A 57,671-nucleotide genomic window follows, 5' to 3' on the forward strand; every position below is an offset into this window, starting at 1 on the left:
ATGAATAATGCTATATCAAATCCTGCAATTCCTTGTTCTGTCGGTAAAATTCATCGGCATTATGTGCCAAAATTTTTAGGACAATTACCTAAATTAGTGCCTGTGCGTCGTTTTGCGGCCGCGTTAAAACGGCATGATTGGAACCGAAACCCCCATATTTACCAACTGCGCTACAGCCGAAAGCAACGGATATCCGTGCGTTCAGAGCGTCGCGAAACCTTTGATGCGTTAGCAATGGCCATGATTGCCTATGCGGATTACAACCCTGAAAGTGATGCGTTGTTCGAAGTAATGTGCTCCGTAGAGAAGTTGGCGGAGTTGTGTGGCCAACTGTATCGCTATGACAGTGGTCGTAAAAGTTATGACCCCATCCTCCATGCTTTGCGCGATTGGGAACAAGCTAATCTGATTGTCATTGACCGCGATTTTGATATCGAGGCCAAACAATACAAAGCCATGCGGATTTGGATACGGCCTGAATTTTTCCATGGACTCGGGTTTTCTGCGTTAGAGTTGCGCGAAGTGGTGTCTAGTTTTAGCCGTTGGATGGAAAAAAAGGGATTAAAAGAGAGCTATCAAAAACGCTACGCCCAACATGTCTTACGGCTTGCCCGTGCGAATGTGGCGTCACTCGACACTAAGCACAAACTTCGCAATCTGCTCAACAAGCTTAAAACCCTCGTGGTTGGTAAAGATGAAGCGCTCAAACAAGAAAAGAAACATTTAGCTAAAGCGCTGAAGGAAAAGAAAGCGTTAGCCAAAAGTTTGGAAGCGCCAGAAAGCGCCGAACATGCTGCATGGCGACATTTTGAAGCGTGGAAGGTGACACAGCCGATAGCGACGGTTATGGCCTTTGAGCGTAAAATGAAGACCTTGTACCCGAGCGTCCAAGGGCAGGCACTTTACCTGCATTACCTGGAACACTTGCCCGACTCCTAATTCATCCCCCCTAAATTTACCGCCTTGACTGGCGGTGGTTTCGTTCGTTTTAAATCTGGGCAGCCTGTTTTTAAACAGAAAAATCGTTATCTCAATCTCCCCATTCATATCTATGATGGCAGAGCGAAAAATTTCGCTCTTTATTTAACCAACTAACTTCGAATGCGTTTGTTCTCTGCAATTAACTTCGAATAGTATTGATATTTTATGGTTAAATTCGTTTTTAGGTTCTGAACTAAACGTCCTTTTTAATAAAAGGAGTTGCGGCTCTGCTTATTCAAGCCGCACACTCTAAAGAGATAGACCCAATAAAGCCTTCGCTTACAAGCCATAAATGGCTGTCGCTCAGATTACTGTGTCAACATCGTGCCATTGCCCCCGTAAAGCTGGCCGATGGCCACCTTAACGCGCAGCTACAGCCGTTCATCGAGGCGTCGCCTCTCGCCCGTCTCACTGCGTTTTTCAAAGAGTCAAACAAGCAAAATAACGGTGTTAATATCAGTCGGCTCAATCAGGGCAAGGGGGAGATTGGGGCATTAAACAGCTCGCAACCGCTCCCGCGGGTCTCGACGGCCCTCACCTTCATTGTCCCTCTGTCACCTTTTTTGCCGTCTACAGCCCTTCGGGCGAGTGATTTCGGTTAAATTTCGTGATAGTCTGCCACTAATGTATTGACGCTAAACGTGATTTCGGTGTGAGGATGTATGGAACGCAAAAAATTAACCTTAAAGCGGGCGACAACAGAAAACGTTGAAGAAAGTACAACGCCTGTTATTTCGCCTCGTCGTAAAAAAATGGTGGTTAATACACAGCGTAAAGCCAAAAAAACCGTCAAAACAACACCAACTCAACGCCTTAAAAAAGTGACCTCTCCGCCTGCGCAAAAACAGAAAGTGGTAGTCGTTCCGCCGACGCCGCCAAAGCAACATCTACCATTAGAAGAGGCGATTGCCAATATTTCAGCCTATTGGCCACAACTCTTTCCCGATGGACAACTTCGACCGATGGCAGTGGGGACACGAGAGGCCTTACTTGCGGACAAAAAAGTCCGTGAACTGCCTATTTCGACTAAAAAACTGAAACGCAGCCTCGCGGCCATTAGTCACAGTGTCAAATACCGCACCACGATTATGCCTGGTGCAGTACGCTATGATAATGATGGTCAGCCTAACGGGGCTGTCACGGAATCGGATGTGGCCGATACGTTAAAACGCATTCAAAAACTGGTTAAACAACAATCACGACCCGCATGACAAAAAAATCACTTCCCCTGTTACAGTTGAGCTGAAAAGTTTTATTTGGGGTTCTGCACCGGAACCGCCGGAAATTCCGATACCATTTATTTGATTTTTTTTATACATATTTATCATTATTAGGATGTACGATTAAGGTCCCATCAATGAGAATTAATACGTACCAAGCATATGAAACGTAGTAATCAGATTTTTTTTGCAAGAAACAGCTACTTTTTTACTGTCCGGTTAACCTCGGTCTTACGTACAAAACTCTCTAACCACCAAAATTAAGCATTTCGTAAATTTCGGCGGTTCCGGCGTGGAACCCCGAAAAGATAAAAAACATTTGAAAAACGGACAGAAAATCGATTCTGCGTTATGATGCACAGTCTTTAGTGAAGAGTGAGTGACCGAATAATGAAACCTAAGCACACGCCGACGGCACATGATGCGGCTTTTAAAGGGTTTATGACGCAGGTTGACAGCGCAAAAGATTTTTTTGACATTCATCTACCTGAGCATATTAAAGCGTTGTGTGATTTCAGTACGTTGGCACTCACAAATTCCTCGTTTATCGACAAACAGTTGCGATCTCGATTATCCGATGTGCTCTATTCGGTGCAAACCACCGAAGGTGAAGGGTATATTTACCTTCTCGTCGAGCACCAGTCGACGCCCGATAAACTCATGGCCTGGAGACTCATGCACTATGCTTTCTTAGCCATGAATCAGCACCTTCAGCAAGGTCATAAAACGTTACCGTTAGTGGTGCCAGTGCTGTTTTATCACGGTGGTCGTTCACCCTACCCCTATTCTCAATTGTGGACCGATTGCTTTCCGTTACAGGATATGGCCAATAAATTGTATACCCAACCGTTCCCGTTGGTTGATGTGACAGTGATTGATGATAATGAGTTGGTGAATCATCGCAAAGTGGCCGTGATGGAACTGGCGATGAAGCACAAATATTTACGGGATGAGTTTGACCGTGTTATCCCGCTATTGGCGCAAGCGATGAATCAACAGTATAATGATGATAACGACATCATCACTATCCTCAATTATCTGTTCATTGCACTGGACTCCCCCAACTTTGAACATATTGTCGAGCAATTGAGTGAACAGGCAGAAAGGCACAAGGAGGCAATTATGAATATTGCACAACGCTTACAAGATAAAGGCGAGAAAATCGGCTGGGAAAAAGGCCTAGAGAAAGGCATTGAGCAAGGTATTGAGAAAGGCATGCGAGAGGCTAAAATTACAATGGCTCGTAGCTTGCTCAAGAACGGTGTTAGCCTTGATCTTATCATTGAAAGTACCGGTTTAAGCCGCGAAGAGCTCATTTCCCTTCAGTAGTATCACCCTATTCCTTTGTCATTTTTGTGCTTAACGCAAACGTCGCTAACTCAATGAGTTTAGCGATGCTTTGCGATTTTTCATAACGGGGTCTTTTGACTTAAAGAACGGTTTGTCCGACACTTCTCTGCAATCCCTTGTCACTCAAGGCATTCACTCAAAAAATCAATTTCAAAACTAGCAATAAGTTTATCTATAACTTTATGAATATTAATGATTTTATCCTTTCGATAAAATTCATAATTTCCAATTAAGTTCATGGTTAGGAAACTGGATGAACGATTTAACGAGCCTATAAGGCTATGTTTGGTAGCAGAGTCTATTAAATGGTCTCTATATCGTATTTAAACTTAACCATGATAATGTGTAATTGCGCTATTTTTAGCCAAAAACTGAAATTTTAGGCACACTGATCCTAGGCTGCCGTTTGTAACCATCGTTTTTTAGCCATTTTATCCCGCCTTTCTGACAGCAAAGTGGCCGCGTGTATGCCTTTTTCTGCACTCATAAATCGCAGTCGGTTTCCACATAAAATACATTGGTACGGCTCCGTGTTTAAAAATCCTTTCATCAGTGCCGCAAAGCCCGGTTTTTCAGGAACATTAGGATGTATCATGTCTAATGCATCATACACCTTCGGTAATAAACTCCCGCGTTTACAATTAGCTAAAAAACCGTAATAACGGATCATCTTAAAATGTCGCGCTGGGATATGACTGACATAACGTCGTATCATATCTTCTTGGGTTAAAGTCTGTCGTCGGTATTGTTGGCTGTGGTGATCGTAATAGTGATGAACTACGGCACTCCCGCTGTAGTGTTTCAACTGAGAAGCCGAAATAGGGGGACGTTTAAGGTAACGCCCCAGATATTTCACATTGTGCCAAGCCCCTCGGGTCTTTTTGGCAAAATACACTTTTCAATAACGTTGAAACTGGACATTGAGGTAACGCTCCCATGTTGGGTAATTTCGAATATGGCCGAAACTAGGCAATTTATTGGGTTGTAACTGAAAATAGCTGTCTCGAAGGAGTCGAATGACGACACTATGCCAGACCTTTTCGATATCTTTCTTTTTAAAGAAAATCGGCTTCCAAATGCTGTACTTGGTGAGATCGTTTCGGGTGACTGATAAATGAATGTGCGGGTGTTGATTGAGTTGGCGGCCGTAGGTGTGGAGAGCGCAAAAGATACCGGCCTTGAGTCCAAGGCATCGAGCGTGTTTTAGCATAGCTCGTGTTGTACTGCGAAAGAGTTGGTTATTATCGATAAAGCGGTTCCATGTATCGTCATATTTAAATAATAGTTTTGCAGGTCTGGGAATATACATAACGCAAAGTATAAAAGAGGAGAAAGGAGCTGCCTAGAAATAGAGTGGCTCTGCCGCGACGCTCACGCCAAAGGCGTATTTATATTCATACATAATGATTATGGTGAAAAATAGTTTATTACTATAATGTTAAAAATATGTGGGATATGGTTAAAATAGTAATATTTTGTAATATTCAATTAAATTAGTAAAAGTGTGTAATAATTAATTATGAAAGAGGTAATATTGAAAGTACAGTTATAAAGTTAATTCCTTATGAAATAAACTAATATTATTAGTACTAATTGCCATGCTAATACATGTTAATTGTTTCACTAATAATATTATTTGTAACGAAATGAAAATAAATACTGGGTAATTATATTTAAAATTCTACTTTTTTTGTGAGTGCATAAAATATATTAATATTTAAATACAAATTATATGTATGAAAAATAAAGAAAATAAAAATAAATAAGTGAATATTCTTGATTTTTAATTTGTTTTACCTATTGTTTTCCGTCTATTGATAGGTCATTTTAATTTTACACCATTAGTGATTAAATCTACTATTACTCTTATTCAGCGTTGTAATGAAATTTTAAACATAGAAAAGTATGCATTAAAAGGATGTATTATTCATAAAGCGGATTATTAACTCTTTGTTGGTGTTTTTTTACTTATTCTACGAGTTTCTCACTTCATTTAGTTGTTTTATTTTAAGTCTCAAGCCAAGAGCTAATAAAAGTTAGGAGTTATTATGAGTGATATTGATGAGATTTCAATACAGAAAAAAATTGGATTTTTTATAAAAAAAGCAAGGGTAAATAAATCATTAACAGGATATCAATTAGGTAAGTTATTAAATGTTAGTCAGCAGCAAGTTTCTCGGTACGAGAATGGGATTACATCCATTGATGTTAATCGATTAAACCTGATCTTAAAAATACTAGATAAAACCTGGGATGAATTTTTATGGGATGTTATTAAAAATGAGGATTCACTTGGTGAACACTTTATTCTCGGTTAAGTAAATTCACTTAAATTATTAATGGTGTTTTTTTGTTGTGAACTTATTTTTTTTCCAATTACTACTGAAATCCTAATTTCAGGGTAATTGGCTGTAATTGGAAAATAAATTAGGGTGAAAATAGATAATTCTTCTCTATTTTATTTAAATTATCTCAGCTCTATAGAGCGAGAGTATTATTATATAAATATATAAAGGTTTATAATATGAAAAAAGTAATTCTTGCAACTCTGATTTGTGGTGCAGCGATGAGTTCATCCGTATTTGCTGCAGATGCTGGTAAAGGAAAAGTTACATTTACTGGCTCAATTATAACAGCTCCATGTTCAATTGCACCTGGTGATGAAAGCCAAGAAGTACCATTAGGTCAAATATCTAATGTAACTCTTGAAAATGGCGGTATGTCTTCAGCTCAACCTTTCAATATTAGATTAGAAGGTTGTAACCTAAATGCGACATATACAGAAAAAGATGCTCAAGGTAATGATATAGAGAAAACTTATAACAATACTGTTAATGTAAGTTTTTATGGAACTGAGTGGAATGACACTGGTTTAATCTCAATTACAGGTACCGGCGCTGGCGCGGGTGTTAAATTGATGAATGATTCAGGTGACACTATCAAAATTAATAGTTCTACAACTCAAAACTTTGTTACTGGTAATAATACATTGAGTTTCCAAGCAGGCCTACAAGGTGTTAAAGGTACAGCTGTAACTCCAGGCGTATTTACTGCAGCAACTAACTTTGTTTTAACATACAACTAATAAGTTATTTGTGAGGTGGGGAAAGATAGCTCTCTCCCACCTGTTATGTATAAGGAATATGGCATGAAGCTTGTGTTTCAAATATTGGGGTTATATTTAAGTATATCAATATCAGCGGTAAGTGCTGAACTTAAAGGGATCCTTACCATGAATGGTAGTATCTTAGAAACCCCTTGCGCCATTGCGATGGAATCAATCGATCAAAGTATTGATTTAGGCGTGGAGCCAATAAGTGTTTTGAAACAATTTGGGCAGGGAACGCGCCATCCTTTTAGCATAAAGGTTATAGATTGTAGAATATCATCACTATCAGGTGAACCATGGAATACATTTTCAATAACCTTCTCTGGTCCTTCAGAAAATAATAATTTCTTAGTTTTTGGTGATGTATCTGGTATAGCGCTCAGATTAGAAGATGAAAAAGGGCAATGGGTAATACCCAATCAACCTATATCCCTTGGAGGTATATCTCAAGGAGATAGGTTACTTAATTATGGGTTACGTATGATAAGTGATCATTCAACATTTATTCCTGGGAACTTTCAAAGTATTCTCAGCTTTAAATTGGATTACTACTGATAATAAAAATAAAACCATTGCTATTTAGCAAGTTGTTTTGAACAAGGATTTTTTATGTCTTTTAATTCTATTACGCGTTGGCGTTATTGTTCTTTGCATATACTAATAGCTGCTGCATTTTATAGCAGTGTTACTCCTCATGTATTTGCAAAAGATATTATATTTAATATGGATGTATTAGATATTGAAGACAAAGAAAATATTAATTTAGAACAATTTTCTCGAGCCGGACATATTATGCCCGGGACTTATACTTTAGAAGTTAAAGTCAATCAATATAGCATCGGTGAATATTCTGTTCCATTTATTGAAGATAAAGAAAGTGAAACCGGAAGTCGTGTATGTATATCTCCAGATATAGTAGATTTAATCGGCTTTAATTCTTCATCTGTTAAAGATTTAAAATGGTCAAATTTAGAAAATAAAGATAAATGTTGGGATCCTTCAAATTTACCTGGAGTTACACTTACTGGTGATTTAGCTACATCATCTTTATTGATTAATATACCACAAGCTTATTTAGAATATAGTTCTCCAGATTGGGATCCTCCTTCTCGGTGGGATAATGGAGTTAATGCATTCCTGTTCGATTATAACTTAAATGGTAGTATAATGGACACGAAAAAAGTCAACCAAAAAACCTATATATTATCCGGAAATGGGGTTGCTGGCATTAATTTAGGGGCTTGGCGTTTTCGTGGTGATTGGCAAGCTGAATCTAGCCATATTACGGGAAAAAATAGTCAATCAAATACCGATATGACATGGAATCGTTTCTATGCCTATCGTGCTTTAACCGCTTTAAAAGCTAAATTAACGTTAGGTGAAGATTATTTTGATTCAGGAGTTTTTGATTCATTTCGATTTATTGGGGCTGCAATTCGTACTGATTTAAATATGGTTCCTCCAAATCTAAGAGGGTATGCTCCAGAAATTACAGGTACGGCAAGAACAAATGCCACCGTGACAGTTCGTCAGCAAGGTCGTGTTATTTATGAAGCACAAGTACCGCAAGGTCCTTTCCGCATTCAAGATCTTTCGGATGCTCTTAGTGGGACTCTAAATGTAACTGTCGCAGAGCAAGATGGAACAACTCAAGAATTTAATGTTGATACTGCTAACTTACCATTCTTAACTCGCCCAGGGCAAGTTCAATATAAACTTGCGGTAGGACAACCAACTGATTATGAACGCCATAGTCAGGGTGAAAATTTTGCTTCAGGTGAATTTTCATGGGGGATAGCAAATGGATGGTCATTATTTGGTGGTTTTTTAGGTAGCCAGCGTTATCAAGCATTATCAGTTGGCTTAGGTAGAGATTTGCTAGCATTAGGTGCGTTGTCTTTTGATATAACTCAATCTCGATCTAAACTACCAGACCAGCCAACCTTAAATGGTGGTTCATATCGATTAAGTTATTCGAAAAATTTTGAAGAATATAACAGTCAGGTAACGTTTGCAGGATATCGCTTCTCTGAGAAAGATTTCATGAGTATGAATGATTTTTTAGAGTCTAAAAAATCTGGAATTCATTTTGGTGGTAGCAAAGAGCTATATACTCTGTCATTTAATAAAAATTTCGTAGATGCTGGTTTATCTCTATATTTAAGTTATAACCACCAAACATATTGGGATAGACCTGAAAATAACTATTATAATTTAATGTTATCAAAATATTTTGATTTGGGTGATTTTAAGAATATAAGCGCTTCTTTATCTTTAAACCGCCAAGTTAATCAGGGAGTTAATGATGATAGTGCTTATCTTTCTTTATCTATTCCTTGGGGTAGTCGTAGTAGTATAAGTTACACCATGGATGTCAGAGATAAGCGTAAAGGCGGTATAAATAATAGGGCGTCTTATTATAATAGCCCTACAGATAGATTTTCCTACCAAATAAGCGCAGGGGAGAATAGAAGAGGAACATCAACCAGTGGATTCGTTTCTTATCAAGGAGATGATGTATTCCTCTCTGGTAATGCTAGCTATATAACTAGTGATTATCAAGCTGTAGGTTTTTCTGCTAATGGTGGAGTAACATTAACTCCTGATGGCGGCGCTTTACATCGTGGGGGAGAATTAGGTGGTACGAGATTACTTGTTGATACTGATGGTGCGGCTAATGTGCCAATTCTAGGTGTTGGGGCTCCTGTTAAGTCAAACCATTTTGGTAAAGCAGTAATAACCAATGTGAACAGTTACTATCGTAATATTGCCCAAGTAGATTTAAATAATCTACCAGATAACGTTGATGCGGAGCAGTCGGTAGTTCAAGCAACTTTAACTGAAGGGGCAGTTGGATACCGTAAATTCAATGTATTGTCTGGTGCGAAAGCTATGGTTGTGATTCGTTTACAAAATGGTAGTTTTCCTCCTTTTGGTGCACAGGTGAAAAATTCTGAAGGTAAGAACACCGGTATTGTTGCTGATAGTGGAAATACCTATTTAAGTGGTATTGTCCCTATGGGCAAAATGACGGTATCGTGGGGTGTGGAAGGAGCTTGTAGTATTTCTTTCCCTCAGAAATTACCAAGCTTAGAGCAATCAATACTATTACCATGTGAAAATATTCCCTCAGAGACAACTAAAAAAATGTAGCAACACGGTATATAGTATATTTTAGAGTTGAATAATTAACTGATTAGAAAATAAAAAGGTACTTGAGATGAAATTGACAACAATACAGCGGACAGGACTAGTTATATCTGGCGTTTTTATAACTCATCTGGCTATTGCTGGTATCACGATGGATCGTACCCGAGTTATTTTTGAAGGAGATAAAAAATCTATTACGCTAAATATTGGGAATAATAATAAAGAATTACCTTACTTAGCTCAAGGGTGGATTGAAAACGATAAAGGACAAAAGGTTAGTAGCCCATTAGTTGTTCTTCCTCCAGTACAACGTATAGAAGCTGGAAAATCTAGCCAAATAAAAATAGAGGCATTACCAGCGGTTAATACATTGCCTCAAGATAGGGAAACTCTATTTTATTTTAATTTACGAGAAATTCCGCCTAAAAGCGAAAAATCAAATGTATTACAAGTGGCTTTACAAACACGAGTAAAACTATTTTATCGCCCTAAAGCGATAATTCCTGAAGAACAAAGTTCTCCATGGCAAGAGAAAATAACAATTGATAAAAGTGCTCAAATGGCTATGGTGAAAAATCCTACACCATTTTATGTGACAATTATTAATGCTCATTCGGTGACATATCAAACAAAGAATAATGATTTTTCACCAGTCATGGTATCTCCATTTGGGCAAGCTAGTTTAGGCATTACTAGCGCAAAATTAGGTGATAAGCCTTCTCTGATTTATATCAATGATTATGGTGGCCGCCCTGAATTGGAATTTAACTGTCAGGCTAATGTTTGTAATGTGACTAAAACAAAACCTTAATTGTAGGATGACAGGAGAGTACGCGGTGGTTAACGGAAAATCAATGAATACGACCATGTTATGTATATGGCTACTGGGAAGTTGTATGACTATAGGCCTAAGTATACCTGCAACTGCTGCTCAAAAGTTACTGGGATCTGAGGCTAAAGCTATAGATTACAATAAGGTGGATGGGCAACACGGAATTTTGCGTGTGAAAGGTGCGTTAACAGATAGTCCCTGTCGATTACAGATGGAGAGTACTGATCAGACGATTAATTTAGGAATTGTTGGTCTTGGTGATTTGCCTAATATTGGGGTAGTAGGACGAGGTGCAACTTTACGTATTGGTTTAACGGATTGTTTGGCTGTACAAAATGCCCAATGGGATCGCCAAATAGGATTGTTGCCTTGGAGTGTTAATCAGCCAGGAGTTAATATTCGATTTACAGGAGCGGATACAGATTCTAGTGGCCGATATCTTCAATTACGTGGAGGCACAGGATTAGGTGTGGTGATAAAAGATATTCACGGTAACCCATTAAAATTAGGTAGTTTTACATCACCTCAGTTATTACCAGTAGGCCAGGCTGAGTTGATTTATACTGTTGCTCCGATCCGTTTACAACACATGGTTTCACCCGGCGAGTTCTATGGTGTTATGGGGTTTCAATTGAGTTATGACTAATTATTTTACCAAAAGAATGAATCAACTTAAGGGATATACGATGCATAGAGGACTACTTAAAATTGCTTTTACTGTCGTTAGTTGCCTATTTACATCATCTACATTAGCCGCAGATTCAGTTACAGTTAATATTAAAGGTAATTTAATTTTAAATCCACCATGTGAGATTTCAGGTGTCGGTAATGGCCCAATTGAGGTGGATTTTAAAGATATGGTAATTAGAACGATTACAGGTACTAATTTTCCACAGCCTGTGCCATATACGCTAAAGTGTGATGCTGATGGCGCTACAAACGTTGCTCTTCGATTTAAGGGGGACGGTGCTAAATTCAACTCTAACGTGCTTAAGACAAGTAATGATAATTTAGGTATACGATTTGCTACTGTATCAGGTAGTAGCCCGACCTTCTTTGCGTTGAATACAGATATTCGATTTACAAATAGTCAGCGTCCAACGATAAGAGCTTATCCATTATTAAATCCTGGCGTTGCGGTTAATAGTATCGCAGGAGGTGGATTTACAAGCACTGTTACATTGGAAGCTAGTTATCCATAAGCTTTATGCTGCTTTGGCTAATTTTAACCAAATAGTGAGTTAATGATGAGAACCATTAAATTTAAAAAAAAGGGTATTTGTGGAGGAATTCTCTTTAGTATCGCATTTTCAGTTATGGCAAATAATGGCGCAAATGTTAATTTTAAAGGAAATTTGATTCTTAATCCTCCTTGTGATTTTACCTCTACAACAGGAGCTGACACTATTAATGTTGACTTTAAAGATATTCTAATTCGCAAAATGGAAACTAAAGCTGCTAATGTAAATGCAACTACAGCAATGTATCAAACTCGCTTACCATTAAAATTAGACTGTGGCGATACCGCAAATGGTACAGCACTGAGAGTAAGAATACAGGGCACCACTTCAGTTTTTAATACGGAGTTTTTAGGCACCGATAATGACGATGTTGGGATCCAGTTTATTAATTTAGGGCGAGGAACGTTTATTCCCAATAATAGTACTAACCGACGAGCTCGTATTTTAGTCGGCGATACTATTTCTTTTTATGTTGTACCGATCCGTAATGCGGGTGCTTCGGTAATAAAAACGGGACCATTTAATGCCACAGCAACGTTAATTGCTGAGTATGAGTAACTAATCGTAGTTACAAATTGAAACTAATAGCTAGTGAGCATAAATAAAATTCAAATAGGATGACAGCTTGTTATCATTATTAATGATAACACGAAAATTTTATCACTATTTCATAGTGTTATATGATTAAGGTTATTTTATCAAAAGCCTGAAAATGAGGTGGCTAGGATGAAAAAATGCATAAAAAAACAATATATGCCCTTCATTAGTGCAGTGATAATTAGTGTAATGGCATTTTTTATTAATGTTGGAACGTCAATAGCGAGTAATGCTGTTAAAATTAATATGACAGGTAATTTATTAGATTTTCCACCATGCGATGTATATAGCAGTGATGGTGTTGGCTCGCCAATCCATATTCATTTTAATGAAATAGGTATACAAAGAATTGATGGGAATCGATTTAAACAAAACTGGATATTAAAAGTATCATGTGATAGTACCCTAGGAGCAAATGTTCCTATTGAATTGAAATACAATGGAGAAAATAGTGGGTTTGATACCCAAGCTCTAGTAACTGATAAACCTGGATTAGGTATACGGCTATATCGTTCTGATAATGGAAGTGTTATTGAGTTAAATAAGCCATATACTTTAGTCATGTCTAAAGGTGGAAAACTAGATATCCCCTTATACTCTGTTCCTGTTAAAGGTGGTAAATCTGTATTATCTGCTGGTCAATTTACAGCATCTGCGACATTAGAACTAAATTACCCGTAAGGTGGCATATGATAAAAATAAATCTAGTTACAATAGCGGCTTGTTGTTTTTTAGCGAGTAGTTTAACTTGGGGTAATAATACAACTTCAGTTAATTATGATGGTACTCTAGTTAATCTGGCTTGCGTTATTGATGATGAGACTCCTATTGAAGTTAATATGGGCTCCATAATCGATAAACAAATCTATTTACATGGTCACTCAGTTAATAAAAAATTTAATTTAATATTAAAAGATTGTGATCCTATGTTAGCTAATTCTATAGTAATAACACTTAATGGTAGTTCAGGAAATGTTACCCCTGATGGATACCTAAAATTTGATACAGGTAGTGAAGCAAAAGGTGCTGTGATAGGAATTGCGGATGATAAATTATCTCGTGTTCAGATTGGTAAGAAATTGTCACCTAGACTAACAGAATCAGGAACAATGAGTGTTCCTTTATATGCTTTCGTTCAAGGAACTCCTGAAGCTATACAAAATAATTCTATTACACTTGGTCAATTTACTGCGACATTATTTTACACTATCAATTTTGAATAAATCATATAGTGTGAGATAAATATTCCCAGCGATATGATTCACAATAGGTAGATAAATGAATAAATATGAAGGTATCGTAAAAATGGAGAGAGCATTAAAGCAATTCATCGGTGGAATTTGCATATTTTTTTTGGTTTCTCCAACGCAGGCTGTAGAGATTTCACCAGGTAGCAGGGGAACTTTGCCTGTTACTGTTACTGTTACTGTTCAAGCAGTTACTTGTGATATTAGTGGTTCAGATAATAAGGATGATATAACTGTTGACTTTAAAACTATAACAAAGAAAGGAATTGATAATGGCGATTATGAATTGTCTGTTCCAATAAAAATTACGTGTAGTAATAATACACCATCGTTAAGTTTGCAATTAACAGGCACTCCAGCGAATTTTAATAAAACATTATTAAAAGCTAATGAAATTTCAGCGTTAGGCTTTGAGTTTTATCTTAATGACAAAAAATGGGCGTTGAATAGTACATCTCCTAATTTTACACTAACTTCAATCCCAGTGATAACGGTTAAACCTAAGCTAAGTGAGTACGCTACAAACTTAAATGGTGGAGAATTTACTAGTACTTCTGCTAGCTTGATATTAAATTATGAATAAAGTATTTTTTTATAAAAATAACTAAAGAGATTATCTTTTCTATAATGTTAATTTTTATGTTTTATTTACTATTATGTTAAGTTACAGATAAATACCAAATATTAAAAATTATGATTAATAAGTATAACAACAAAATTAGTTCATTTTGGAGGATTCAGACATATAGTAACGTATCCTTTCATTCTACTCATGGTTGGAGAGATTAATATCGTTTTACCATTATATGTTATATAGTGGTTTGAAGCGGATTTAGTATTGATGAATAAATGACAGCGCAGTAATTTAGCTGCTTATGGATAGACGATATGGTGAAAAAATTCAATAAAATTAAAATAGTAAAATATTGGACACCAGTAGGCAGTCATAATCCTTCTTGGATATATTTATATGCTGATTTTATTGAAAAATCAGGTGAAAGTAAGGAATGTTATTATTATGTTTAACTATGCCAAATATTTTTTGATTTTTGTGGGCTTAATTTTTTTTGTATCAAATGCAAACTCTGAAAATTTAAAACCAGTAGTGACAAGTTCAGTGTTAAGAGTAGCTCCACATTCTCCTGATCAGGTAATCCACACAATTTCTTGGTCTTCATTTAGCGTTTCTGATGAAGATGCGAATCGTGTAGTTTATTGTCCAGCAATTATTGGTTCTCTTTGCGGATGGGGATTTGTTTATAGGCAAACTAATATCACAACAGGAGTAACTGCTACATGGGGATTTAGAGGCGGGTATAATGGATTGGGGATTAATTCACTCTATACAATAAATATTAAAAATGGGCAAACAATGGGAGATGCATATAAGGCTTTTATCGCGAAATTTGGTGCGAGTGGTACAGCTGCAATGATAAGGAATCATAATAACAGACTCGGTGAGAATTATCGTTATGCTGGCTGTTTTGCTCTTTTAAATTCGTCAGATAATACTTTATTCGACCCGCCTAATAACCTGGAATGTTTAGACACTCCAATTGACCCCATACCTGTGTCATGTCAGTTCACTGGCCCAACAGGTGGTGATACAGTAAATCTTGACCATGGAATAGTCAGTACTGGTCGATTGAATGGTAATCAAGCCTCAGCGAAGATAGGTGTTAAATGTACCGAAAATGCATCTGTCTCATTCAGTTTTACTGAGACAACATTACAATTGGGGACAAACTTATCATCAACCCTTTCGTTAAAACGAAATGGTATGGATATACCTATCAGTGATTCACCAGGAAGTAATAATAGTCAAAAAATAGATAAAAATATATTAACTTATATTGATGTTATTTCTACATTATCTGCAGCAGGAACGATTGCCCCCGATCGTTATACAGGAAGCTCCACATTAGTTGTAACATTAAACTAACACTCTCTATTTTAGTCCAAACCAAAAAAATTAAGAAGGCAATATGTCTTCTTAATTTTTGTAGATAAGCTTAATATCTAATTCTTTTTAAGAATATTATGCGACGAATTTTAATTACAATAATATCAAATTTATTCTTTAAAAGACATTTTGTCATATAAGAAATTTTGTGAATCTAGTGTTGTCCATCTTGCCTAAAATAAGACAGCTATTATTAGTTTTTCTGTAAGCACACCATGAACCCTTGTCCACTTCCCCTTCATAAGTTACCCGTTATGACATTTTGATAACCCCTTCTGGGATAGGTTTAAATATTGGATGTGATCTTTGTTTCATGTAGGTGCTTTGGATAGCTTCACTCACATTATTACGGATAAATATCTAGAGGATGACACAAAAGAAACACTCTCTAAATATTCTACAAAATTAATATTCGCCTCTTAGTAAAATACCACCGCTAAAAGAGGTGGCTTTAAATTGGGCCTCCTATAAGGGGGCTATATTCTTTATTAATCCTCCAACAATTCCATTTATTGGTCTAGCTCTTGAACAACTTTATCCTGATGCCTTACATAACGCCTAATGATGGCTTCATTAATCCCCACCGTATAAGCAAAATATCCTCTAGCCCAAAAATGATTACCCCAAAGTTTTTTACGTATATGTGGAAATCGATTATATAACCTTATCGCACTACACCCTTTCAGGACTCCATTAGTGTTGATATTGATAGTTTAGGTGGGTCATTACAACTAAATGAATATGCTCTGGTTGAACATTTAGCTCCAATACTTCACAGTCTTTCATATTGCAGAGAATATAAATGGTTCTATAAAGCTCTTCTCATACTTTATCTTTCAATATCTTATAACGATATTTAGGTGTCCAAACTAGATGATATTTGCAACGCCAATACACATGTGATGAACTTCTGTATAAACCCATGTTATTTCCTCTTTACTTGTGGTAAGTAAGAGGTAGTTTTTTTACATGGATTTCCTTCAGGGTATAGCCTCACAGAGTCAATCGCCACCTCCTTAGGCGGTGGTTTAAGGCTGACAATAAAAATAAAACCGTCCCCTAGAAGACGGCGGCAGTTTTATTAAATTATGCGAGGATCATCTTGCCTATTAATAACCCCATCATAACTGAGACAAAAATAGCCACTAATTCTAGTCGCATAGAACTATGATTGAGGACATATTTTCTGATGCGTGTTGTTTCTGTATCATCGAATGCTAATAGAAGTTATGACATACCTTATATGCAGGTATAGCAATGGCCTAATTAACTATCGGTAAATTACACAATGCTATATGCCTGTCTATTTTTTGGAGATTCTTTAGAGCTTACGCTGGCTTTAGATTTATTTGGTTAAACGATTATAATCGTCTTGAGCTTGTTTTAATTCTGCTCTAGCCTCTTCAAGATCCAGTTCTTTTTCTTTAGTTTTTCGTTCTTTTTTTAATACGTTAAGGTATTCCCCATTTATTTTAGCCTCATCTAATTCAGCCTTAGCTTCTTCGAGGTCTAATTCTTCTTTTTTGACTTTACGTTCTTTTTTACTTAAGTTTTGTTTAGCTCTGTTAGACTGCCTTTCATCAGTGCAATAAACATTTACCTTATCAAGAGCAATTTTTAGGCTATTTTGTTCCGCTATATTTCCATTTTTCAGTGCCTCTTCTAATTTAACTTTAATATCATCACGTTGCTCTTGGCAGCTATCGGTTGCTGCAATAGCAGAGCTCAATGAAATACTAGCAAGAATAATAGCAACCATGAAATTTCTTATCATATAAATGACCTGTTTTATAGTATGGAATTAAGTTTTATATAGCAATGATATGAAATATAAACTAGTCTTTTTCTGATAATAAAACGTAAACGCTTAGCAAAGCATTTTTTGTTAAAAACTAATAGTGTCAAGGCTAAGTTAATAGCTCCCTTCATTTTCATTATAGTTGTAATACCCTTATTTATAGATTTGTTATTAAAAGATAACTTCCATATTAGGGAACCATAAAGCATTAGGAGGATAATATTTGCTGGCAAAAACAAAGTTAGTCGTTGAATGGAATGGTAAAAGCTAAATATCGCTCTGACAGTGGTAATCAAAAATAGCTAAAGAAGAACTATTCAGTACATATTTTATATCTCAATGTTAATTATTCTATGTGGTTAATTTTAAATATATAAGTATAATATAAGGCAATTTTTCAGATAGTATCTAATCTATAGAAATAAATCATAATTTATATCTAATAGATTGATTATACTTAGTTTTCATTTGTCGAAAAAGTTCATTTAAATAATTAAAGATAAATGTTATAGTAATACATATAAAGTAGCTATCAGTAAGGTATTGACTATGATTAAATCAAAAGAAAAAAATTTAATAAGTTTAAAATTTGAAATAGGCAACTTTATAAGACATAGTAGAATTAAGAATGGCCTAACTGGAGCTAGGCTAGGTGAATTACTAGGCGTAAGTCAGCAGCAAATATCTCGATATGAAAATGGAGAAACTGAGCTTTCGTTAAAAAAATTTATATTTATTTTAATTGAATTGGATGTTCCTTTTTCCGATTTTATTTCATATACATCTTTATCTTTTTGAAAAAATAAGATGATTTAAATTATGTTTTTAAAAAGAAATATCATATTAATAATTTTTATTGTAAATTATGGGTGTTATCTTCTACTTACAGATAAATATTCTAAATGAGTTTCTACAGTCTTAACGTTTTATTATTAATTTAAAATGAGTGTTATTAATGCTACATTATACCTTAATAACACTCATACAAATTAGGTGAAGTAAGCTTGGCGTTTACTTAGCTACCGCGGTAGGTTGCGTATCCATATTGACTAAATGCTAAAGGTATGAAGTGTTTTTGTGTAACATCATCGATACAAAATTCTACTGGTATTTCAGGGAAATAGCTTTTTAAAGCTTTATTAGTAAAATAATCTCCAGTTTTGAATGTAACTTTATAAATACCCTTTTCAACTTTTAAATTATCCGGCCATAAGTTATCCATGTGTCCATCATGGTCTGTTTTTGCCGTATTTAAATGTTTCCAACCACTATCTTGTTTTTGTTCTAACACAATTTCAACATTTTCAGCAGGGAACCCTGTCTGTTGGTCTAGCACATGAACGCCAAGAACGTCAGATGCAAAACTAATAGTTGGCACAGCAAGAGAGGCTAAAATAACTGCAGAGATAATACTTCTTTTCATTTTTATGTCCTTGTTAATAATATATCGTGATATACGATTATAATAATTTAAAGAATAAATTATTTCCTGACAGAATCATTACCAATTTGTCATATTTGTTTTTTTTAGTAGTTTAACGCTAATAGTTTCACCTATATTTATATCAAGGTCATGTATTTAATCTGGAGTTTAACCTGTAATATAGGGTGATTTATCGGAGAATGTTCATGGCTAAAGTCGATACTGGGTGCTAATTTTATCAACAATCCTATCAATGAATAAGCATGGATTAGTGGGCACAGGACATCAACGTTATCTTACCGAAGCTTCCAATTAGATTATGAATATTGGAGAGTTGATCTTATTGTTAGGGGGAAGTAGACGCGACGCCTCAGTTTTATCGGTTCAGGAGATTCCCCCCTCTTGGATTAATTTATAAACCCGTTTATCCGTTAGCCCAATTAAACGGGTTGTAAATTTCATATCAACGAATTGACTATCTAATAAGGGAATAGTTTGCCTGTTCATCATTGAACTATAGTGATGTAATGGACGTCCCTCTGTGTAAGTTTTGCCATACTGTAGTGTTTTAGTTGAGAGGCTGAGATAGGGTGGAGTTTAAGGTAACGGTACCAAGTCGTATAATCGCGAATGTGTTCGGTTGCAGTTGAAAATAAGCGTCGCGAAGGAGGCGAATAACGATACTGCGCCAGACTTTTTCGGCGTCTTTCTTTTTAAAGAAAGTGGGTTTCCAGGTGTCTTATTCGGTGAGTCCTCCACGGGGAACTGATAAATGAATATGCGGATGTTGATTGAGTTGGCGACCGTAGGTATGCAGGGCGCAAAAGATACCGATTTCGAGTCCAAGGCGGCGTACATGCTTGAGCATGGCTCGGGTGGCGCAGCGAAAGAGTCGATAAATTTCAAATAGGAATTTACGATTAGATATAAACTTTGGTGATTGAAAAAGTTGAAATCGTAAGTTTCTGTTCAAATGCCTCCGCTAGTCCAACTAGTTTTAATCCTTATCTTGATAAAATTAAGTACTTAAAAATTCAGCCTTAATTATTCCAATTGTGTCTTTTACTGAAATATCTTGAGTTTTTGGGGAGCTTTCTTTTTCGCAAACCTCGCTCCATACAAAAAGGCGAATTCAGATCCCTCAGTTAAATATTTCAACTGAGGGGAACCAAACTTGTTTAATTCTCTATATCTATCATCATTCCAAAATAAATCAATAATCTATTGATATACAGGTATAAAATTAAAGTGTGATTTATTATAGCTGCGGATTTTATGTTGTAACTGGGAGCTGCACATAATCAAGATAAATTAAAATCCTACTTACAACGCATCGTAATTAGTTCCAAGCTATTCATTATTGATATGACAGCTTACCTTTTGGGGGGAGGAATTGAATTTCTTTTTCAACATGATAGCAAAGAGGTATGAGAAAGGGAGGGGGATTATTAACTATTAGTTAATGGGCTAGTGCGTTTGCCAATGATACAACATTGTCATGTTATCCAAATTAGTGGCTAAATTTATCTTTTAAAAATAAGCGTGAAATAGAGCATTGTTCTAATAGTATATGAATGTAGTTAATGGGAGTAAATTAAAATCACCGATTAGCCCCTTAAAGGGAGAGAAATTAAACTGACATTGTCAAAGAACAATAGGGATTAATGAAATGTATGTAATTTTGAATTTTACACATAATACTTTAATAAGGATACTCCATGCTCTTTGATGAGAATAAGCTATTTAAAAGGTATATAAGTGCACAGATTAAATATTCTTGAGATAGTCTTAATGTATTGATTTAATTGAATTAATATATTTATTGTATTAAATAAAATCTTATTTGATGTTAATTATCACAATTGGAAATTGTTTTTTGTTAGTATTTATACAACTTAGTATGTGTTTAAGAATAAGGCTTAAAATCTATTTTTAATAAATAGACATAAACTTATTTACTTTTTTAATATAGAGAAAAATGTAATCTATATGGGGTGTATATGAAAAACTATCTTACAGATAACGAATTAGATAAAATGGAGTTAATTATAGGTAGAGAAATATCGCACTTACGCAAGAAAAAGGGGCTGACAGGAGAGCAATTAGGCTTATTACTTGGTGTGTCTCAGCAGCAAGTATCTCGTTATGAACGTGCTGAAACTAAATTAGCGATAAGTATGTTATGCACCATTGTAAATCTCTTAGATATTTCATTACCAAATTTCTTTGAACGTATTTTTAGTAAGATGGAAAATGATAATCAATCATTCCATCAACATAGTGCGTTTAAATTAGAGTGTCATGATCTAATTTACTAATTAAATGGTGAAAATATACCATATAAATAAAATCATTTTTATTTTTGATGAATTAAATCTACGGCTGTTTTAGGCTTTATCATCTACATACATAAAAAATACACTTAACCTATGCTGTTGTTAAAACTCAGCATGTGTTTGTGTGGTTGACTTTATTGTCGCCAAATAATGATATTCCTGTTTACCAGGCAATTATCTAACTTAACAATAATATTGAATTAATTAAGGAAACACAATGCACAAGACGTTGCTAAAATTAACCCCTGCTGCACTTTTACTTATCGCGGTAGCAAATAATTCACATGCAGCTACCAATGCTGAGATCACAATTACCGGTAATGTTACGGCGGCGACTTGTGATGTCAGCCTATCTCGTACAACTTTAGACGTGGGCAACTATGCACCAAGCGATTTTACCGGTGTTGCTATTCCAATTCCAGCAAGCCAAGCTAAAGGTAAATTCACCGTGGGTATCGAAAATTGCCAAACACCTTTAGGCATTGGCGATACAGCTAATCTTATTGTCACGGGTCCAACACTAGCGGGGAATTCTAATATCTTTAACAACACAGGAACAAATACCGGAATTATGCTAAGCCTGTCATCGTCGCCTAACACTTACATCACCAGTGGCGAGAAGTTAACGGTAGCAACCGCTGGCGACCCTCCTGCTGCAGGTGACTTTAATGGTAAAACCTTATCATTAACTGCAGGCTTGGCCTCTACAAGCACTTTAGCTGGCATTGATATTGGTGCGGTTCGTGCGCCTATCCTGTTCAGCTTTAACTACAACTAATTTTCTAAATTATAGTTTGCGGGCTTTCATGCCCGCTTTTTAGCAGTTCAGGAGCGGTTGCATGACTCGTTTTATCTCACTCTTTTTTTTGATGTTTTATTGCACTGTGTTTTCGGTGAATGCCGAAAATGGCGGGTTTGGTATTAATGCAACGAGGTTGATATACCCACAAAGTGCTGACAGTATCAATGCGGGGCTACGTAATACGCATAGCACTCAACCCTATCTTGTGCAAGTTCGCATCAGCACTGCTCGGGATGGTTCGACATCAGCCCCGTTTTCGGTGAGACCGCCATTATTCCGCCTTGAGCCCAAAAGTGTTAATCAGGTGCGAATTCTATTACAAAACAATACATTGCCAGTAGACAGAGAGTCCGTCTTTTATTTTCACGCCAGTGCCATTCCGGCGAGTGTGCAATCCACATCCGGTGAACAGAAAGGGGGAATACACGCAACGGCTCAATTTGGCGTTGGGAACACGATTAAGTTGTTCTATCGGCCCACAAACCTCCCTTCAACATCAAAAGAGGCCCAGAAAAACCTACGTTTTTCGCGTACCAATGGTGGGATAAAAGTCATCAATTCATCGCCCTACCATGTCAGTTTTGCCAGCCTATCCGTAGGTAACATCAAAATTAAGCTCAATACCCCTGAAGAGTTGATGATTGCGCCTTTTGGTAGCCATGTGTACTCCGTTCCTCGGGCTAGCGGAGAAGTCCACTGGAAAACGATAAATGATGAAGGAGGCATTAATGCATACAGTTATACGTTACCTTAAAACGCTGGTGCTGAGTGCCTGGCTCATTGGGAGCGTGAGTCTCCCAGGACACGCGGTTATCCTCAACTTTTCCGCGTTCCTCACCTCGGGAACCTGTACGTTTAATTTGGATAAAAGCGCACTGAATTTACATGCCTCACTGCATGAATTTGCCCCCGCCACCCTCGTGGATACTCAACCTTTTGCGCTGAGTGTGACACAGTGCAGCGACACCGACAGTGCATTGACCCCCGTCGTGAACATTACCGGGGAAGGAAGTATGCGTGATGGACGTTGGCTATTTTTATCAACCGCATCAGAAGACAGCAATATCGGGATTATGCTCGTGAAAAGTGATGTTCTTCCCACTTACAGTTCAACGGAAATACAGAATAACGACGACATTACATTGGCACCACAAGGGGTCGATCCCGTTGACCAAACGATACAGTTTTACGCGGGAATGACTTGTGGCACGAGTGGTTGTTCAAACATTCAAAGCGGCTCGTTCAATGCGAGAGTGCTGTTTAGCTTAGCCTATCGATAAGGTTGGGGTATGCGCTTAATTCATCTAATTTTACCCCATAATGTGATAGCAATATTGAGGAAGATAATCCTCACGCAGAGCTTTTTTCTGCCAATCATATCAATATCCTATGGGTATTCAGAGGGGGGAATTAGCTTAGACCAGACTCGCGTGGTGTATTTGTCCACGAGCAAAGCACAAACGCTCACGGTCAATAATACGAGTCAACGGGCTTGGTTGATCCAAAGTCGGGTCCAAAGCGGCGAGAATACAAGTAAAGCCCCTTTTATCATTACGCCCCCGTTATTTACGTTACAGCCTGACAGCCAGCAGCTTCTCAGGATGATGAAAACCAATCATGCCTTACCGGAAGATCGGGAATCCCTCTTCTATTTATCGGTATTGGCCATCCCGGCCGCAAAGGCAAAAGAAGCGGACTCGTTACATGAAGGGGTCATCTCCGTGGGCATGAATTTTACGATAAAAATGTTTTATCGCCCCCGCATATTGTCTCAAGGGATTGAACAAGCCCCGTGTCAATTACGTTTCATTCAAACGCCAAAGGGGATTCATGTTGAAAATCCGACACCGTATTTTCAGACGTTTGGAAAACTGTTACTCAATGGCAATGCATTCAATTTAAATGAGGCTTCTTCGATGTTAGCGCCGTTTGGCCAGCATCAATATGACATTAACAAGGGAACGGTAAAGCAAATCCAATGGCAAACCATCAATGATTATGGCGGCTTATCCGAAATGTGTATACAAAACATGGGGGAGGAGAAAGCGTGAGTAAAAAGGCATTGGGGTACATGCTGCTGAATATGTTGATAGGGGTAGCGGTCATCATTTCACCGGGGATAACGTATGCGGCATCGGGTGCAGCTGAACGCATAGATATTTTGCCACCAACAAAAAAAGGAGGCATTTCATTCTATGTGCTTCGTGTTGTTTATACCGAGAAAGACAAAAATGGGGTTTCTTTAACCGCCTATAACTCGACACCCGAGACCTACTTATTTCAGTCTCGAATGTTACCGGTGGATTTAGCAACGGGTAACCCAGATATGTCGGCTGAAAGCGGGAGTCGTATTCCTTTTGTTGTGACGCCGCCTTTGTCCCGTTTAGAAGCGAATGGCGAACTGACGCTGCGTATCAGACGCAATGGTGAGTTTTTACCTAAAGATCGTGAATCTGTTTTCTTTATATCGATGAAAGCCATTCCATCACAACGTTCACCTGAAGAGCGTGAGCCGGATTCGCAGCACATGGTATTGACCGTGGTGAGCAATATTAAGTTATTTTATCGCCCGGAAGGCCTTCACCGACGCGCCATTGTTGATACCGATGTCTCGTCAAAATTAACCTTTCGACAAGAAGGGAACCAACTGATTGCTGAAAACCCAACCTCTTATTGGCTGACGTTTTCTCGACTGAAAGTCGGAGGAAAAGCGCTGGATAAAACACAGTTACGATTAATGGTACCGCCAAAAGGGAAGCAGTCATATTCCTTACCTGCGGGGACGGCAACGTCTGTCAGTTGGCAATTAATCGATGAAGATGGCTGGGATACGCCAGTCCAAGAACGCGCACTTTAGCTTTTCTTGAGAATACGCTGAGGAGAATGAAGTGAAGCCTTATGGAACGTTTGGAATTGTTAGGAATAAGCCAATTATGGTAATAAAAAACAGACAATCAGAAGCCATGTTGTTACCGATGGCCATGACGGCTATTGCTTTATTCGTCAGTCATCCATCCGCTATGGCCAAGGACTATTTTGATCCCGGGTTACTGTCGCTTAATGGGGACCAACTTGCGGCAGTAGACTTGAGTGACTTTGAAACGGCCGGTCAAATTCCGGCAGGAACGTATACCGTTGAGTTATTTGTTAACCAAGTCAATATGGGGCAACAAACCCTAGAATTTAAGGCGGATGGCAAGGGGCACGTGCAGCCTGAACTCACGCCGGATTTCTTGTCAGAGATGGGGGTCAACACACCGGCGTTGCCCTCTTTCGTTCCTTTACCTCGTACGGAGCCCGTAAAAGATCTTGCTGCGTTAATCCCTGATTCACACATTAAATTTGATTTCGCTCAGTTACGTCTGGACTTAAGTGTGCCCCAAATTGCGATGAAAGCGAACGCGCAAGGCAGTGTTGATCCCGCGATGTGGGATCCCGGCGTGCCAGCCGTATTGCTGAATTATAATGTCAATGGTGGTCGAAATTGGCAAAGCGCTCAACGTGGCATAGACAGCAGTACACAAACCAATTTATTCGGTCAAATCACGGGCGGTGCCAACTGGTTAGCTTGGCGTTTGCGTAGCACGATGAGCTACATGCGAAACACGCATAATTTAAGTGGATATGGCGAAAAAACGCATCAGCATACCGAATTTACTAACACGTATTTGCAGCGAGATATTGTCCCTTGGCGCGCTGAAATCATGGTCGGAGAAAGCAATACCGCCAATGACGTGTTTGATAGCGTATTATTTCGTGGCGCCAAACTGAATTCAAGTGAGGAGATGTTACCCAATAGCTTAAGAGGCTTTGCACCCGTTATTAGCGGTATTGCTCAAACGAATGCCCGAGTCACCATCAGCCAAAGTGGTAACGTGATATATCAGACGTATGTTGCGCCCGGCCCATTCCGAATTGAAGATCTCTTTCAATCCGGTGGGGGCGGTGACTTGACCGTGACTATCCATGAAAGCGATGGCACGGTGCGTACGCAAAATGTGGCCTATTCTTCCCTCCCCGTCATGCGTCGCCCTGGGAGTTTAAAATACGAGGTCACTGCGGGGCGCTACAATGGGGGGATAACCGAAGGATCACAGGAAGCGACGTTTGTTCAGGCAACCGGCATATACGGGTTACCGCATAATATTACCTTATACGGGGGAAGCTTAATTGCTAAAAATTACCTCTCGTTGGTGGCCGGTAGTGGTATCTCTCTTGGCGTATTTGGTGCACTGTCCGCGGATATCACCACCTCAAGTGCCAAGTTACAGGGCGATACGGGACGAAAGGCGGGCTCATCATACCGTATTCGTTATTCTAAAAGTTTGCTCGAAACGGGAACGTCGGTTGATTTGACCGCCTACCGTTATTCGACGCGTAATTACTACAGCTTTTCAGATTACAATAATTTGGGATTCCAATTACGAGAGGATCAGGTTCCCTGGGCGTTAGAGAGACAAAAATCGAGTTTTCAGATCCGCCTTAGCCAACAGTTAGAAAAATACGGTTCACTCTATTTATCTGCATCGCGAGATGACTATTGGGGCAATAATAAGGTCATGAACACCGTTTCTGCGGGATATAACGGCAACTATCGCGGTGTCAGTTATGGCGTCGCATACAGTATTGACCGGATAAAAGGGGACGGTCACTGGCCTGAAAACCGACAGATCATGATGAATGTCCAAATCCCCTTGAGCCTATTCAATCCTAAAATTGGGCAAAGTCAGGTTTATGCCAATTACCAGATGACGCACAACAATCGTGGCCAAGTGAGGCAACAAGCCGGAATTAGCGGAAATGCGCTGGATGACCGTTTGTCTTACAGTGTGATGCAAGGGTGGTCTAATGGCTCAGACAGTAATATGAGTACATTAAATGCCGGTTATCAAGGCACGCAAGGCATGGTCAATATGGGCTATTCCTACAGTAATGATAATCGCTCATTAAACCTCGGAGGAAATGGTGCGGTTGTTATACACCCTGAAGGGGTGACATTGAGTCGGATGCTCGGGAGTTCCGTCGCGGTGATTAGTGCACCCGGCGCGAGTGGGACGAATGTCATGAATGGTAATGTGCAAATCGACAAAAGAGGCTATGCCGTCGTTCCCTACTTGTCGAATTATCAAACAAACAACATTAGTTTAGATCCTTCGACGCTACCGGATGATGTCGATTTGACACAATCAAGCCTGAATGTTTATCCCACCAAAGGCGCGGTTGTGATGGCGAAATTTGAGACTAAAGTGGGGTATCAAGCCATGGTGACATTATTACAAAATAATACCCCAGTGCCTTTTGGTACGTTGGTGACCGTAGACACGAACGAGAAGAAAGACACCAATACGGGGATTGTGGGGGATGAGGGGCTGGTTTACCTCAGTGGATTACCTGAAAAAGGCGTATTGAAAGCCAAATGGGGAAAAGAAGCGAGTCAGCAATGTTTGGCTAACTTTGACTTAAGTCATATCGTGCTGACAGAAAATAACGCAATCCGCGCATTCACGGTGCAGTGTCACAATAACGACACCCATAACAACACGCTAAAAAAACGTAACCCGTTTTTATTAAAAAATGGGTGATAACGCATCATCCTCTTTGGCATGGACCAATGAATGATCCTTCTTGGAAAACTATTTATGAATACATTATTTAAAAAACACGTAGGTTATTTAGGCTTACAACTCGTGGGCTATTCACTGCTTTCCTTGGCTTTTTCACATACTTTACGTGCGGAGACGATCACAATCGGAAAGGGGACGGGCATTTTATGGGAGGGGATGGCGTTTAACGAGTCATTAGGACCTGCCCCACTTCAGTCTAGTTGGTTATTTCCAACGAATGGACTGCTGGCTATCACTGACGATATTTGGAACTGTATGAATTCCCCTATGTTGAAAAATATTGGGGGCTATATGGCTCTCCCATTGTCGGAGAAAGGGACAGGCCTTCCAACTGGCGTTGGGTTGATCCCCCGAGCCAATGTTAATGTTGTTTACTATCCTCGTGTTGGTGGGGCCCAAACTATTTCGGGGACCATTGGCTTGCCTGATACGATTGGTTTTTCTTCGATAATTAATGGAAACGTCACACCGGTATCGGATAAATCTTGGTGTTTATCTCCAAAAATGCAGTCAGAACAATTTTTTATTCAGCAGGCCAACCTCGTTTTGCAACTGCTTCAGGAACTTGGGTATTGGTTGCTGATGGTACTCAACGGTCAACAACTGCAAGGATCCCAACGATGTATTTTAGTAGTTACTCTTATACTGCCCTTGGTGATTTAAAAACCCCCATACTACCTGCCACAATCGATTTGCGTATCTCCACCTTAGAATGTACGGTTAGTACACTGACTTCCATTAATTTTGGTGCAGTCCGTCGCAATACAACGGCCAATTCAGAATTGGCGGTAAAACCGGTTCAATTGGTGACTACATGTGGGCAAGATTCTGACAGAATTAATGCCAATATTAATGTTCAGTTTCGTGCCATCAGTGGTCTCTATAATAGTAGTCCTTCTCGATTGTCTTTAAACCAAGGCGGGGGCTATATTACGGGGGAAATTAATAATGGCGTCACCGGGAGCGGAGCATGTGCTGCGACGACAGGCTTACTTTTTGATAATACACCTGCGAAAATAGGCAGTATTTCCAGTGCAGAAAGTAGCGTCACGTTAACTAACCAAATCATCTGGCGATTATGTTCAGGAGGATCTGATTTGCCCGTGGGGCCCGTCGATGCGGCAGCTGAATTATTGGTGACTTTTAATTAGGTATCAATGCATTGATTATCGAGTAAATAAAACGCGTCATGATATTTGTCATCAAAAATTGTCTACGTACTGAATACTGAGCTAACCAATAAACATAACGCCATCGGATTGATTATCTCGTTTGGCGTTATTTTATATCAAAAACTATTTATTATTCATACAATAAAGCACGGGGGTAATACCTTGCTGAATGATGTAGTCTCCGTTTTGTAGAGGAATAACGGAATAGACTATCTCAGATTGAGATTCAGTTAAGAATATGGGTAACATATGGATCAAATCCATATCCTGAAAAATTTCTTTTGGGATCAGCGAAATACTGTTTGATTCACTGTGAAAGGTATTTTGGGATTGGGTGTATGTGAACGGTTTAGATATTCTGATTTGAAGGTTATCTCCATTAGACTTTAAGTAATCTCCGACTAAAAGAGTCAGTCCCTTATTATTTTTGTGGGTGATCGACATTGATGAAAATAGGTGCATATCTCCAACAACCACATTATATTCTGCTGTGCAAGAAAATTCACGGATATAGGTTTTTTATTCGTAATGTATACCGTTAGAATTATAATTAATACTAAGAACAAAAAAGGAATAACTAACCATTTTTTCATGGGGATTACCTATTGATAATATACTGAAGTACAACGAAATCCTTCAAGTGATGGATCCTTCTTATTACAAGAAAAAAAATAAAAATCACTTGAAAAACGAGAAATAGTAATAAATCTATAGGGGTATTCATTACAGGAAACTGCATTGATACTATAGTTCAGTAAATTTTTATTTCTCTCACTCATGGTTATTTCATTATTTTTATTTAGGTAAATCTTACAATTCCCTTCATTTTTGTTAAATGCATAATTATCAAAAAAGTTAGAGTTTTTCTGAAATTCTGATTTTTTTATAAAATAAAATGAGACTAATAATACTAATAACAAAGCCAAAAGAATAATATTTAATAAAATAACTCCCCACTTACTCGGCTTACTACTTGTAATGGTTTTAACATTTTTTGTTTTTTCAGATACATCTGGCTTTTCATACTTTAAATTAATGTTTTTCTGGTCTTCTGTCGAAATAACAATAGAAATATTTTTATTAAAGTAAAAGCCTTTTCGTGGAACAGTGATAATATAATTTACTTCTTCATCAGAAACGTCTTTTAATCCACGTCTAACTAAAAGGATATTTTGATACAAAGTGTTAGGGGAAGGCTCTTGATTGGAACCTATCCAAGCTTTTGTATATAACTCCTTGTGAGTCACGAGTTCTTCATCACTGGCAAGAAGGATATCAAGACATCTGGCGCTAGGGCCATTAAGAATAACGGTTTTTTCTGGATGTGATACATTTTGTAGTTTGTTATTATCGGGATAGTAAACGATGTTATCATTTATTATTATAATTTTTTTCATAAAAACACCTTTATTTTCATACTAGAACACGCAGTTATTATAGCAACATATGATCGCTTAGACATCAAAAACATAGATAATTATCAGTAAAATAAAATGTTAAGTTTAATTGTAATGGGGAATTTTATTTACAATATGTATATAACACAAAGAAGGAAAGCTATAAAATAATTTAAAAATATTCTATAACCACTACTATAAATACTAATTTCTCTATACATATAGATAGCATGTTATAATTTTTATTATCAATTCTAAAAACTGTGACCAAAAAGGCATATCAACTGGTATCACATCTTTGAAGATAATGATGCAAAAAGATAATAAAATATTTTTATGCCTTATTTCCATGAATATGTGCTCTTTTTCTATACACCTAATTATCGATATAACATATTGATTATAATTATTTTTTTATTTTTGACTGAACTCGGATAGTTGACCACCCTGATATTAATAGTATCTTTTCTTATTTTATTTTTATGTAAAAAGATACCTTAGGACTAGGTAATAGTTGGCAGTACTATGTGTTTTCAAAGATAGCTCAAAAAACGAAGAACATAATGATTATACAAAGTCACTGCTCTACTCTCCTTATCAATTTATATCTGATATTTTGTGTTACAATGTATTGAAAATTAATATTTTCTATTTTTCGATTTAGTTGTTTTGCTATGGGGGTTAATTCATTTCATCGTTTTAAAAAAACTGATGGTGTAGTTGTGATTTTTTGAGAAGCTATTTTTTGCTATAGAAGGAACTAACTAGTTAGTCTTTACTCAGAATAGGTAGAAGCAAATATAACTAATGCTATTTAGGCTCTTTGTCTTTTTACTTCAGTCTCCCATGTTTAAAAGCAATATTGAATATTATTTCTTTATGGGGCTTTCTTGTTCAGATGAACTCTAGTTGAACACCGATCTTTTCCCTATTTTCACTAAAAATGATTGAATCAATCCAAAGTCACCTAAAAAGCGTTTTAAGCAGCTTTAGGTTTAACTTAATAAATCATATTACCAATATTAAAAAAAACTCTTAAAATCAATCCTGTGCAGCCTGTTTTTTGACCAATTCATCTTGTTTTTGCTATTGCGCTTTACCGTCATTCTCCGCAAATGAGGCATTTCGCTTATTTTCCCTTATTTAGTGTGATCGTGATGAAGATCTTCACTATATCTTGTTTATTTGAATGATTAATATTATCCGTGTTATGTAACTTATTGCGGTTTAAGGGAAAAAACGCAATAATACCTAAATTCAGCAGAGGTAAAAATCGGCCCTAAAAGGTGAAAGGATCCGATGGTCGTCATGCGCGAGTGCGCGATTTTTTGTTACCGCGTTATATTTAGTTTTAGCAAGTGATAATATTTAAAAGTAATTATTAGTATGGTGATTATTAAGGTGATGTATTATGTCTACTTTTTTTCCTGTCAATCCTGAAAGTGGTAAATCAATTTTACAGCGACAATCTCAAGCTCTCTTACAAAATGGTCATTTAGAGCGTGCACGACAATTACGAAATTTGGCGATAGCGGCTGAATTAGATTGCCCAAAATATTTACTGGCACCAGAAGTAAACCAGCTTTTGCAATTTATTCCCGATCTGCATCAGCGAACGCTGATTGATACGTTATGGAATACGGGAGCCCGTATTCATGAAGCGTTGGCATTAACCAAAGGGGATTTTTATCTCGATGAAGAAACCCCATTTGTGGTGTTGCGAACACTTAAGCAACGAGAAATACAGACAAAGTCGAAGGAAATTAGAGTCAAGGCGCGTCCTAAACGGATTGTTGCACTCTTCGATCCCCAGTATGTGCAATTGATGAAAAGTTACTTTGCGACGATGCGGCTGAAGAATCAAAGCCAGATTTGGCCAATCCAAAGTGATAATACAGTTCGAAATTGGTTACGTGCTGCAGTTGAACAAGCGGAAGCGAATAGGTTTTCGTTTGTTGTTAATCCCATTACCTGTAAAACTTTTCGGCATAGTTTTGCTATGCACCTCATTTTTAATGGCGTTCCTATGAAGGTGATACAAGCGTATCTTGGACATAAAAAATCAAGTTCAACTGATATTTACACGAAAATTTTCACCTTAGATTCAATGTTGCATTTTGATATTTCATTTCGCTAATGGGATTAAGTGTTCCCATTACTCTACCTGAATTATATTTCTTCCCCCTATATTTATTGAAAAATAGCAGGAAATTTACAGATAAAAGCGTTGATTATTTTCGAAATTGAATAAATTGCAATTTTATTCGTCTTTTTCTATTTGATAATGATATTCATTAATGCTTTTTTTAGTACAAAATGAGTAAAAATACTAATTAAGGATAGGGCTGTGTCATTAGTATATTTAATAAAATTTAATTCTCACACTTTTAATTTCATTTGGAATTTAGAATTTAAATTGGTGATTTCAGATTGAAATCTTATTTTTATTTTATTTAATATTCTTTAATATCATGGGTTTATGCTATTTTAAAGCTGTGGGGAAAAATAATTAGCAAAAGATTGTTTACAATACTAAGCTTATGTAGGATTATGCATCCTAATTAAGAATGCTGCATAAGGAGATAAACTGGTATGGTTAGAGCAAATAATCAGTTCAACAAAATTGCGAGTCGCTCTGTCAGATTATTGCAATCGTTGACTGAACAAGTTCAATCTCAAAAAGAGGAACTGAATGAAACCGCTTATTACCAAGTTTACTCTAAAGCAGCCGTCGCTAAATTGCCTAAGCTGACTCGCGCTAGCGTCGATTATGCTGTTAATGAAATGGAAAATGCGGGATACGTATTTGAGAAAAGGCAAGCAGGAACTGCATTAAAGTACGCGATGACAATCCAAAATATTGTCGATATTTATCATCATCGTGGTGTCCCTAAGTACCGTGATCGTTACCCTGATGCATTCACTTTTTTTGTTGGAAATTTGAAAGGGGGGGTCTCAAAAACGGTCAGTACAGTATCGTTGGCTCATGCATTGCGTACGCATCCTCATCTCATATTTGAAGATCTTAGGATTTTAGTAATAGATCTTGACCCTCAATCATCAGCTACTATGTTTTTAGATCATATGCAATCAATCGGCGTGGTTGATACTACTGCAGCTCAAGCTATGCTACAGAATGTGACTCGAGAAGAATTGCTAAATGAATTTGTTTTACCTTCAGTGATTCAAGGCGTTGATGTGATCCCTGCATCTATTGAAGATGCATTTATTGCCTCTCAATGGGAATTATTGTGTGCAGAGCATTTACCAGGTCATAATATCTATACTGTTCTGCGAGAGAATATTATCAATAAAGTTAAAAAAGATTATGATTTTATCTTTATTGATAGTGGGCCTCACCTTGATGCATTTTTATCAAATGCAATTGCTGCGGCAGATATTTTAATGACGCCAGTTCCGCCTGCTCAAGTGGATTTTCATTCAACACTAAAATATTTAACACGGCTACCAGAGTTAATTGAATTGATAGAATCTACGGGAGCTAATGTTAACTTGATCAGCAACATCGGTTTCATGTCTAAATTGGTGAATAAGACGGATCATAAACTGTGTCATAGTTTAGCTAAAGAAATTTTTGGGGGGGATATGCTCGATGTTGCTTTACCTCGACTTGATGGTTTTGAACGCTGTGGTGAGTCCTTTGATACCGTTATTTCTGCCAATCCTGCAACGTATATAGGAAGTTCAGAAGCGTTAAAGAGTGCAAAGATTGCAGCAGAAGATTTTTCTAAAGCTGTTTTTGACCGAGTAGAATTTCTACGTGTGGATAGAGGTTACTATGCAAACTAAAAGAAAAACTATCGGAAGAACGTTAAGTGCATCAACATTAACGCATTTAACAACAGACCAAAAACATTCACAACGCTTTGTACTTAAATCAGGCAAGTCAGCCATTTTTTATTTGACGGATATTCCAGCTGATGAATTAGCGGATAAAACGTTTGTTCGATTTCAAATGAATGGGCGTGACCAAAATGCGTTAACGCCAGAGTCACTTGTTGATATTACGCGTACAATTCGTCTGCAACAATTTTTCCCCGCGATTGGGCATCGAATAGATGGAAAAATAGAAATTTTGGATGGTTCAAGACGAAGAGCTGCAGCATTGCTGTGTAATGTTGGACTTTCGGTCTTAGTTACTGATATTGAAATCAGCAGTGATGATGCAAGACAATTGGCGATAGATATACAAACGGCTAAAGAGCATAACTTAAGAGAGATTGGGTTACGTTTATTAGAATTACGAGAAAATGGTATGTCACAAAAAGAAATCGCTCTTTTTGAAAACATGTCTGCAGCAAAAGTGACTCGGGCGATTCAAGCTGCTTCAGTACCCGATGATATTATTGCACTATTCCCTGTTCAATCTGAACTCGCCTACGGCGACTACAAATTATTACTGACAATTGAGCAGCTTATAGAATCAAAAGAACTCGTAAAACGGGATATTATTGATGAAGTTAATGAGAAGATTGCGCGATTAATCGATAACAAGAAAATCGCGTCAGATGAACTAAAAAAAGTCATATTAACAACATTAAAAAATATTACAGAGCAACTTGTATCTAAGAGTAAAAAAAGGAAACGACGGTAAAACCTCTTTGGGAATTTGAGGATAAGAATACCTATGCGAGGAAACGAGTAAAAGACCGCGGGTTCAGCTACGAATTTAATCGTATTCCCAAACAGGTACAAGATGAATTAGACCAATCTATTCAATCTATTATTAATGCATATTTTCAACAATGAAGGCAATGTAAGAAGATATGTAAAAAAGTGGAGTTGCCACGCTATAAGGTGGTTATTGGAGAGTTTTATCTCTAGAAAGTAAAACCCCCAAAATCTTCTCTATCTTGGCGGACTGAGGAAAGATTTTGAGGGCTCAACGTAATTCTGTCAGGAAAAGGTTAGCTTCCTGATAGGGAGTATAGAATTATGCAAAACAAAATTCAACTCCTTATGTGCTACATAAGCGCAAAAAAGGATGGATAATATAAAAAGGACGGTGATGACCAGTTCTATTGGTAAAATTCATCGACATTTTGCGCCAAGATTTTTAGGTCAATTACCGAAATTGGTGCCTGTGCGCCGCTTTGCGGCGGCGTTAAAGCGTCACGATTGGAACCGAAACCCCCATATTTATCAACTGCGATACAGTCGAAAGCAACGGATATCCGTGCGTTCAGAGCGTCGCGAAACCTTTGATGCGTTAGCAATGGCCATGATTGCCTATGCGGATTACAACCCTGAAAGTGATGCGCTCTTTGAAGTGATGTGTTCAGTGGAAAAATTGGCGGAGCTGTGTGGTCAGTTGTACCGTTATGACAGTGGTCGTAAAAGTTATGACCCCATACTCCATGCTTTGCGCGATTGGGAACAAGCTAACCTGATTATCATTGATCGCGATTTTGATATCGAGGCCAAACAATACAAAGCGATGCGGATTTGGATACGTCCGGAGTTTTTCCACGGTTTAGGTTTTTCCAAACTGGAACTGAGAGAGATTGTAAATCGTTTTAGCCGTTGGATGGAAAAACAAGGATTAAAGGAGAGCTATCAAAAGCGGTACGCAAAGCATGTATTGCGCCTCGCGCGTGCCAATGTCGCCTCCCTCGATAACAAACACAAACTCCGCAACTTGCTCAATAAACTTAAAACGTTGGTGATTGGGGAAGATGAAGCCCTGAAACAAGAGAAGAAACATTTAGCTAAAGCGCTGAAGGAAAAGAAAGCCTTAGCGCAAAGTACGCGTGCGCCTGAAAGTCCAGAGCATGCCGCATGGCGTCGTTTTGAAGCCTGGAAGGTGACACAGCCTATTGCGGCAGTCATGACCTTTGAGCGGCAAATGAAAGCCTTATACCCGAGTATCCAAGGACAGGCACTTTATCTGCATTACCTGGAACACTTGCCCGACGCCTAATTCCTCCCGTTAAATTTACCGCCTTGACTGGCGGTGGTTTCGTTCGCTCTAAATCTGGATAGCGTGTTTTTCGAACAAAAAATTCGTTATTTCAATCTCGCCATTCATCTCGATGATGACTGTGTGAACATTTTTGCTTGATACTTACTCGACTAACTTCGAACGCGTTTATTCTCTGCAGTTAACTTCGAATTGATTTCCTGTTTTAGCGTTAAATTCGTTTTTAGGTTCTGAACTAAACGTCCTTTTTAATAAAAGGAGTTGCGGCTCTGCTTTTTCAAGCCGCACACTTTAAAGAGATAGACCCAATAAAGCCTTCGCTTACAAGCCATAAATGGCTGTCGCTCAGATTACTGTGTCAACATCGTGCCATTGCCCCCGTAAAGCTGGCCGATGGCCACCTTAACGCGCAGCTACAGCCGTTCATCGAGGCATCGCCTCTCGCCCGTCTCACTGCGTTTTTCAAAGGGTCAAACAAGCAAAATAACGGTGTTAATATCAGTCGGCTCAATCAGGGCAGGGGGAGATTGGGGTATTAAACAGCACGTAACCGCTCACGCGGGTCTCGACGGCCCTAACCTTCATTGTCCCTCTGTCACCCTTTTTGCCGTCTACCGCCCTTTGGGCGAGTGATTTCGGTGTGAGGTTGAAGTGGAACTCAAAACACTGACGTTTTAACGTCAGACGATAGAAAAAGAGTTGAAAAGTACCGAACCGATTATTCAGCGTCATCGTAAATCCAATAGACCTGCGAAAACAAAGCTAACTCAACCCCCTAAAAAGGAGACGCCTTCGCCCTTGAAAAAAGGGCGCGATAATCATTCCGTTAGACAAAAGTGATCCTGCCAACGCCGCCGAAGCAAAATCTGCCGCTAGAGGAGACGAAGGTTAATCTCTCAGCATATTGGCCACACCTCTTTCCCAGGCATAACGATGTATCATTTCTTCTTGGGATAAGGTCTGTCGCCGATATTGTTAACTGTGTCGGTCATAATAATGATGAATCATAGTCCCCCGCTGTAATGTTTTTATTGAGAGACCGAGATAGACGGACGTTTTAGATATCAACCCAGATATTTTACATTGTGCCAAGCCCCTCGGGTTTTCTTAGCAAGATGCAGTTTCCAATAGGCTGAAACTGGGCATTGAGGTAATGGCACCAAGTCGGATAATCGTGAATATGTCTAATGTGTTGGGTTGTAATTGAAAATAGCTATCGAGAAGCAATCGAATAAGGGGTTGTGCGCCCATTTCATCGAAAAGTCCAAAGTTTTCTCATAGCCCTTTGATACCAAGGGCTACAGACGATGTGCATTTTAATATTATTGATAGACTATGCCGCTAAGCTTAATGATTCTTCTGAAATGAGAGGATCTAAATTTTCCAGTAATCTTTCCAGAACAATATTATCTTTTTTAAGGCCAAAGGTGTAATTACCGGCCAACTGTATATGCTGCCATGCGACAGGCGATAACTCAGCTATCATATTTACTGCTTCTTGATTATTTTCACGCGCAAATTTTTCAATCAAACTGGATAATAATGCGGAATTATAATAAATAATGCAGTTAGCAATGATACGAGCGCAATCATTCCATTGTTCTATCTGGTAATCATCGCCGCCTCTAAATTGATTACCATTAATTGATGCGATTGCACGCCGTAATTGATGGTAAGCCTCACCCCGATTAAGTGCTTGCTGGACAAACTGCCTGAGCATTTTGTCATCAACATAATCGAGAACGTATAAGCACTTAATTAATCTGTCATATTCACGAAGAGCCGCTAAGGTGCGATTGTTTTTCTTACTGTTAGAAAGCTTAGTAATCACCGTGCTTTGTGTTGTCGTTTTACGGCTTAATGAACAAATTATCCATTGAATATTTTCCCACTCCTCCTGAATGAGTGATAAATTGAGCGATTTTTTAAGTTTCAGAGAAACGACTTCATCAAGCTCAATTTCAAACAATTCATTAAAAACGTGTTTAAATTTTGCATATCGAGGGGCGAATTGATACCCAAAGAGATCAAGGATAGCAAAGTTAACGTTATTAACCCCATGCGTGTCCGTGGCTAATGTTTTGGGTTGAATATCACAGGTATTATTATACAGTAAATCAAATGCGTAATGCGCTTCATATTCGTTGGCTGAAATCACTTTCGTGTTGATTGGTACATGATTTGAAACTAATGTAAGTGCGGATACGCCTTTCCCTTTTCGGAAGTATTTGGCTGAAAATCGGGCTTTAAATGTATTGATTCGGCAACCATGTTTTTGGCCATCAATACTCCCGAATGGGGCACTTTCGTTAATCATATAATAGTTGAAAATCGGCAGTTTTGCTAAAGCATTAGATATCATATCATTGGCTTCACTCGTTGTTTCAGGTCGAATATAGCCGTCATTAACGGCTCTAAGCACACCGATAGCACGATCTGATATTGATGACATATGGTGAACACCATAGTTTGAACCATTTCCAAATATGCAGGCAAGTAAATCGCCTTCTTTAGCCTTAGTGTTTTTCTTTTTTGATGCGATATTTTTAAACGCATCTAAGTAGCCTGTGTTTTGATGAACATAGTCCATAATTTCAATGATCCCCATATGTTGGAGCTGGTTGTATATGGGGTTATCAAGATCATCTTTCCAACGTTTATTCGCCAGTTTCCATGTTAACTGGTTTGATCGTGGCTGAAGTGTCACGAAATCATTCGCTCCATCATGAATATTACGTCCAACCTGCTTCATTTGGTCATTCAATTTTTGCGTTAATTCCGAAAGCGTTTGTTCTATCGGCGTATTGAGACGAGTTAACCCTGTTTTTTGAATAATAATGGGGCTTTTTTTCCAATCGATGGCTGAAATTAAATCATCGTCTAAACGCTTATTATTGGCGCTTTCGTTGATGTAAATATTGTTACTTTCAATCATTCGAGCCACTTTTTGATATAAATAGTATTCAAATCTCCGTGTATTAACCTTTTCATCTATCACGAGAAAAGGTTTATCATTTTTTAGCAGTAATTGCTGATCAACGGTAGAAATGTGCTTATCTTTTTGAAGTTCTGACTTTGCTGTTAACAATTGAGAAGACAGCAATTCCAACCCAGGTTCACACTCAATATCAATAGCGAGAAAAAGCGACCTCATTGTATTCGCAATTTTTCTGTATTGTGTATCAATGTAAAGCCACTCATAATGGGTTTTATCAAAGTTATTTTTATTAAGATGTTTGCTTATTAGTTGTATTTCATCTTTAGAAATCATTGCAAATGCATTTTGACGAATATCACCAAATTGGGTATCGTCACTGATGGTTTCATCAACAAAGAGTTGTAAAACATTACCCGCATACGTTAACTTTTCTCGAATAATTTCCAACTCTTCCGCTATACGTAGTTTAGCGGAAGTACTCGCCGCTTCCCTCTGTTTCCGAGTCACATACAAAAAAGCTGTTACCAATTTATCATTGGTTTCTTGGTAACGAAAAAATAAATAACAAACCAAATATAACATCCCTTGCCATTCGGGGAATCGGCGAATTTTATAAATCGATTGATGCCGAATAATCGATGCATAATAGCTTAAGTTACCTAACGATAAACCTAATTCACCAACGAGACGTTTTACATCGGGATAAACACTTTTTATGGTATTATGCGTTTCAATTTCACTTGCGAGCTCTGTCGGTGTAAAGTCTTTAGCTGCGCCTTGTTGGCCAGATAGACTATTTAATACCCCTTTTGTATGCAGTATCTTCTTTAATTTTTTATGTATTATTGGAGGCATGCTATTTGAAAGGATTACCTCGGTGCGTTGCCTCTCATTAGCTAAAACCGTGGTAATTATATTTTGTAAAGTGGAATAGCCAACCAGTCCTATTCTGTTTTGACCTAAAAAAGCGAGGCATTCATCAAAAATATATTTGGGATATGTGCAGATTGTTGCAACATCATTTAAGCGCTCTATCAAAGCTTGTTTATCTCGCTTTAATAGCCGCGAAAAACCGAGTATTTCATACATTTTCGCGATCAATGTTGCACGAGTACTTTTAGCAATAAAGGGATATTTCGGTTTTTTATTTGGAAAATGAGTCGCATAAATGTAGTCAACATCGTGTTTAACCTCTCGTAGCTTAAATTGAGCAATAACAGGCTTAGCACGGAAATAACCGATCAGAAGAATTAAATATATTTTCGTTTCAATTTTGCTCATTTTAGTGAGGATTTTTTTCATACTCGGATCTAATGAAAAGTATTCTTCACGCTCAATTTGATTAAATATTGGACGTGAATAGAGCTCATGAATTTCCTGTTCAGTCAAAATTTGAATACGGCCTGATTTAATTTCTTTCATTGTAGTCATGTTTTATCCAGTAAAAATAGATGACATCATATAATGGGGTGATGTGCTCAATCGACATAAAGGTGCAATTTAAGTCTACCTTAACTACACTAAGTGAAATCTAGTGTAGTTAGTATGAAAAACAGATGTATAATGCACCGACATAACAACACCAATGTATAGTGCACCGATGAAGACAAATATAAGAATTTATGGATATCTACGTGCTTCTACGTATGATCAAGATGCGTCAAGAGCAAAAAATGAACTGTTGAAATTTGCTGAAGGAATGGGGCTACAAATTGCCTGCTGGTTTGAAGAAAATGAGTCAGGCGCTCAGCTTCACCGACCTGAACTCTTTCGCTTACTCAATGTGGCCATGCCCGGAGATATTATTTTAGTTGAACAAGTGGATAGAATTAGCCGCTTGAATACCGATGACTGGGAAAAATTAAAATATCTCATTGGACATAAAGGGTTAAAGGTCGTTTCTTTAGATCTGCCAACCAGTTACCAGTTTATGAGTCGCACCGATGAATTTACAGAACGAATGCTTGCAGCCCTTAACAGTATGATGTTAGACATGCTGGCAGCGGTTGCAAGAAAGGATTACGAAGATAGACGGCGTCGTCAAGCGCAAGGAGTGCAAAAAGCCAAACAAGAAGGGAAGTATAAAGGCCGTCCGGTCAATAAGATATTACACCAAAAAATTGAAGGCCTTCTAATGGAGAAAAAAAGCTATAGCCAAATAGAAAACCTGATAGGTTGTTCGCGGCATACTATTTCGAAAGTATCAAAATTGATGAAAATAGTACAATAAATGTCCCTCTATTCGTTGAGCAAGTTTATAGTCATACCGCTTGGAATGACATGAGAGAGATATTTAAGTATAAACAAGTGATTGGATACTTTTTAATTCAATAACTTATATTTATCACCATAAACCGAGCTTCATGACAATCATGAGCACGCATTAAAAGGGAGATTGAATGTCATCATCACCACAAAAGTCTCAAACGTGGGGGAAGATAAATCCGCCCGTTTTCTTTGTTTCCGCTTTTATTATTTTATGTGTCGTTGCAGTAGCCGCTATTTTTCCTCAACGTTCTGAAATTTTGTTAAAAACCCTACAAGCTCAACTTTTTGAGAATGCCAGTTGGTTTTATATTCTGGCCGTCGCATTAATTTTATTGACCGTCGCCTATTTAGGGCTCTCTCGATTTGGCCAAATCAAACTCGGTCCAGATCATGCTCAACCGCAATTTAGTTATCTTTCCTGGTTCGCTATGTTGTTTTCTGCTGGAATGGGCATTGGACTGATGTTTTTCGGGGTCGCAGAACCCGTGATGCACTATCTTGCTCCCCCCGTTGGAGACCCACAAACGGTTCAAGCTGCAAGAGAAGCAATGGAAATTACATTTTTCCATTGGGGCTTACATGCTTGGGCGATTTATGCCATTGTCGCCTTAATTCTCGCTTTTTTTAGTTATCGACATGGCTTACCGCTTACATTGCGTTCAGCTCTCTATCCCATCATTGGTGAACGTATCTATGGCCCAATGGGACATGCCGTTGATATTTTTGCTGTTGTTGGCACCGTTTTTGGCGTTGCAACTTCGCTTGGATTTGGTGTTTTGCAAGTCAACGCAGGATTAGCACATTTATTTGGTTTTCCTGTCAGTCCAACGATGCAAGTAATTTTGATCGTGGTGATCACGGGATTAGCGACGTTATCAGTCGTCAGTGGTTTAGATAAAGGCATACGAATTCTCTCTGAACTCAACCTCAGTTTAGCGGGTTTATTATTATTATTAATTGGGATTTTAGGCCCGACAGTACTGTTACTTAAATCTTTTGTCCAAAATACCGGGGCTTATCTTTCAGATATCATCAATAAAACCTTCAATCTTTATGCCTATGAGCCGCAATCGAGTGAATGGTTAGGGGGATGGACATTATTGTATTGGGGATGGTGGCTTTCATGGTCCCCTTTTGTGGGCATGTTTATTGCGAGGATCTCTCGAGGCCGTACTATTCGTGAGTTTGTTACAGGTGTTTTGTTTGTTCCTGCTGGGTTTACACTGCTTTGGATGACTTTTTTTGGAAATAGTGCCATCCATTTGATCCGTGATAATGGGGCAGAAATGTTGGCGCAAGTCGTTCAAAAAGATGTTGCTCTCGCCTTATTTGAATTTTTAAATTACTTTCCGTTTTCATCTGTTCTTTCTTTTGTCGCTATGTTGATGGTCATTGTTTTTTTTGTGACATCTGCGGATTCTGGGGCGATGGTTGTCGATACATTGGCCTCTGGGGGGGAAATACATACACCTGTTTGGCAACGTATCTTTTGGGCTTTTTTGATGGGGGCCGTTGCAATCACACTTTTACTGGCCGGCGGATTAACGGCATTGCAAACCATGACGATAGCGACCGCACTCCCCTTTGCGATTATTTTATTGATTGCTATTGTCGGATTGCTAAAAGCTTTACGGATTGATGTGTATAAAAAAGACAGTCAACAGCTCGCTACCTTAGCACCGAATACCGGACGTGGGGGGTTATCATGGGAGCGTCGATTACGTAAAATAGCTTTCTTTCCTAAACGTAATCAGGTTAAACGTTTCATGACTGAAGTGATTGAGCCTGCTATGCAATCTGTTGTCACTGAGTTGGAAAAGCAGGGGACCGAGGCCGCTATCCATAATGAGAAAGACGATAGGGTGACTCTTGAAGTACAATTTGGTGAGAACTTCAATTTTCTCTATGAAATACGATTACGGGACTATCTGACGCCTTCTTTTGCATTAGTGGGTATGGATGATGATGAAAATAATGAGTCTCAGAAATACTACCGCGCTGAAGTTTATTTAAAGGAAGGTGGGCAAGACTACGATATTATGGGATGGAGTGAAGCGCAGATTATTCATGATATCCTCGATCAATATGAAAAACACATTCATTTTATTCATATTGTCGATAAATCGTAGCCACTTATTATGATAGAGAGGTGACGAAAGCGAGTCACCTCTCTTGGTAATAATGACTATAGACGAAAAAACTAACGAATGATGAGTAATGACACGGGCGTTTTATGTATCATCTCTGTCGTATGACTTCCGGTAAAAAATTGCCTCAATCGCGAATGACCAAAAGCCCCCATGATGATCAAATCAATATGGTGTTGTACTGCAAAGTTACACAACTCATCAACGATGCTATTGTCACCCTCAAGTAAATTGGCTTTCACCTGAATACCGGCTTGATGAAGTTGGTTTTGTGCTTTTTTGAGCTGACAGTCTTGGTTACCGTACATCACCAGATAGCAATCACTATCGGCTAATAATTTCACTTGTGTTAACCGATGAATGATTCGTTCACCTTCCTCACTGCCATCAAATGCAATCATCATCTTTTTCGGTGGGGTAAAGTTTCGCTTACAGATAAGCACTGAGTTTTTTTGAAGTCGAATAATGCCTTCGAGTTGACGGCCAATATGACCCGTTAACTCAGATTGCTCGCCTCGACGACCGAGTACAACAATATGCGTATCTTCTTGATTTAGTACTTCGGCTAACGTTCCTTGTCGCTGAAGTGTATTAACATCATGAAGACCTAAATCTTGAGTGATTTTTTTTGCTCTCATCAATAATTGTCGGCCTTCCTCACGGGTTAAACGCGCTCGCTTTTCCTCAATATCCACGAGTTCATTCAATAAAGTTTCTCGGGTATCAAATCCTATGATCCCACTTAAATCATGGTGTGCTGATGTCGAGATTTTTTCATTCATGTGTAACAGTGTCAGTGGTAGGTCGAGTGTTTGGGCTATCCAGACACTGGCCTGACAAACGGCAATTGCCGAAGACGAACGGTCAATACACCCAATTACGCAATTTTTTTGAATGATATCTGCTGCCATAATTAATGACCTCCCATGAATTTTTCAATTTTTTTCGGGTCGTCATGAATACCAAATTTATCAACCAATGTTGCAGTGGCTTCATTCATCCCTTTAATTTCAACATCAATGCCTTCACGTCTAAACTTAATCACCACTTTATCTAACGCACTGACGGAGGTGATATCCCAAAAATGAGCATGATCCATATCGATAATCGCTTTATCAATGTCTTCTTTAAAATCAAAAGCATTAACAAAGCGTTCCGATGTAGCAAAGAAAATTTGTCCTCGAACCTCATAATGGCGTGCTTTTTTATCCCTGCTTGATGTAACTGTCATGTATCGCGCGACTTTATTAGCAAAATTAAGCGCTGTGATGAGCACTCCGACAAGTACCCCGTAAGCCATATTATGGGTCCAAACGACAACAATGACGGTGGCTATCATAACGACACTGGTTGATAGCGGATGAACTCGTATATCAGCAAGGGAGCGCCAAGAAAAGGTTCCAATTGACACCATAATCATCACAGCAACTAACGCCGCCATTGGAATTTTTGATACCCAATCATTAAGAAAAACCACCATTAACAATAAAACAATACCGGCAACCAACGTAGATAATCGGCCTCGGCCACCCGATTTAATATTGATGATGGATTGACCAATCATCGCACATCCTGCCATCCCGCCAATAAAGGCAGTGGCAATATTCGCAATACCTTGCCCTTTGCATTCTCGATTTTTATCACTGGTTGTATCGGTCAAATCATCCACAATAGTTGCGGTCATCATCGATTCCAATAAGCCAACAACGGCAAGCGCTAGTGAGTAGGGTAATATGACCAGTAGCGTTTCGATATTCAAGGGAATATCAGGCACAAGGAAGATGGGTAAACTGTCAGGCAAAACGCCCATATCACCGACTGTGCGGATATCAAGACCCAGACTAATTGAAATTACCGTTAATACAACGATACACACTAATGGTGAAGGAATGGTCTTATTGATTAATGGAAACAGATAGATAATCCCTAAGCCTGCCGCGGTCATCGCATAAACATACCAACTTACATGGGTTAACTCTGGAAGTTGGGCTAAAAAAATCAAGATAGCTAACGCATTAACAAACCCCGTTACGACAGAGCGTGAAACAAACCGCATTAAATTACCGAGCTTTAAATATCCTGCGATAACTTGAAATATCCCAGTTAATACCGTCGCAGCTAATAGGTACTGAAGGCCATGTTCTTTCACCAGAACGACCATTAAAAGTGCCATTGCACCCGTTGCGGAGGAAATCATGCCGGGGCGCCCCCCGATAAAAGCGATAATTACCGCAATAGAAAATGCGGCGTATAACCCCACTTTGGGGTCGACGCCGGCAATAATTGAAAAAGCGATAGCTTCAGGAATTAACGCTAAAGCAACAACAATACCGGCTAGGACATCCCCACGGATATTACCCAGCCAGTCCTGACGAGTGGAGGACAAAAGCATATTAGACTACCTTGTAATCTATCAATCCCAAGATGGGAGATTATATTTTAAATAAACGAAATTATCCCAAAGAAGGGATGTGGGAATTGGCTGATTTAGTATCAACCTAAAAGGAAGGAGGTATCTCAGGGTGGCGTAAGGCGCATAATATGATCAGCTGTTCCTATGAATAGTATGTTTTTTTTAAAATACCAATATCAACGACCTTAAGCAAGTACCGGATTAACATGAGCGTACTGATGCCATACATCGGTACGCTCATCATGATAAATATCGTCAGAGATTTACTTTACTCTGATGCCTTGTTTATCAACAATAACCTCGCCATCTTCTTTGATAAATTCACGTTGTTGCGAATGAGGTAATATATCCAAAACGACTTCTGAAGGTCGGTAAAGCTTAGTTCCTACTGGTGTAACAACAATCGGTCTATTAATCAGTATTGGGTACTGCAACATAAAATCAATTAATTGCTCATACGGCTCAACATTTTTTCGTAATAACGCCCTTACCGTAATTTTCATATCGGCAATAAGTTTTACTAATATATCCTTAGACGGCAGGGTTTCTAAATTTTAATTTTTCAATGTAATAGCATCGAGTGTTAATGCTACCGTATAAGATATCGCCTGTAGCCCTTGATATTACAGGGCTAAGAGCAAACTTTGGACTTTTCGATGAAATGGGCGCGTAACCCCATAAACAACGGATCGCTTCAACAATAAATTTCCAGAGGATTGAATCGATTTTGAGTTTTCTGTGACCACGTCTACGTCTAGCGAAGGTGTTATCAGAAGCATATCGAGCTTGATAAACGTCATTGATGCTATTTCTTTTAAGCTCACGATAGATCGTACTAGGATGTCTTTTAATGAGTTCAGCAAATTTTCTGGCTGAAAAGCCTTCTTTTCTTGACTCAAGCATTAATGCAGTACGATCTTCAAAGTTAAGATGATGGTATGACAATTTTATATACTCCATAAACCCTTTAAATTAATTAGGTGGTTTATGTCGCACTTCAAGTTTTACTCTGCCCTCCATTGTTTTCAATTTATCGGATTTCTAAAAACATGAGATATATGTTTCAATAAAAGTTTTTAAGAACTTTATACACCAAATACCAATGCTTCACTTATGATAAAGTGGATTAAAATTGCAGAAAATGGGTAAATCCATAAAAAATGTCAACATCTTCAAATATACAATTGTATTTCAATTTCCGTTGTTTATAGTTGGAACATTTTTTTAAATCTCTACACTCAAGGTTAGATTTATGTCTACTGCTCATAAAAAAGCATCCTTATTGCAAAAAGTCAGTAAAGGACTCACAGTTGGTTCAGTCATTACAGGAAGCACGTTTTTACATGGTCCCCCTGTTTTGGCACTCGGTTTTACCAAGCTGTTTAAAAAATCAAAAAAAGTAGACGAAACCAATATTCAATTGGCCAATAGCTGGATTGGTGTAAACAACCACCTGATTGAAAAGGTGCTGCCAAACCTAAAGTGGGATATGGGTATAGGAAGTTCAACCGCCCTTTTTGGCGAGTCTGGCGGGTAGGAAGCGGCCGCGCAAGCGCCGCTTTGGGCACAGATCGGGCACAGATCGGGGGTTCATGCGTGGGTTTTCGACATCGCGGGGCCACGCAGCGGCTCAGTGCGTAGCCATTTCTCACCGAATCCCGGCACAGGGCCGAGCGCAGCCCTGCGGGGTCGTGGCCGCATCGGATCGGACTCTGGCTTGGCTGCCGGCTGTGTGGCCGGCGCCTCATCACGCGGCGGGCGGCGGGGCGCGCGCTGCGGGCCGGTAGTGCGCTTGCTCCAGCGCGCCGTGTTTCTCGAAGTGGGCGAGGATGGCGCGAATGGCCTTGGGGTCTTCGATGCTGGCGACGATCCGCACCGCGCCGCCGCAGTGGGCGCAGGTGGTGATGTCGATGGAAAAGACCCGCTTGAGCCGTTGCGCCCAGCTCATCGCACGGCGCTTCTGCTCGGGGCTGCGCGGCTCGTCGTGGGCGCTGACGTCCACTGGCGCCGCATCGCCCGCAGGCCGCCTGCCGCGCCCCGAGGGCGTCAGCTGCGCGCGCAGGTTTGCATTCGGGGCGAATACGCCGTGGAAGCGGGTGAGATGCGCGCGTGGCGGCGGGACCAGTGCCGCCAGCTTGGCGATGAAGTCCACCGCATCCCATTCGACATGCGTGGTGCCATTGCGCCACGGCGTCTTGAGCTGGTAACGCACCCTGCCCTGTGGCGAGATCGATAGCCGCTGCTCGCTGATCGCCGGGCGCGTGATGTAGCGGCACAGCTTTTCGAGCTTGTGGCTTTCGTGTGCTTCCGCGGCCACGCCGGCATGCAGCGAGAAGCCGCCGACCTTGCCGGCGTCGCCCTCCAGCGGACCGGCGTCGCCAGGCAGCGTTTGCAGCGTGACGACCTTGCGGCCAGCGTCGCGACCGGTGGCGATGCGGTAGGTCATCGAACTCATCCGCAGCCCATCCATGCCGTCGTCGCTACCCGCGCTGTCGGACAGGAACACGGATTCGTCTTCGCCTTCGAGCCAGCCGCGGCGCGACAGGTGCCGGCACACGCGATGCGCGATGGTGTTGGCCAGTTCCGTCAGTTGCGCCGATGTGGGCGCACGGGTGCGGTGCAGGCGCGGCTTGCGCTGCGGACGCTCGGTGGTGTCCTCGTACACGCCGTCGAGCCACAGCATGTGGAAGTGGATGTTGAGATTCAGCGCGCTGCCGAAGCGCTGGATCAGGGTCACCACGCCGCATTGCGCCGTATCCCGCGGCACGCCGGCCTGATCGGCAAGCCAACCGGCGATCACACGATGCACGATGCCCAGCACCGGGCCGATCGCCTCAGGCTTGCTGGCGAACAGGAAGCGCAACGGGTACGGGAAACTCAGCACCCATTGCCGCACCGGCCGCGGGCCGAACACCTCGTCCACCAGATGCCGCGCCGACTCGGCCATGCGCCGTGCGCCGCAGCTCGGGCACAGCCCGCGCTTCTTGCAGGAATACGCCACCAGCCTCTCGGCACGACAGTGCTCGCAGACCACGCGCAGGAAGCCGTGCTCGAGCACGCCGCAGCGCAGGTAGGTCTCGAACTCCTCGCGCACATACTCGGGCAGCGGGCGGTCTTCGGCCTCAAGACGCGCGATGAAGTCCGGGTAGTGCGCCTGCACTAGCGCGTACAGCAGCGTGCGCTCGGGCAGGTGGCGCGCGTAACGCGCAGCGGCGTGGGCGGCCGGCAGTGGCGCGCACACCTCGGCCTGCCGCCGGGGTGCGGTCAGGCGCGGCACGCAGCGCTCCGTTGCAGGGACGGCTGCTCAGGGTTGCGCCCGCGAGCACGCGTTCATATCGGCGTTTTCTGATCTTCGCGTCAGACATTGCCGCGGGGCGGGTAGGAAGTCTCCCGCCTCGGACGCCAGAACGCACAAAGCCCGGCACGAGGCCGGGCTTTGTGGTCTTGCTTGATGGATCGCGGGGCTTAGAAATCCATGCCGCCCATGCCGCCCATGCCGCCGCCGGCCGGCATCGCCGGCTCGTCCTTCTTCGGGGCCTCGGCCACCATCGCTTCGGTGGTGATCATCAGGCCCGCGATCGACGCGGCGTTCTGCAGCGCGGTGCGGGTGACCTTGGTCGGGTCCAGGATGCCGAACTCGATCATGTCGCCGAACTCGCCGTTGGCGGCGTTGTAGCCGAACGCACCCGAACCTTCGACCACGCGGTTGAGGATGACCGACGGCTCATCGCCGGCATTGGTCACGATCTCGCGCAGCGGGGCTTCCATCGCGCGCAGGGCGATCTGGATGCCGTGGTTCTGGTCTTCGTTCACGCCCTTGATGCCGGCGATCGCCGCCTTGGCACGGATCAGGGCGACGCCGCCGCCCGGGACGATGCCTTCCTCGACGGCCGCACGGGTCGCGTGCAGGGCGTCTTCGACGCGCGCCTTCTTTTCCTTCATCTCGACTTCGGTGGCGGCACCGACCTTGATCACCGCAACGCCGCCGGCCAGCTTGGCCACGCGCTCCTGCAGCTTCTCGCGGTCGTAGTCGGAGGAGGTCTCCTCGATCTGCGCCTTGATCTGCTTGATGCGCGCCTCGATGCCCGCGCCTTCGCCGGCGCCATCGATGATGGTGGTGTTTTCCTTCGACACCTGGATCTTCTTGGCGCGGCCGAGGTCCTTGATGGTGGCCTTCTCCAGCGACAGGCCGACTTCCTCGGAAATCACCACGCCGCCGGTCAGGATCGCCATGTCTTCCAGCATCGCCTTGCGACGGTCGCCGAAGCCCGGGGCCTTCACCGCGCAGACCTTGACGATGCCGCGGATGGTGTTGACCACCAGGGTCGCCAGCGCTTCGCCTTCGACTTCCTCCGCCACGATCAGCAGCGGCTTGCCGGCCTTGGCCACGCCCTCGAGGACGGGCAGCAGGTCGCGCACGTTGGAGATCTTCTTGTCGTACAGCAGGATGAAGGGATCATCCAGGTCGGCCGACATCGACTGCTGGTTGTTGACGAAGTACGGGCTCAGGTAGCCGCGGTCGAACTGCATGCCCTCGACCACGTCGAGTTCGTTGTCCAGGCCGCTGCCTTCCTCGACCGTGATCACGCCTTCCTTGCCGACCTTGTCCATCGCCTGCGCGATCAGGTCGCCGATGTTGGCATCCGAGTTCGCGGAGATCGCGCCGACCTGGGCGATTTCCTTGCTGGTCGACGACGGCTTGGACAGCGACTTCAGTTCGCCGACCGCGGCCTTCACCGCCTGGTCGATGCCGCGCTTCAGGTCCATCGGGTTCATGCCGGCGGCGACCGCCTTCATGCCCTCGCGGATGAACGCCTGCGCCAGCACGGTGGCGGTGGTGGTGCCGTCGCCGGCGTTGTCGGAGGTCTTGGAAGCGACTTCCTTCACCATCTGCGCGCCCATGTTCTCGAACGCGTCAGCCAGTTCGATTTCCTTGGCGACGGAGACGCCGTCCTTGGTGATGGTCGGCGCGCCGTAGCTCTTCTGCAGCACGACGTTGCGGCCCTTCGGGCCGAGGGTCGCCTTCACGGCGTTGGCGAGCACGTTGACGCCGCGCACCATCTTGGAGCGCGCGTCTTCGCCGAAACGAATGTCCTTGGCAGCCATTGCGAATTACCTCGAAAAATTATTCGGATGAGAAATGTGTGGGAGCGACGCGCGATCAGCCGAGGATCGCGAACAGGTCGTCTTCCTTCACCACCAGCAGCTCGACGCCGTCCAGCTTCACTTCGGTGCCGCTGTACTTGCCGAACAGCACCTTGTCGCCGACCTTGACCTGCGGCGCGCGGACCTGGCCGTTGTCCAGCACCTTGCCGGTGCCGACGGCGACGACTTCGCCCTTGATCGGCTTCTCGGTGGCCGAATCCGGGATCACGATCCCGCCGGCGGACAGCTTCTCTTCTTCCATGCGCTTGATGACCACGCGGTCGTGCAGCGGCTTGATATTGGACATGGCAACCTCGGTAAATGGTTGATTGACGTGGAAAAACCCGGCGATTTTAGCAGTCGCGCGAAGCGAGTGCCAAACCGCGGACAACAGAACCGGGCGAACCCGGCATGCCACCGAGATGGGGCGGGCCCGCCGACTTTCAAGGGCCGCACGCGGATGTCCGCCAGGCCCGCCGGATCGGGGCAGCCGCTACCCTATGCCGGTGAGCGCCCTGATCTGCTTCTGCACCTGTCCCGACGCCGACAGCGCCGAGCGCATCGCCACCGCGCTGGTGGCCGAGCGCCTGGCCGCCTGCGTCAACCTCCTGCCCGGCCTGCGTTCGGTCTATCGCTGGCAACGCAAGGTCGAGGCCGCGGCCGAGGTCCTGCTGCTGGTCAAGACCAGTGCCGAGGCCTACCCCGCCCTGCAGGAACGCCTGCGCCAACTGCATCCCTACGAACTCCCGGAGCTGCTCGCGGTCGAAGCCGCGTCCGGCCTGCCCGAATACCTGCAATGGCTGGCCGCCGAGAGCCGACCGGTAAACTGAGCCAATGACCGCATCCACGATCCGCCTGCGCCGCTGGCTGGCCGGGCTCGCCCTGCTGCTTGCGCTGCCCGCGACCTCGGCCGTCGCCCAGGACTTCGAACTGCCGCCGGTCGACGAGGTCTTCGTCCTGTCCGCGCAGGCCACCGCGCCGGACCGCATCGAGGTGCGCTGGCGGATCGCCGACGGCTATTACCTGTACCGGCACCGCACCTCGGTCAAGGCCGATGCCGCCTTCACCGGCGCGACCATGGCGCTGCCGAAGGGCAAGGCCTACCGCGACGAATTCTTCGGCGACGTCGAAACCTACCGCAAGGAATTGCTCGGCACCCTCACCGGCACGCCCGCGGCCGGCGCGAGCGCGACCACCCTGACCGTGAAGTACCAGGGCTGCGCCGATGCCGGCGTGTGCTACCCGCCGCAGACCCGCACCCTGAAGGTCGCGTTGCCGGGCGAAGCGGGCGCTGGCGGCTTCGGCTGTAAGGCGCGCGGGCTGCATGATTATGTCGTCAAGAACGGCTCTGCCGATCATCCCAACGCCGAGGTGAAATTCGCACTGGGTGATGTGGTCAACACCATGATCGGCTGCACTAATGGTGAAACGATCATGCTGTGCCACGACACCTCGCTGCCGCGCCCCTATTCTCTCGGCTTTCGGGTGCAAGGCACCGAGGGGCTGTGGATGGACGTCAACAAGTCGATCTATCTGGAGGGCAAGAGCCCACAGCCGCACCGCTGGGAGCCTGCCGAGGGCTGGTTTGCGAAATACGATCACCCGCTATGGAAACGCTACGCCGATCTGGCGGCAGGGGCCGGGCATGGCGGGATGGACTGGTTCGTGATCCACGCTTTTGTCGAGGCGCTGAAGGCCAAGGCCCCGATGCCAATCGACATTTACGACGCGCTGGCCTGGAGCGCGATCACGCCTCTGTCGGAACAATCGATTGCTGAGGGCAATCGCACGTTAGATTTTCCCGACTTCACCCGAGGGCAGTGGCGCACCCGCAAGCCGATCTTTGCGCTGAACGACGCCTATTGATCGACGCGATTTAGGCCAAGCGCACCGCAAAGGCGAAATTGGTAATCTTGTCGGTATCCTTGACGCCCGGCGCGCTTTCGACGCCGCTGGAGGTATCGACCAGCGGCGCTCCGGTGCGCGCAATCGCCTCGGCAACATTCGTCGGATTTAGCCCGCCTGCCAGCCCCCACGGCAAGGCACCGCGATATCCGGCCAGCAGCGACCAGTCGAACGCCAACCCCATGCCGCCGGGCAGCGCGCCTTTGGGGGTCTTGGCGTCGAACAAGATCAAGTCCGCCGCCCCGGCATAGGCTGCGGCGCGTGCGACATCGCTGGCGCTGGCGACGGGCAGCGCCTTCCACACCGGCTTGCCAAACCGCGCGCGCAACTGGGCCACGCGTTCGGGCGATTCCGAACCGTGCAGCTGCAGCGCGTTCAGCTTGGCTGCCACCAGTGCGTCGGCGATGACAGCATCATCCGCATCGACGAACAAACCGACCATGGCGATCTGGCCAGCTGCGCGCGATGTCAAAGCGCCCGCGACATTCGACGTAACCGCACGGGGCGACGCTGGATAGAACACCAACCCGGCATAGTCCGCCCGCGCCGCGATGGTCGCATCGAGCGCCTCGGGTGTGCTGATCCCGCAAATCTTGATTTTCGCGGGCATGCGGTCAGTCGGGGTTCTGGATCAGCCGCACCAGCGTGCAGTCGGGATCGATCAGGTAGCCGATCCTCAGGCCGCTCGCCTCCAGTTGCGGAGCTTTGAAGCGCGGCCAGCCGGTGCTTTTTTCCTCGGCTCCCGCCGCGTTCACCAATGCCACCATGGCATCGAGATCATCCAACCGCAGGCAACAGCCGAACGAGCTCGTAGCTGGGTCGAGGTCAGGATAGGGGAAGAATTCGAGCTGCAAACCGCCGCGCTGCAGGATCATCCAGCCGCGATCCTTCCAACTCGTCGCAAAGCCCAGCTTCGCATAAAACGCCTCTGTCACATCGAAATCGCGCGATGGCAGATTGGGGGTGACGTGGTCAGCCATGGCTCAGCGCAGCTTGTCGGCCATGCGGGCCGTATGAGTGATTGCGGCGCGGCTATCGGGGGCGGAATGGCTCATCACGATCATGCTGGCCTTGGGGAACGCCGCACCAAACGCGCGCGCTGACGCGGCGTAGTGCTCAGTGTCGGCATCACCGAGATTGCCGAGCGACTTGGCCTTGCTGTCCTTGATCAGGCAGCCACCAAAAGCGATGTCGGTGCCGTCGATCCCAACGGTGATATTGTCACTGGTGTGGCCGGGGCCGGGGTAAAATACCTTGAGCGGGCCAAAGTTGGGCGCGGTTGCTGGTTCGACCCAGCCATTGGCGGCGAAAGTCAGGCTGTGTTGCGCCGCAACCATCCCCTCTTGCGGGGCAAGCTGGTTCGACAACGCATTGGCATAAGTCGCAATCCCCGCCGCATGCAGCGCGTCCATACCGCCCATCTTGTCCTGATGCGCGTGAGTCACCACCGCCAGCGCGACCGGCAGGTTGATCTCCTGCTTGATCCAGTTGAGGATCTGGGCGGTCTGGTCATCGGTCCAGGCGGTATCGACCACCAGCACGCGGCCGCCATCCCTGACGATCAAACCGTTGGAAGCGACTGCCCCGAAACCCGGCATGTCGAGATAGGAAGTGTGCTGCCAGACATTCGGTGCGAGCTGGCGGAAAACCAGATCGCCAAACCGTTGGTCGCCAGTTTCCATTTGCTGGCCAATCGTCGGGCGGATTTCACCGGGCATGCACCCGCTCAGCATCAATGCAGCGGCTAATGCGGTGCTCAGCTTCGCGACCGGGTGCATAATATTGGGCAATTCCATCAAGTTTTCCTTTTATTCAGCATTAAAAACCCCGCAAATGCGAGGCCTAGTAAATAGATGATCTTAATTTGGTTCACTGTAGCAAAAATATGGGGCGAATTCAAACATGAGGTGCGACAGTTTCAAAAGCCATATGATAATCAACAAGCTGAGCAAATTTCTCTAATGGTGTAAGCCAATCTAACGCCTTTCTAGGACGAGTATTCAGTGACATGGCAACTTGATTTAAATAATGCTGATCTGCCTGATTTAAATCAATCCCTTTAGGTAAATATTGCCTAATTAAACCATTCATATTTTCGCATGTGCCTTTTTGCCAGGGTGAATGTGGGTCACAGAAATATACATCTATGCCTAAATCTTCTTCGAGTATTTTATGTTCTGACATCTCACGTCCACGGTCATAGGTCAACGTTTTACGCAGTTCTGCAGGTAAATATTTCAGAGCTTCAGTTAAAGCCTTGCGCACTGATTCTGCCTTTGCATCAGGTAATGTTGCCAAGATACAGAGCCGTGTATTTCGTTCAATAAGTGTTGCTATCGAACTTTTATTGTCTTTACCTTTAATTAAATCAGCTTCCCAATGACCCGGTATTTTTCTTTCTTGAACTTCGGCTGGGCGCTCATGAATAGTTTTAATATCCTGTAATATAGAATCTTTTTTAGGTTCACCGTTAGCTTTTCGCTTTTTATTTTCATGACGTAGACAGGATAATAAGTCTTTTTTCAACTCACCCTTTGGTAATGCTCGTATCGTTGAATAAATCGTTGTATGGCTTACATTCATTGTTTGATCCAAATCAGGAAATGTCTTTAAACGCTTTGCTATTTGCTGAGGAGACCATAAAGGGGTTTCTCGCCCATTTCATCCAAAAGTCTAAAGTTTGCTCGAACCTCTGTGATATCAGGATTTTAAGGGAGAAGTGGTTTATTATAAGTAATTTATTTTGCTGCTTTCATGGATTTTGATACTTTCGAGATCGTATGCCTTGAACAACCTATCAGGTTTTCTATCTGACTATAACTTTACCCCTCCATCAACAAGCATTCAATTTTTTGGTGTAATATTTTATTGATCGGGCGACCTTTGTATTTTCCTTCTTGTTTGGCTTTTTGCACTCCTTGGGCTTGGCGGCGACGTCTATCTTCGTAATCCTTTCTCGCAACCGCTGCCAGCATGTCTAACATCATACTGTTAAAGGCGGCAAGCATTCGTTCCGTAAACTCATCGGTGCGATTCATAAATTGATAGCTGGTTGGGAGATCTAAAGAAACAACCTTCAACCCTTTATGTCCAATGAGATATTTTAATTTTTCCCAGTCATCCGTATTCAAGCGGCTAATTCTATCCACCTGTTCAACTTAAATAATATCACCTGGCATGGCCACATTGAGTAAGCGAAAGAGTTCAGGTCTGTGAAGTTGGGCGCCCGATTCATTCTCTTCAAACCAGCAGGCAATCTGTAGTCCCATTCCCTCGACAAATTTCAATAGTTCATTTTTTGCTCTTGATGCATCCTGTTCATGGGTTGATGCGCGAAGATATCCTTTAATGGCGTAATGCCGTCTTTATTGAGGATGAGGTTGTTCTGTGTTTCTAATAGCTGGCGTTGATTGAGTTCAGACTCTAACCGTTGGCGTTGTTCGAATTGAATAGCATCACGATTTGAGAGCGTCAGAATATTGGCTGCCTTGCTCGCATGAGCAGCAAATAAAGTTGCAAGTATGAACACGAAACAGATAGATTTGATTGACATAAAATTACGAATAGTTTTCATTTTCAACGTTATAATTGACCGTAATTTACAGTTTGGGTTGAGATATCTCAATCATTCGTTTATTAATGAAACTATTTAGATCAATTTATGCCAGTGAATCAGCAGTTTTTAGTGATTAAATGTTTGGATAAGTAATTTGGTTATTTTTATTTCTGTTTTTTGTGGGTAAAATGAAATAAAAAAATAACTTATCTTGTATTAGTGATTTATTTGTCTTTATATTTCATTGCATGTGATTTTATTCAAAATAGTGACATTAACGTTGAGTCTGATGGGGGATAAAAGTAGATGTAATATTATATTTTGTGACAGGTAATCGTGATATACCTCATTTCTCAATAACACATTAATTCTATTTGGTTTTTAAAGACCAGCTGCTTCCACCATAAAGTGTAGAACCAATGACTTCTTCCCATATATTGTGTTCGATGAGTAAGTATTTAATCGACTGGAATTCGATATGCGTTAAAACGCCTTCTTCTTCCCCATTTTGTGATAGTAAAAGATAACCTTCAGGTATGCGAACCGAGGATTGAAAGGCGGCCTTTGCAAATAAACGATAAAATGTGGTGATTGTATATCCTCGACGTAATAGTCCGAGGAGTTGTTCTGTTGGTATCGCCATACGTTTTTCCTCTCTAAATAGAATGCTGATTATTTTTGTTGATAACGTAGTTGAATTCGACAGACTTGTGAACGACTATAGCCAGTAGCCTCAGCGGTTTCTCGAATACTGAGTCCTTTGGTTTTTCGGTAATAAATCACTTTCTCATGACGCTCTTTATCCGCCTGCTTTCCTTTGTATTTACCTAAAGTCTGAGCGCGCTCGATACCTTGTTTTTGTCGTTCGCGGCGACTGATCCAATCTTTGTGTGACATTGCTGCCATCAAATCAATCAACATGGTATTAATAGCAGAAAGTACAGCTTGAGTGATAGGGTCATTCTGTGTGGGATCTTGGTTATTTAAGGCTTGCCAAGATGTTGGTATATCGAGACTGACAATCCGTAACTCATGTTGCTCTATTTGTTTTTTTAATTTTAGCCAATCGGTATTGTTTAATCGAGTGAGCCTATCAATTTGTTCAACTAATAAAAT

General features: G+C 41.6%; 46 protein-coding genes and 14 pseudogenes (1 of these 60 running past the window's edge). 35 read left to right on the forward strand and 25 right to left on the reverse strand.

Annotated features, from left to right (window positions below; genetic code table 11):
* From RB151_RS22270 to RB151_RS22280, 3 genes are all read left to right on the forward strand, one after another.
* Positions 1–939: a RepA family replication protein gene (locus RB151_RS22270; protein WP_071548890.1), complete on the forward strand. Its 939-nt coding sequence runs from the start codon at positions 1–3 to the stop codon at positions 937–939.
* Positions 940–1,643: 704 nt separating this feature from the next.
* Entirely contained in the window at positions 1,644–2,192 is a 549-nt protein-coding gene (locus RB151_RS22275) for a ProQ/FINO family protein (protein ID WP_071548891.1), read from the forward strand.
* Between the two features lie 399 nt (positions 2,193–2,591).
* Positions 2,592–3,530: an Rpn family recombination-promoting nuclease/putative transposase gene (locus RB151_RS22280; protein WP_071548892.1), complete on the forward strand. Its 939-nt coding sequence runs from the start codon at positions 2,592–2,594 to the stop codon at positions 3,528–3,530.
* 415 nt (positions 3,531–3,945) lie between these two features.
* Here the strand turns inward: RB151_RS22280 and RB151_RS23005 are convergent.
* A pseudogene (locus RB151_RS23005) lies at positions 3,946–4,812 on the reverse strand (IS91 family transposase); the annotation flags it as partial.
* A gap of 787 nt (positions 4,813–5,599) precedes the next feature.
* Here RB151_RS23005 and RB151_RS22295 point away from each other — a divergent pair.
* The 12 genes from RB151_RS22295 (at position 5,600) to RB151_RS22350 (ending at position 15,669) form a co-directional block, all read left to right on the forward strand.
* On the forward strand, positions 5,600–5,869 hold the full coding sequence (locus RB151_RS22295; RefSeq protein WP_071548895.1) for a helix-turn-helix domain-containing protein: 270 nt from the start codon (positions 5,600–5,602) through the stop codon (positions 5,867–5,869).
* A 206-nt stretch (positions 5,870–6,075) separates the two neighbouring features.
* A complete protein-coding gene (locus RB151_RS22300; RefSeq protein ID WP_071548896.1) occupies positions 6,076–6,636 on the forward strand; it encodes a fimbrial protein in 561 nt (186 codons plus the stop codon).
* A gap of 63 nt (positions 6,637–6,699) precedes the next feature.
* Positions 6,700–7,215 (forward strand): fimbrial protein, encoded by a 516-nt coding sequence (locus RB151_RS22305; RefSeq protein ID WP_071548897.1) that lies wholly within the window; start codon positions 6,700–6,702, stop codon positions 7,213–7,215.
* A gap of 54 nt (positions 7,216–7,269) precedes the next feature.
* The gene (locus RB151_RS22310; RefSeq protein WP_071548898.1) at positions 7,270–9,813 is read left to right on the forward strand and encodes an outer membrane usher protein; all 2,544 of its coding nucleotides are present in this window, start codon (positions 7,270–7,272) and stop codon (positions 9,811–9,813) included.
* Positions 9,814–9,880: 67 nt separating this feature from the next.
* Positions 9,881–10,621, forward strand: a complete 741-nt coding sequence (locus RB151_RS22315) for a fimbria/pilus periplasmic chaperone (RefSeq protein WP_071548899.1) — start codon at positions 9,881–9,883, stop codon at positions 10,619–10,621.
* Between the two features lie 85 nt (positions 10,622–10,706).
* Positions 10,707–11,288, forward strand: coding sequence for a fimbrial protein (locus RB151_RS22320; RefSeq protein WP_071548900.1), 582 nt, complete (start codon positions 10,707–10,709; stop codon positions 11,286–11,288).
* A gap of 16 nt (positions 11,289–11,304) precedes the next feature.
* The gene (locus tag RB151_RS22325) at positions 11,305–11,844 is read left to right on the forward strand and encodes a fimbrial protein (protein WP_237071597.1); all 540 of its coding nucleotides are present in this window, start codon (positions 11,305–11,307) and stop codon (positions 11,842–11,844) included.
* A 42-nt stretch (positions 11,845–11,886) separates the two neighbouring features.
* Positions 11,887–12,441 (forward strand): fimbrial protein, encoded by a 555-nt coding sequence (locus RB151_RS22330; protein ID WP_071548902.1) that lies wholly within the window; start codon positions 11,887–11,889, stop codon positions 12,439–12,441.
* A gap of 168 nt (positions 12,442–12,609) precedes the next feature.
* The gene (locus RB151_RS22335) at positions 12,610–13,161 is read left to right on the forward strand and encodes a fimbrial protein (RefSeq protein ID WP_081363993.1); all 552 of its coding nucleotides are present in this window, start codon (positions 12,610–12,612) and stop codon (positions 13,159–13,161) included.
* Between the two features lie 8 nt (positions 13,162–13,169).
* Positions 13,170–13,703 (forward strand): fimbrial protein, encoded by a 534-nt coding sequence (locus tag RB151_RS22340; RefSeq protein WP_071548903.1) that lies wholly within the window; start codon positions 13,170–13,172, stop codon positions 13,701–13,703.
* Between the two features lie 55 nt (positions 13,704–13,758).
* Positions 13,759–14,310 (forward strand): fimbrial protein, encoded by a 552-nt coding sequence (locus RB151_RS22345; protein ID WP_071548904.1) that lies wholly within the window; start codon positions 13,759–13,761, stop codon positions 14,308–14,310.
* A gap of 387 nt (positions 14,311–14,697) precedes the next feature.
* Positions 14,698–15,669, forward strand: a complete 972-nt coding sequence (locus RB151_RS22350) for a hypothetical protein (RefSeq protein ID WP_141240692.1) — start codon at positions 14,698–14,700, stop codon at positions 15,667–15,669.
* A gap of 530 nt (positions 15,670–16,199) precedes the next feature.
* Here RB151_RS22350 and tnpA read toward each other — a convergent pair.
* From tnpA to RB151_RS22360, 3 genes and pseudogenes are all read right to left on the reverse strand, one after another.
* Positions 16,200–16,614 (reverse strand): annotated as a pseudogene (gene tnpA / locus RB151_RS22355) (IS200/IS605 family transposase).
* A gap of 162 nt (positions 16,615–16,776) precedes the next feature.
* Positions 16,777–16,911 (reverse strand): annotated as a pseudogene (locus tag RB151_RS23250) (C4-dicarboxylate ABC transporter); the annotation flags it as partial.
* Positions 16,912–17,035: 124 nt separating this feature from the next.
* Entirely contained in the window at positions 17,036–17,449 is a 414-nt protein-coding gene (locus RB151_RS22360) for a DUF1090 family protein (protein ID WP_071548906.1), read from the reverse strand.
* Between the two features lie 588 nt (positions 17,450–18,037).
* On the opposite strand from RB151_RS22360, the gene RB151_RS22365 reads away from it, so the two are divergent.
* Positions 18,038–18,286 (forward strand): helix-turn-helix domain-containing protein, encoded by a 249-nt coding sequence (locus RB151_RS22365; protein ID WP_071548907.1) that lies wholly within the window; start codon positions 18,038–18,040, stop codon positions 18,284–18,286.
* Positions 18,287–18,503: 217 nt separating this feature from the next.
* On the opposite strand, the gene uraH is transcribed toward RB151_RS22365, so the two are convergent.
* The 3 genes and pseudogenes from uraH to RB151_RS24660 form a co-directional block, all read right to left on the reverse strand.
* Positions 18,504–18,911: a hydroxyisourate hydrolase gene (gene uraH / locus RB151_RS22370; protein WP_071548908.1), complete on the reverse strand. Its 408-nt coding sequence runs from the start codon at positions 18,909–18,911 to the stop codon at positions 18,504–18,506.
* A gap of 365 nt (positions 18,912–19,276) precedes the next feature.
* Positions 19,277–19,418, reverse strand: a pseudogene (locus RB151_RS24655) (helix-turn-helix transcriptional regulator); the annotation flags it as partial.
* Positions 19,419–19,468: 50 nt separating this feature from the next.
* Positions 19,469–19,803, reverse strand: a pseudogene (locus RB151_RS24660) (transposase); the annotation flags it as partial.
* Positions 19,804–20,911: 1,108 nt separating this feature from the next.
* Between RB151_RS24660 and RB151_RS22385 the strand changes: the two are divergent.
* The 9 genes from RB151_RS22385 to RB151_RS23830 all read left to right on the forward strand — a co-directional run bounded on the left by RB151_RS22385 (position 20,912) and on the right by RB151_RS23830 (position 28,824).
* Positions 20,912–21,229, forward strand: coding sequence for a helix-turn-helix domain-containing protein (locus RB151_RS22385; RefSeq protein ID WP_081363995.1), 318 nt, complete (start codon positions 20,912–20,914; stop codon positions 21,227–21,229).
* A 235-nt stretch (positions 21,230–21,464) separates the two neighbouring features.
* Positions 21,465–22,025, forward strand: coding sequence for a fimbrial protein (locus RB151_RS22390; RefSeq protein ID WP_071548910.1), 561 nt, complete (start codon positions 21,465–21,467; stop codon positions 22,023–22,025).
* A gap of 61 nt (positions 22,026–22,086) precedes the next feature.
* Positions 22,087–22,803, forward strand: a complete 717-nt coding sequence (locus RB151_RS22395; protein ID WP_071548911.1) for a fimbrial biogenesis chaperone — start codon at positions 22,087–22,089, stop codon at positions 22,801–22,803.
* A gap of 166 nt (positions 22,804–22,969) precedes the next feature.
* On the forward strand, positions 22,970–23,329 hold the full coding sequence (locus tag RB151_RS23395; protein WP_158516039.1) for a hypothetical protein: 360 nt from the start codon (positions 22,970–22,972) through the stop codon (positions 23,327–23,329).
* A gap of 9 nt (positions 23,330–23,338) precedes the next feature.
* Positions 23,339–24,100, forward strand: coding sequence for a fimbrial biogenesis chaperone (locus RB151_RS22405; protein ID WP_081363996.1), 762 nt, complete (start codon positions 23,339–23,341; stop codon positions 24,098–24,100).
* A complete protein-coding gene (locus RB151_RS22410) occupies positions 24,097–24,906 on the forward strand; it encodes a fimbrial biogenesis chaperone (RefSeq protein WP_237071599.1) in 810 nt (269 codons plus the stop codon). Before RB151_RS22405 ends, RB151_RS22410 begins: the two co-directional genes overlap by 4 nt.
* Before the next feature lie 31 nt (positions 24,907–24,937).
* The gene (locus RB151_RS22415; RefSeq protein WP_071548913.1) at positions 24,938–27,631 is read left to right on the forward strand and encodes a fimbria/pilus outer membrane usher protein; all 2,694 of its coding nucleotides are present in this window, start codon (positions 24,938–24,940) and stop codon (positions 27,629–27,631) included.
* A 33-nt stretch (positions 27,632–27,664) separates the two neighbouring features.
* Complete coding sequence (locus RB151_RS23825) at positions 27,665–28,336, forward strand: hypothetical protein (protein ID WP_237071602.1); 672 nt, start codon at positions 27,665–27,667, stop codon at positions 28,334–28,336.
* The gene (locus RB151_RS23830) at positions 28,294–28,824 is read left to right on the forward strand and encodes a hypothetical protein (RefSeq protein ID WP_237071604.1); all 531 of its coding nucleotides are present in this window, start codon (positions 28,294–28,296) and stop codon (positions 28,822–28,824) included. Before RB151_RS23825 ends, RB151_RS23830 begins: the two co-directional genes overlap by 43 nt.
* Before the next feature lie 623 nt (positions 28,825–29,447).
* On the opposite strand, the gene RB151_RS22430 is transcribed toward RB151_RS23830, so the two are convergent.
* Positions 29,448–30,242 (reverse strand): winged helix-turn-helix domain-containing protein, encoded by a 795-nt coding sequence (locus tag RB151_RS22430; RefSeq protein ID WP_071548915.1) that lies wholly within the window; start codon positions 30,240–30,242, stop codon positions 29,448–29,450.
* Positions 30,243–31,653: 1,411 nt separating this feature from the next.
* Between RB151_RS22430 and RB151_RS22435 the strand changes: the two genes are divergently transcribed.
* The 4 genes and pseudogenes from RB151_RS22435 to RB151_RS22450 all read left to right on the forward strand — a co-directional run bounded on the left by RB151_RS22435 (position 31,654) and on the right by RB151_RS22450 (position 36,183).
* The gene (locus RB151_RS22435) at positions 31,654–32,379 is read left to right on the forward strand and encodes a tyrosine-type recombinase/integrase (protein ID WP_071548916.1); all 726 of its coding nucleotides are present in this window, start codon (positions 31,654–31,656) and stop codon (positions 32,377–32,379) included.
* A 455-nt stretch (positions 32,380–32,834) separates the two neighbouring features.
* Entirely contained in the window at positions 32,835–34,052 is a 1,218-nt protein-coding gene (locus RB151_RS22440; protein ID WP_071548917.1) for an AAA family ATPase, read from the forward strand.
* Positions 34,042–35,012 (forward strand): annotated as a pseudogene (locus tag RB151_RS22445) (ParB family protein). The gene RB151_RS22440 and the pseudogene RB151_RS22445 overlap by 11 nt, the downstream one beginning before the upstream one ends.
* Positions 35,013–35,247: 235 nt before the next feature.
* Positions 35,248–36,183: a RepA family replication protein gene (locus RB151_RS22450; protein WP_081363997.1), complete on the forward strand. Its 936-nt coding sequence runs from the start codon at positions 35,248–35,250 to the stop codon at positions 36,181–36,183.
* Positions 36,184–37,161: 978 nt separating this feature from the next.
* On the opposite strand, the pseudogene RB151_RS24665 reads toward RB151_RS22450, so the two are convergent.
* Both RB151_RS24665 and RB151_RS22455 read right to left on the reverse strand, forming a co-directional pair.
* Positions 37,162–37,419, reverse strand: a pseudogene (locus RB151_RS24665) (transposase); the annotation flags it as partial.
* A 97-nt stretch (positions 37,420–37,516) separates the two neighbouring features.
* Positions 37,517–40,543: a Tn3 family transposase gene (locus tag RB151_RS22455; protein WP_081364008.1), complete on the reverse strand. Its 3,027-nt coding sequence runs from the start codon at positions 40,541–40,543 to the stop codon at positions 37,517–37,519.
* A 178-nt stretch (positions 40,544–40,721) separates the two neighbouring features.
* Between RB151_RS22455 and RB151_RS22460 the strand changes: the two genes are divergently transcribed.
* Together RB151_RS22460 and RB151_RS22465 are read left to right on the forward strand one after the other, a co-directional pair.
* On the forward strand, positions 40,722–41,351 hold the full coding sequence (locus RB151_RS22460; protein WP_172412282.1) for a recombinase family protein: 630 nt from the start codon (positions 40,722–40,724) through the stop codon (positions 41,349–41,351).
* 169 nt (positions 41,352–41,520) lie between these two features.
* Complete coding sequence (locus RB151_RS22465) at positions 41,521–43,518, forward strand: BCCT family transporter (protein WP_071548920.1); 1,998 nt, start codon at positions 41,521–41,523, stop codon at positions 43,516–43,518.
* 71 nt (positions 43,519–43,589) lie between these two features.
* Here the strand turns inward: RB151_RS22465 and RB151_RS22470 are convergent, their stop codons facing one another.
* From RB151_RS22470 to RB151_RS23100, 4 genes and pseudogenes are all read right to left on the reverse strand, one after another.
* The gene (locus RB151_RS22470; protein WP_071548921.1) at positions 43,590–44,447 is read right to left on the reverse strand and encodes a universal stress protein; all 858 of its coding nucleotides are present in this window, start codon (positions 44,445–44,447) and stop codon (positions 43,590–43,592) included.
* Positions 44,448–44,449: 2 nt separating this feature from the next.
* On the reverse strand, positions 44,450–45,928 hold the full coding sequence (locus RB151_RS22475; RefSeq protein ID WP_071548922.1) for a SulP family inorganic anion transporter: 1,479 nt from the start codon (positions 45,926–45,928) through the stop codon (positions 44,450–44,452).
* Between the two features lie 284 nt (positions 45,929–46,212).
* Positions 46,213–46,500 (reverse strand): annotated as a pseudogene (locus tag RB151_RS22480) (ArsC/Spx/MgsR family protein); the annotation flags it as partial.
* A gap of 88 nt (positions 46,501–46,588) precedes the next feature.
* Positions 46,589–46,909 (reverse strand): annotated as a pseudogene (locus RB151_RS23100) (helix-turn-helix domain-containing protein); the annotation flags it as partial.
* A gap of 292 nt (positions 46,910–47,201) precedes the next feature.
* Here RB151_RS23100 and RB151_RS22490 point away from each other — a divergent pair.
* Positions 47,202–47,447, forward strand: a pseudogene (locus tag RB151_RS22490) (hypothetical protein); the annotation flags it as partial.
* 249 nt (positions 47,448–47,696) lie between these two features.
* Here the strand turns inward: RB151_RS22490 and RB151_RS22500 are convergent.
* The 3 genes from RB151_RS22500 to groES form a co-directional block, all read right to left on the reverse strand.
* Positions 47,697–49,178, reverse strand: a complete 1,482-nt coding sequence (locus RB151_RS22500; RefSeq protein ID WP_032723056.1) for an IS91 family transposase — start codon at positions 49,176–49,178, stop codon at positions 47,697–47,699.
* A 236-nt stretch (positions 49,179–49,414) separates the two neighbouring features.
* On the reverse strand, positions 49,415–51,055 hold the full coding sequence (groL, locus tag RB151_RS22505) for a chaperonin GroEL (RefSeq protein WP_004201176.1): 1,641 nt from the start codon (positions 51,053–51,055) through the stop codon (positions 49,415–49,417).
* A gap of 55 nt (positions 51,056–51,110) precedes the next feature.
* Entirely contained in the window at positions 51,111–51,401 is a 291-nt protein-coding gene (gene groES / locus RB151_RS22510) for a co-chaperone GroES (protein ID WP_004201172.1), read from the reverse strand.
* 193 nt (positions 51,402–51,594) lie between these two features.
* Here groES and cutA point away from each other — a divergent pair, with 193 nt between their 5' ends.
* The 3 genes and pseudogenes from cutA to RB151_RS24525 all read left to right on the forward strand — a co-directional run.
* A complete protein-coding gene (gene cutA / locus RB151_RS22515; RefSeq protein WP_004201171.1) occupies positions 51,595–51,924 on the forward strand; it encodes a divalent-cation tolerance protein CutA in 330 nt (109 codons plus the stop codon).
* A gap of 4 nt (positions 51,925–51,928) precedes the next feature.
* A pseudogene (locus RB151_RS24520) lies at positions 51,929–52,303 on the forward strand (protein-disulfide reductase DsbD domain-containing protein); the annotation flags it as partial.
* Positions 52,304–52,393: 90 nt separating this feature from the next.
* A pseudogene (locus RB151_RS24525) lies at positions 52,394–52,960 on the forward strand (twin-arginine translocation (TAT) pathway signal sequence domain protein); the annotation flags it as partial.
* A gap of 10 nt (positions 52,961–52,970) precedes the next feature.
* On the opposite strand, the gene RB151_RS22525 reads toward RB151_RS24525, so the two are convergent.
* The 8 genes and pseudogenes from RB151_RS22525 to RB151_RS22560 all read right to left on the reverse strand — a co-directional run.
* A complete protein-coding gene (locus RB151_RS22525; RefSeq protein WP_004201168.1) occupies positions 52,971–53,609 on the reverse strand; it encodes a phosphoribosylanthranilate isomerase in 639 nt (212 codons plus the stop codon).
* 4 nt (positions 53,610–53,613) lie between these two features.
* Entirely contained in the window at positions 53,614–53,979 is a 366-nt protein-coding gene (gene ble, locus RB151_RS22530; protein ID WP_004201167.1) for a bleomycin binding protein Ble-MBL, read from the reverse strand.
* A 3-nt stretch (positions 53,980–53,982) separates the two neighbouring features.
* Positions 53,983–54,795, reverse strand: a complete 813-nt coding sequence (locus tag RB151_RS22535) for a subclass B1 metallo-beta-lactamase NDM-1 (protein WP_004201164.1) — start codon at positions 54,793–54,795, stop codon at positions 53,983–53,985.
* Between the two features lie 100 nt (positions 54,796–54,895).
* Positions 54,896–55,642 (reverse strand): annotated as a pseudogene (locus RB151_RS22540) (IS30-like element ISAba125 family transposase); the annotation flags it as partial.
* 95 nt (positions 55,643–55,737) lie between these two features.
* A pseudogene (locus RB151_RS22545) lies at positions 55,738–56,349 on the reverse strand (recombinase family protein).
* Complete coding sequence (locus tag RB151_RS24530; RefSeq protein ID WP_141240695.1) at positions 56,283–56,552, reverse strand: hypothetical protein; 270 nt, start codon at positions 56,550–56,552, stop codon at positions 56,283–56,285. Before RB151_RS24530 ends, RB151_RS22545 begins: the two are co-directional and overlap by 67 nt.
* A 373-nt stretch (positions 56,553–56,925) precedes the next feature.
* Positions 56,926–57,198: a hypothetical protein gene (locus RB151_RS22555; RefSeq protein ID WP_071548925.1), complete on the reverse strand. Its 273-nt coding sequence runs from the start codon at positions 57,196–57,198 to the stop codon at positions 56,926–56,928.
* Positions 57,199–57,227: 29 nt separating this feature from the next.
* Positions 57,228–57,671, reverse strand: the 3' portion of a protein-coding gene (locus RB151_RS22560; protein WP_071548926.1) for a recombinase family protein. Its footprint extends 189 nt past the window's final position; the window shows 444 of its 633 coding nt (coding positions 190–633); its start codon lies off the right edge, out of view; the stop codon is at positions 57,228–57,230.

Source organism: Providencia rettgeri (genome assembly GCF_001874625.1).
In the GTDB taxonomy this organism is placed as follows: Bacteria; Pseudomonadota; Gammaproteobacteria; order Enterobacterales; family Enterobacteriaceae; genus Providencia; species Providencia huashanensis.

Excerpts from the sequence above, each read along its gene's own strand:
- RB151_RS22325 (WP_237071597.1), top strand. The coding sequence starts at position 11,305 with ATGAATCAACTTAAGGGATATACGATGCATAGAGGACTACTTAAAATT.
- groL (WP_004201176.1), bottom strand. The coding sequence starts at position 51,055 with ATGGCTGCCAAGGACATTCGTTTCGGCGAAGACGCGCGCTCCAAGATG.
- RB151_RS22390 (WP_071548910.1), top strand. The coding sequence starts at position 21,465 with ATGCACAAGACGTTGCTAAAATTAACCCCTGCTGCACTTTTACTTATC.
- RB151_RS22465 (WP_071548920.1), top strand. The coding sequence starts at position 41,521 with ATGTCATCATCACCACAAAAGTCTCAAACGTGGGGGAAGATAAATCCG.
- RB151_RS22360 (WP_071548906.1), bottom strand. The coding sequence starts at position 17,449 with ATGGTTGCTATTATTCTTGCTAGTATTTCATTGAGCTCTGCTATTGCA.
- RB151_RS22295 (WP_071548895.1), top strand. The coding sequence starts at position 5,600 with ATGAGTGATATTGATGAGATTTCAATACAGAAAAAAATTGGATTTTTT.
- RB151_RS23830 (WP_237071604.1), top strand. The coding sequence starts at position 28,294 with ATGTATTTTAGTAGTTACTCTTATACTGCCCTTGGTGATTTAAAAACC.
- RB151_RS24530 (WP_141240695.1), bottom strand. The coding sequence starts at position 56,552 with ATGTCAATCAAATCTATCTGTTTCGTGTTCATACTTGCAACTTTATTT.
- RB151_RS22330 (WP_071548902.1), top strand. The coding sequence starts at position 11,887 with ATGATGAGAACCATTAAATTTAAAAAAAAGGGTATTTGTGGAGGAATT.
- RB151_RS22365 (WP_071548907.1), top strand. The coding sequence starts at position 18,038 with ATGATTAAATCAAAAGAAAAAAATTTAATAAGTTTAAAATTTGAAATA.
- ble (WP_004201167.1), bottom strand. The coding sequence starts at position 53,979 with ATGGCTGACCACGTCACCCCCAATCTGCCATCGCGCGATTTCGATGTG.
- RB151_RS22280 (WP_071548892.1), top strand. The coding sequence starts at position 2,592 with ATGAAACCTAAGCACACGCCGACGGCACATGATGCGGCTTTTAAAGGG.
- RB151_RS22350 (WP_141240692.1), top strand. The coding sequence starts at position 14,698 with ATGCTGATTTTATTGAAAAATCAGGTGAAAGTAAGGAATGTTATTATT.
- cutA (WP_004201171.1), top strand. The coding sequence starts at position 51,595 with ATGCCGGTGAGCGCCCTGATCTGCTTCTGCACCTGTCCCGACGCCGAC.
- RB151_RS22305 (WP_071548897.1), top strand. The coding sequence starts at position 6,700 with ATGAAGCTTGTGTTTCAAATATTGGGGTTATATTTAAGTATATCAATA.
- RB151_RS22455 (WP_081364008.1), bottom strand. The coding sequence starts at position 40,543 with ATGAAAGAAATTAAATCAGGCCGTATTCAAATTTTGACTGAACAGGAA.
- RB151_RS22470 (WP_071548921.1), bottom strand. The coding sequence starts at position 44,447 with ATGGCAGCAGATATCATTCAAAAAAATTGCGTAATTGGGTGTATTGAC.
- RB151_RS22345 (WP_071548904.1), top strand. The coding sequence starts at position 13,759 with ATGAATAAATATGAAGGTATCGTAAAAATGGAGAGAGCATTAAAGCAA.
- RB151_RS22535 (WP_004201164.1), bottom strand. The coding sequence starts at position 54,795 with ATGGAATTGCCCAATATTATGCACCCGGTCGCGAAGCTGAGCACCGCA.
- RB151_RS22405 (WP_081363996.1), top strand. The coding sequence starts at position 23,339 with ATGCGCTTAATTCATCTAATTTTACCCCATAATGTGATAGCAATATTG.
- uraH (WP_071548908.1), bottom strand. The coding sequence starts at position 18,911 with ATGAAAAGAAGTATTATCTCTGCAGTTATTTTAGCCTCTCTTGCTGTG.
- RB151_RS22435 (WP_071548916.1), top strand. The coding sequence starts at position 31,654 with ATGTCTACTTTTTTTCCTGTCAATCCTGAAAGTGGTAAATCAATTTTA.
- groES (WP_004201172.1), bottom strand. The coding sequence starts at position 51,401 with ATGTCCAATATCAAGCCGCTGCACGACCGCGTGGTCATCAAGCGCATG.
- RB151_RS22555 (WP_071548925.1), bottom strand. The coding sequence starts at position 57,198 with ATGGCGATACCAACAGAACAACTCCTCGGACTATTACGTCGAGGATAT.
- RB151_RS22450 (WP_081363997.1), top strand. The coding sequence starts at position 35,248 with ATGGATAATATAAAAAGGACGGTGATGACCAGTTCTATTGGTAAAATT.
- RB151_RS22320 (WP_071548900.1), top strand. The coding sequence starts at position 10,707 with ATGACTATAGGCCTAAGTATACCTGCAACTGCTGCTCAAAAGTTACTG.
- RB151_RS22335 (WP_081363993.1), top strand. The coding sequence starts at position 12,610 with ATGAAAAAATGCATAAAAAAACAATATATGCCCTTCATTAGTGCAGTG.
- RB151_RS22300 (WP_071548896.1), top strand. The coding sequence starts at position 6,076 with ATGAAAAAAGTAATTCTTGCAACTCTGATTTGTGGTGCAGCGATGAGT.
- RB151_RS22525 (WP_004201168.1), bottom strand. The coding sequence starts at position 53,609 with ATGCCCGCGAAAATCAAGATTTGCGGGATCAGCACACCCGAGGCGCTC.
- RB151_RS22395 (WP_071548911.1), top strand. The coding sequence starts at position 22,087 with ATGACTCGTTTTATCTCACTCTTTTTTTTGATGTTTTATTGCACTGTG.
- RB151_RS22460 (WP_172412282.1), top strand. The coding sequence starts at position 40,722 with ATGAAGACAAATATAAGAATTTATGGATATCTACGTGCTTCTACGTAT.
- RB151_RS22270 (WP_071548890.1), top strand. The coding sequence starts at position 1 with ATGAATAATGCTATATCAAATCCTGCAATTCCTTGTTCTGTCGGTAAA.
- RB151_RS22275 (WP_071548891.1), top strand. The coding sequence starts at position 1,644 with ATGGAACGCAAAAAATTAACCTTAAAGCGGGCGACAACAGAAAACGTT.
- RB151_RS22475 (WP_071548922.1), bottom strand. The coding sequence starts at position 45,928 with ATGCTTTTGTCCTCCACTCGTCAGGACTGGCTGGGTAATATCCGTGGG.
- RB151_RS22310 (WP_071548898.1), top strand. The coding sequence starts at position 7,270 with ATGTCTTTTAATTCTATTACGCGTTGGCGTTATTGTTCTTTGCATATA.
- RB151_RS22340 (WP_071548903.1), top strand. The coding sequence starts at position 13,170 with ATGATAAAAATAAATCTAGTTACAATAGCGGCTTGTTGTTTTTTAGCG.
- RB151_RS22440 (WP_071548917.1), top strand. The coding sequence starts at position 32,835 with ATGGTTAGAGCAAATAATCAGTTCAACAAAATTGCGAGTCGCTCTGTC.
- RB151_RS22430 (WP_071548915.1), bottom strand. The coding sequence starts at position 30,242 with ATGAAAAAAATTATAATAATAAATGATAACATCGTTTACTATCCCGAT.
- RB151_RS22315 (WP_071548899.1), top strand. The coding sequence starts at position 9,881 with ATGAAATTGACAACAATACAGCGGACAGGACTAGTTATATCTGGCGTT.
- RB151_RS22385 (WP_081363995.1), top strand. The coding sequence starts at position 20,912 with ATGAAAAACTATCTTACAGATAACGAATTAGATAAAATGGAGTTAATT.
- RB151_RS23825 (WP_237071602.1), top strand. The coding sequence starts at position 27,665 with ATGATCCTTCTTGGAAAACTATTTATGAATACATTATTTAAAAAACAC.